This window comes from Anoxybacillus mongoliensis (genome assembly GCF_014201515.1).
Classification (GTDB): Bacteria; Bacillota; Bacilli; order Bacillales; family Anoxybacillaceae; genus Anoxybacillus; species Anoxybacillus mongoliensis.
In genome coordinates this window covers 1-56,555 of record NZ_JACHEQ010000013.1, presented here as the reverse complement: position 1 = coordinate 56,555, position 56,555 = coordinate 1, and the positions used below count along the sequence as shown (strand labels likewise).

The 56,555-nt window shown below is 41.3% G+C and carries 69 protein-coding genes, 1 other RNA gene, 1 pseudogene and 1 riboswitch (1 of these 72 running past the window's edge); of the genes and pseudogenes, 18 read left to right on the top strand and 53 right to left on the bottom strand.

Annotated elements, in window-relative coordinates:
- Positions 1-377, top strand: partial view of an FAD-dependent oxidoreductase gene (locus HNR43_RS11285; RefSeq protein WP_183243962.1) — the 3' end only. It extends 619 nt beyond the left edge of the window; only the last 377 of its 996 coding nucleotides appear in the window; the start codon falls outside the window, past its left edge; its stop codon occupies positions 375-377.
- Between the two features lie 27 nt (positions 378-404).
- On the opposite strand, the gene HNR43_RS11280 is transcribed toward HNR43_RS11285, so the two are convergent.
- Positions 405-767 (bottom strand): HesB/IscA family protein, encoded by a 363-nt coding sequence (locus HNR43_RS11280; RefSeq protein ID WP_183243960.1) that lies wholly within the window; start codon positions 765-767, stop codon positions 405-407.
- A gap of 16 nt (positions 768-783) precedes the next feature.
- Positions 784-1,638 (bottom strand): diaminopimelate epimerase, encoded by an 855-nt coding sequence (dapF, locus tag HNR43_RS11275; RefSeq protein ID WP_183243958.1) that lies wholly within the window; start codon positions 1,636-1,638, stop codon positions 784-786.
- 146 nt (positions 1,639-1,784) lie between these two features.
- Here dapF and HNR43_RS11270 point away from each other — a divergent pair, with 146 nt between their 5' ends.
- On the top strand, positions 1,785-2,468 hold the full coding sequence (locus HNR43_RS11270) for a DUF2225 domain-containing protein (RefSeq protein WP_183243956.1): 684 nt from the start codon (positions 1,785-1,787) through the stop codon (positions 2,466-2,468).
- Positions 2,469-2,473: 5 nt separating this feature from the next.
- Here the strand turns inward: HNR43_RS11270 and HNR43_RS11265 are convergent, their stop codons facing one another.
- Entirely contained in the window at positions 2,474-2,713 is a 240-nt protein-coding gene (locus HNR43_RS11265) for a YuzB family protein (RefSeq protein ID WP_035048476.1), read from the bottom strand.
- Positions 2,714-2,879: 166 nt separating this feature from the next.
- On the opposite strand from HNR43_RS11265, the gene HNR43_RS11260 reads away from it, so the two are divergent.
- Positions 2,880-3,947 carry an NAD(P)/FAD-dependent oxidoreductase gene (locus tag HNR43_RS11260; protein WP_183243954.1) on the top strand — a complete coding sequence of 356 codons (1,068 nt, stop codon included), beginning with the start codon at positions 2,880-2,882 and terminating at the stop codon, positions 3,945-3,947.
- Between the two features lie 37 nt (positions 3,948-3,984).
- On the opposite strand, the gene HNR43_RS11255 is transcribed toward HNR43_RS11260, so the two are convergent.
- Positions 3,985-4,290, bottom strand: coding sequence for a YuzD family protein (locus tag HNR43_RS11255; protein WP_183243950.1), 306 nt, complete (start codon positions 4,288-4,290; stop codon positions 3,985-3,987).
- 94 nt (positions 4,291-4,384) lie between these two features.
- On the opposite strand from HNR43_RS11255, the gene HNR43_RS11250 reads away from it, so the two are divergent.
- The gene (locus tag HNR43_RS11250; protein WP_003398276.1) at positions 4,385-4,621 is read left to right on the top strand and encodes a NifU family protein; all 237 of its coding nucleotides are present in this window, start codon (positions 4,385-4,387) and stop codon (positions 4,619-4,621) included.
- Between the two features lie 37 nt (positions 4,622-4,658).
- Here the strand turns inward: HNR43_RS11250 and thrB are convergent, their stop codons facing one another.
- Positions 4,659-5,543: a homoserine kinase gene (thrB, locus tag HNR43_RS11245; RefSeq protein WP_484477014.1), complete on the bottom strand. Its 885-nt coding sequence runs from the start codon at positions 5,541-5,543 to the stop codon at positions 4,659-4,661.
- On the opposite strand from thrB, the pseudogene HNR43_RS14380 reads away from it, so the two are divergent.
- Positions 5,525-5,575 (top strand): annotated as a pseudogene (locus tag HNR43_RS14380) (hypothetical protein); the annotation flags it as partial. The gene thrB and the pseudogene HNR43_RS14380 sit on opposite strands and share 19 nt — an antisense overlap.
- On the opposite strand, the gene thrC reads toward HNR43_RS14380, so the two are convergent.
- The 4 genes from thrC to yutH form a co-directional block, all read right to left on the bottom strand.
- Positions 5,570-6,628 (bottom strand): threonine synthase, encoded by a 1,059-nt coding sequence (gene thrC, locus HNR43_RS11240; RefSeq protein ID WP_183243946.1) that lies wholly within the window; start codon positions 6,626-6,628, stop codon positions 5,570-5,572. The pseudogene HNR43_RS14380 and the gene thrC sit on opposite strands and share 6 nt — an antisense overlap.
- Positions 6,628-7,929, bottom strand: coding sequence for a homoserine dehydrogenase (locus tag HNR43_RS11235; RefSeq protein ID WP_183244005.1), 1,302 nt, complete (start codon positions 7,927-7,929; stop codon positions 6,628-6,630). The genes thrC and HNR43_RS11235 overlap by 1 nt, the downstream gene beginning before the upstream one ends.
- 154 nt (positions 7,930-8,083) lie before the next feature.
- A complete protein-coding gene (locus tag HNR43_RS11230; protein ID WP_183243939.1) occupies positions 8,084-9,055 on the bottom strand; it encodes a 2-hydroxyacid dehydrogenase in 972 nt (323 codons plus the stop codon).
- Positions 9,056-9,102: 47 nt separating this feature from the next.
- On the bottom strand, positions 9,103-10,041 hold the full coding sequence (yutH, locus tag HNR43_RS11225) for a spore coat putative kinase YutH (protein ID WP_183243937.1): 939 nt from the start codon (positions 10,039-10,041) through the stop codon (positions 9,103-9,105).
- A 133-nt stretch (positions 10,042-10,174) separates the two neighbouring features.
- On the opposite strand from yutH, the gene HNR43_RS11220 reads away from it, so the two are divergent.
- Positions 10,175-10,672, top strand: coding sequence for a phosphatidylglycerophosphatase A family protein (locus tag HNR43_RS11220; protein ID WP_183243935.1), 498 nt, complete (start codon positions 10,175-10,177; stop codon positions 10,670-10,672).
- A gap of 29 nt (positions 10,673-10,701) precedes the next feature.
- Here the strand turns inward: HNR43_RS11220 and HNR43_RS11215 are convergent, their stop codons facing one another.
- The 3 genes from HNR43_RS11215 to HNR43_RS11205 all read right to left on the bottom strand — a co-directional run bounded on the left by HNR43_RS11215 (position 10,702) and on the right by HNR43_RS11205 (position 12,688).
- Positions 10,702-11,472, bottom strand: a complete 771-nt coding sequence (locus HNR43_RS11215; RefSeq protein WP_183243933.1) for a TIGR01457 family HAD-type hydrolase — start codon at positions 11,470-11,472, stop codon at positions 10,702-10,704.
- A gap of 92 nt (positions 11,473-11,564) precedes the next feature.
- On the bottom strand, positions 11,565-12,200 hold the full coding sequence (locus HNR43_RS11210; protein ID WP_183243931.1) for a helix-turn-helix transcriptional regulator: 636 nt from the start codon (positions 12,198-12,200) through the stop codon (positions 11,565-11,567).
- Between the two features lie 47 nt (positions 12,201-12,247).
- A complete protein-coding gene (locus HNR43_RS11205) occupies positions 12,248-12,688 on the bottom strand; it encodes a DUF86 domain-containing protein (protein ID WP_183243928.1) in 441 nt (146 codons plus the stop codon).
- Positions 12,689-12,803: 115 nt separating this feature from the next.
- On the opposite strand from HNR43_RS11205, the gene HNR43_RS11200 reads away from it, so the two are divergent.
- Together HNR43_RS11200 and HNR43_RS11195 are read left to right on the top strand one after the other, a co-directional pair.
- Positions 12,804-13,070, top strand: coding sequence for a DUF3055 domain-containing protein (locus HNR43_RS11200; RefSeq protein WP_183243926.1), 267 nt, complete (start codon positions 12,804-12,806; stop codon positions 13,068-13,070).
- A gap of 37 nt (positions 13,071-13,107) precedes the next feature.
- Positions 13,108-13,380: a cytosolic protein gene (locus HNR43_RS11195; protein ID WP_183243924.1), complete on the top strand. Its 273-nt coding sequence runs from the start codon at positions 13,108-13,110 to the stop codon at positions 13,378-13,380.
- A 22-nt stretch (positions 13,381-13,402) separates the two neighbouring features.
- On the opposite strand, the gene HNR43_RS11190 is transcribed toward HNR43_RS11195, so the two are convergent.
- Positions 13,403-13,678 carry a YutD family protein gene (locus HNR43_RS11190; RefSeq protein ID WP_003398297.1) on the bottom strand — a complete coding sequence of 92 codons (276 nt, stop codon included), beginning with the start codon at positions 13,676-13,678 and terminating at the stop codon, positions 13,403-13,405.
- Between the two features lie 111 nt (positions 13,679-13,789).
- Here HNR43_RS11190 and HNR43_RS11185 point away from each other — a divergent pair, with 111 nt between their 5' ends.
- Positions 13,790-14,422: a YhcN/YlaJ family sporulation lipoprotein gene (locus HNR43_RS11185; protein WP_183243922.1), complete on the top strand. Its 633-nt coding sequence runs from the start codon at positions 13,790-13,792 to the stop codon at positions 14,420-14,422.
- A 49-nt stretch (positions 14,423-14,471) separates the two neighbouring features.
- Here the strand turns inward: HNR43_RS11185 and lipA are convergent, their stop codons facing one another.
- Positions 14,472-15,386 (bottom strand): lipoyl synthase, encoded by a 915-nt coding sequence (lipA, locus tag HNR43_RS11180; protein ID WP_343055764.1) that lies wholly within the window; start codon positions 15,384-15,386, stop codon positions 14,472-14,474.
- A gap of 125 nt (positions 15,387-15,511) precedes the next feature.
- Here lipA and HNR43_RS11175 point away from each other — a divergent pair, with 125 nt between their 5' ends.
- Entirely contained in the window at positions 15,512-16,483 is a 972-nt protein-coding gene (locus HNR43_RS11175; protein ID WP_183243918.1) for a peptidoglycan DD-metalloendopeptidase family protein, read from the top strand.
- Between the two features lie 20 nt (positions 16,484-16,503).
- Here HNR43_RS11175 and HNR43_RS11170 read toward each other — a convergent pair whose 3' ends face one another.
- The 27 genes from HNR43_RS11170 to HNR43_RS11040 form a co-directional block, all read right to left on the bottom strand.
- Positions 16,504-16,608, bottom strand: a complete 105-nt coding sequence (locus HNR43_RS11170) for a methionine/alanine import family NSS transporter small subunit (RefSeq protein ID WP_183243916.1) — start codon at positions 16,606-16,608, stop codon at positions 16,504-16,506.
- Positions 16,608-18,119, bottom strand: coding sequence for a sodium-dependent transporter (locus tag HNR43_RS11165; protein ID WP_183243914.1), 1,512 nt, complete (start codon positions 18,117-18,119; stop codon positions 16,608-16,610). The genes HNR43_RS11170 and HNR43_RS11165 overlap by 1 nt, the downstream gene beginning before the upstream one ends.
- A 185-nt stretch (positions 18,120-18,304) precedes the next feature.
- Complete coding sequence (yunB, locus tag HNR43_RS11160; RefSeq protein WP_183243912.1) at positions 18,305-19,051, bottom strand: sporulation protein YunB; 747 nt, start codon at positions 19,049-19,051, stop codon at positions 18,305-18,307.
- A 51-nt stretch (positions 19,052-19,102) separates the two neighbouring features.
- Positions 19,103-19,405, bottom strand: a complete 303-nt coding sequence (locus HNR43_RS11155; RefSeq protein ID WP_183243910.1) for a YunC family protein — start codon at positions 19,403-19,405, stop codon at positions 19,103-19,105.
- A gap of 53 nt (positions 19,406-19,458) precedes the next feature.
- A complete protein-coding gene (locus tag HNR43_RS11150) occupies positions 19,459-20,850 on the bottom strand; it encodes a bifunctional metallophosphatase/5'-nucleotidase (protein WP_183243908.1) in 1,392 nt (463 codons plus the stop codon).
- 22 nt (positions 20,851-20,872) lie between these two features.
- Positions 20,873-21,691, bottom strand: coding sequence for a sulfite exporter TauE/SafE family protein (locus HNR43_RS11145; RefSeq protein WP_183243906.1), 819 nt, complete (start codon positions 21,689-21,691; stop codon positions 20,873-20,875).
- A 12-nt stretch (positions 21,692-21,703) separates the two neighbouring features.
- Positions 21,704-22,552, bottom strand: a complete 849-nt coding sequence (locus tag HNR43_RS11140) for a DUF72 domain-containing protein (RefSeq protein ID WP_183244004.1) — start codon at positions 22,550-22,552, stop codon at positions 21,704-21,706.
- A 78-nt stretch (positions 22,553-22,630) separates the two neighbouring features.
- On the bottom strand, positions 22,631-24,028 hold the full coding sequence (sufB, locus tag HNR43_RS11135) for a Fe-S cluster assembly protein SufB (protein WP_183243904.1): 1,398 nt from the start codon (positions 24,026-24,028) through the stop codon (positions 22,631-22,633).
- A gap of 23 nt (positions 24,029-24,051) precedes the next feature.
- Positions 24,052-24,492, bottom strand: coding sequence for a Fe-S cluster assembly sulfur transfer protein SufU (sufU, locus tag HNR43_RS11130; protein WP_012575968.1), 441 nt, complete (start codon positions 24,490-24,492; stop codon positions 24,052-24,054).
- Entirely contained in the window at positions 24,482-25,702 is a 1,221-nt protein-coding gene (locus HNR43_RS11125) for a cysteine desulfurase (protein WP_183243902.1), read from the bottom strand. The genes sufU and HNR43_RS11125 overlap by 11 nt, the downstream gene beginning before the upstream one ends.
- Positions 25,702-27,006, bottom strand: coding sequence for a Fe-S cluster assembly protein SufD (gene sufD / locus HNR43_RS11120; protein WP_183243900.1), 1,305 nt, complete (start codon positions 27,004-27,006; stop codon positions 25,702-25,704). Before sufD ends, HNR43_RS11125 begins: the two co-directional genes overlap by 1 nt.
- A 15-nt stretch (positions 27,007-27,021) precedes the next feature.
- Positions 27,022-27,801: a Fe-S cluster assembly ATPase SufC gene (sufC, locus tag HNR43_RS11115; RefSeq protein WP_006322743.1), complete on the bottom strand. Its 780-nt coding sequence runs from the start codon at positions 27,799-27,801 to the stop codon at positions 27,022-27,024.
- Positions 27,802-27,984: 183 nt separating this feature from the next.
- Entirely contained in the window at positions 27,985-28,329 is a 345-nt protein-coding gene (locus HNR43_RS11110; protein ID WP_183243898.1) for a carboxymuconolactone decarboxylase family protein, read from the bottom strand.
- Between the two features lie 71 nt (positions 28,330-28,400).
- Complete coding sequence (locus HNR43_RS11105) at positions 28,401-29,225, bottom strand: MetQ/NlpA family ABC transporter substrate-binding protein (RefSeq protein ID WP_183243896.1); 825 nt, start codon at positions 29,223-29,225, stop codon at positions 28,401-28,403.
- A gap of 17 nt (positions 29,226-29,242) precedes the next feature.
- Positions 29,243-29,911 carry a methionine ABC transporter permease gene (locus HNR43_RS11100; protein WP_183243894.1) on the bottom strand — a complete coding sequence of 223 codons (669 nt, stop codon included), beginning with the start codon at positions 29,909-29,911 and terminating at the stop codon, positions 29,243-29,245.
- The gene (locus HNR43_RS11095; protein WP_183243892.1) at positions 29,901-30,929 is read right to left on the bottom strand and encodes a methionine ABC transporter ATP-binding protein; all 1,029 of its coding nucleotides are present in this window, start codon (positions 30,927-30,929) and stop codon (positions 29,901-29,903) included. The genes HNR43_RS11100 and HNR43_RS11095 overlap by 11 nt, the downstream gene beginning before the upstream one ends.
- A 71-nt stretch (positions 30,930-31,000) precedes the next feature.
- Positions 31,001-31,106, bottom strand: a riboswitch (SAM riboswitch).
- Between the two features lie 134 nt (positions 31,107-31,240).
- The gene (locus tag HNR43_RS11090; protein WP_183243890.1) at positions 31,241-32,983 is read right to left on the bottom strand and encodes a methyl-accepting chemotaxis protein; all 1,743 of its coding nucleotides are present in this window, start codon (positions 32,981-32,983) and stop codon (positions 31,241-31,243) included.
- Between the two features lie 139 nt (positions 32,984-33,122).
- Positions 33,123-34,415, bottom strand: coding sequence for an O-acetylhomoserine aminocarboxypropyltransferase/cysteine synthase family protein (locus HNR43_RS11085; RefSeq protein WP_183243888.1), 1,293 nt, complete (start codon positions 34,413-34,415; stop codon positions 33,123-33,125).
- A gap of 64 nt (positions 34,416-34,479) precedes the next feature.
- Positions 34,480-34,779: a sterol-binding protein gene (locus HNR43_RS11080; protein ID WP_183243886.1), complete on the bottom strand. Its 300-nt coding sequence runs from the start codon at positions 34,777-34,779 to the stop codon at positions 34,480-34,482.
- A gap of 129 nt (positions 34,780-34,908) precedes the next feature.
- On the bottom strand, positions 34,909-35,178 hold the full coding sequence (locus HNR43_RS11075; protein WP_183243884.1) for a thioredoxin domain-containing protein: 270 nt from the start codon (positions 35,176-35,178) through the stop codon (positions 34,909-34,911).
- An 8-nt stretch (positions 35,179-35,186) separates the two neighbouring features.
- Entirely contained in the window at positions 35,187-35,534 is a 348-nt protein-coding gene (locus HNR43_RS11070; protein ID WP_183243882.1) for a toprim domain-containing protein, read from the bottom strand.
- A 97-nt stretch (positions 35,535-35,631) separates the two neighbouring features.
- On the bottom strand, positions 35,632-35,880 hold the full coding sequence (locus HNR43_RS11065) for a DUF2553 family protein (protein ID WP_183243880.1): 249 nt from the start codon (positions 35,878-35,880) through the stop codon (positions 35,632-35,634).
- Between the two features lie 33 nt (positions 35,881-35,913).
- Positions 35,914-36,297: a glycine cleavage system protein GcvH gene (gene gcvH, locus HNR43_RS11060; protein ID WP_006322727.1), complete on the bottom strand. Its 384-nt coding sequence runs from the start codon at positions 36,295-36,297 to the stop codon at positions 35,914-35,916.
- Positions 36,298-36,354: 57 nt separating this feature from the next.
- Positions 36,355-36,714 carry an arsenate reductase family protein gene (locus tag HNR43_RS11055; RefSeq protein WP_183243878.1) on the bottom strand — a complete coding sequence of 120 codons (360 nt, stop codon included), beginning with the start codon at positions 36,712-36,714 and terminating at the stop codon, positions 36,355-36,357.
- Between the two features lie 68 nt (positions 36,715-36,782).
- A complete protein-coding gene (locus HNR43_RS11050; protein WP_281380401.1) occupies positions 36,783-38,564 on the bottom strand; it encodes an acyl-CoA dehydrogenase family protein in 1,782 nt (593 codons plus the stop codon).
- A 15-nt stretch (positions 38,565-38,579) separates the two neighbouring features.
- Entirely contained in the window at positions 38,580-39,752 is a 1,173-nt protein-coding gene (locus tag HNR43_RS11045) for an acetyl-CoA C-acetyltransferase (RefSeq protein WP_183243874.1), read from the bottom strand.
- Between the two features lie 12 nt (positions 39,753-39,764).
- On the bottom strand, positions 39,765-42,143 hold the full coding sequence (locus tag HNR43_RS11040; protein ID WP_183243872.1) for a 3-hydroxyacyl-CoA dehydrogenase/enoyl-CoA hydratase family protein: 2,379 nt from the start codon (positions 42,141-42,143) through the stop codon (positions 39,765-39,767).
- Positions 42,144-42,291: 148 nt separating this feature from the next.
- Here HNR43_RS11040 and HNR43_RS11035 point away from each other — a divergent pair, with 148 nt between their 5' ends.
- Positions 42,292-42,438, top strand: coding sequence for a YuzL family protein (locus tag HNR43_RS11035; RefSeq protein WP_009362277.1), 147 nt, complete (start codon positions 42,292-42,294; stop codon positions 42,436-42,438).
- Positions 42,439-42,456: 18 nt separating this feature from the next.
- On the opposite strand, the gene HNR43_RS11030 is transcribed toward HNR43_RS11035, so the two are convergent.
- Positions 42,457-43,374 (bottom strand): proline dehydrogenase family protein, encoded by a 918-nt coding sequence (locus HNR43_RS11030; RefSeq protein WP_183243870.1) that lies wholly within the window; start codon positions 43,372-43,374, stop codon positions 42,457-42,459.
- A 164-nt stretch (positions 43,375-43,538) separates the two neighbouring features.
- Between HNR43_RS11030 and HNR43_RS11025 the strand changes: the two genes are divergently transcribed.
- The 4 genes from HNR43_RS11025 to HNR43_RS11010 all read left to right on the top strand — a co-directional run bounded on the left by HNR43_RS11025 (position 43,539) and on the right by HNR43_RS11010 (position 45,597).
- On the top strand, positions 43,539-43,790 hold the full coding sequence (locus HNR43_RS11025; RefSeq protein ID WP_032101147.1) for a hypothetical protein: 252 nt from the start codon (positions 43,539-43,541) through the stop codon (positions 43,788-43,790).
- A gap of 12 nt (positions 43,791-43,802) precedes the next feature.
- Entirely contained in the window at positions 43,803-44,126 is a 324-nt protein-coding gene (locus HNR43_RS11020; RefSeq protein ID WP_055441481.1) for a spore coat protein, read from the top strand.
- 74 nt (positions 44,127-44,200) lie between these two features.
- The gene (locus HNR43_RS11015) at positions 44,201-45,352 is read left to right on the top strand and encodes an HD-GYP domain-containing protein (protein ID WP_183243868.1); all 1,152 of its coding nucleotides are present in this window, start codon (positions 44,201-44,203) and stop codon (positions 45,350-45,352) included.
- Between the two features lie 74 nt (positions 45,353-45,426).
- Positions 45,427-45,597, top strand: a complete 171-nt coding sequence (locus HNR43_RS11010; protein WP_003398351.1) for a hypothetical protein — start codon at positions 45,427-45,429, stop codon at positions 45,595-45,597.
- A gap of 40 nt (positions 45,598-45,637) precedes the next feature.
- On the opposite strand, the gene HNR43_RS11005 is transcribed toward HNR43_RS11010, so the two are convergent.
- The 11 genes from HNR43_RS11005 to secG form a co-directional block, all read right to left on the bottom strand.
- Positions 45,638-45,949, bottom strand: coding sequence for an antibiotic biosynthesis monooxygenase (locus tag HNR43_RS11005; RefSeq protein ID WP_183243866.1), 312 nt, complete (start codon positions 45,947-45,949; stop codon positions 45,638-45,640).
- A 21-nt stretch (positions 45,950-45,970) separates the two neighbouring features.
- Positions 45,971-47,023, bottom strand: coding sequence for a Surface layer protein (locus HNR43_RS11000; protein ID WP_183243864.1), 1,053 nt, complete (start codon positions 47,021-47,023; stop codon positions 45,971-45,973).
- Positions 47,020-47,271 carry a hypothetical protein gene (locus HNR43_RS10995; RefSeq protein WP_183243862.1) on the bottom strand — a complete coding sequence of 84 codons (252 nt, stop codon included), beginning with the start codon at positions 47,269-47,271 and terminating at the stop codon, positions 47,020-47,022. Before HNR43_RS10995 ends, HNR43_RS11000 begins: the two co-directional genes overlap by 4 nt.
- Positions 47,259-48,056, bottom strand: a complete 798-nt coding sequence (locus tag HNR43_RS10990; RefSeq protein WP_221248284.1) for an ABC transporter ATP-binding protein — start codon at positions 48,054-48,056, stop codon at positions 47,259-47,261. Before HNR43_RS10990 ends, HNR43_RS10995 begins: the two co-directional genes overlap by 13 nt.
- Positions 48,037-49,071, bottom strand: coding sequence for a FecCD family ABC transporter permease (locus tag HNR43_RS10985; RefSeq protein ID WP_183244002.1), 1,035 nt, complete (start codon positions 49,069-49,071; stop codon positions 48,037-48,039). The genes HNR43_RS10990 and HNR43_RS10985 overlap by 20 nt, the downstream gene beginning before the upstream one ends.
- Positions 49,072-49,086: 15 nt before the next feature.
- Positions 49,087-50,019, bottom strand: a complete 933-nt coding sequence (locus HNR43_RS10980; RefSeq protein WP_183243858.1) for an ABC transporter substrate-binding protein — start codon at positions 50,017-50,019, stop codon at positions 49,087-49,089.
- Positions 50,020-50,202: 183 nt separating this feature from the next.
- Positions 50,203-50,555: a transfer-messenger RNA gene (ssrA, locus tag HNR43_RS10975) on the bottom strand.
- A 95-nt stretch (positions 50,556-50,650) separates the two neighbouring features.
- Complete coding sequence (gene smpB / locus HNR43_RS10970) at positions 50,651-51,115, bottom strand: SsrA-binding protein SmpB (protein WP_003399367.1); 465 nt, start codon at positions 51,113-51,115, stop codon at positions 50,651-50,653.
- A 78-nt stretch (positions 51,116-51,193) separates the two neighbouring features.
- The gene (gene rnr, locus HNR43_RS10965) at positions 51,194-53,470 is read right to left on the bottom strand and encodes a ribonuclease R (protein ID WP_183243856.1); all 2,277 of its coding nucleotides are present in this window, start codon (positions 53,468-53,470) and stop codon (positions 51,194-51,196) included.
- 20 nt (positions 53,471-53,490) lie between these two features.
- Positions 53,491-54,228 (bottom strand): alpha/beta fold hydrolase, encoded by a 738-nt coding sequence (locus HNR43_RS10960; protein ID WP_183243854.1) that lies wholly within the window; start codon positions 54,226-54,228, stop codon positions 53,491-53,493.
- A 53-nt stretch (positions 54,229-54,281) separates the two neighbouring features.
- Positions 54,282-54,515 carry a preprotein translocase subunit SecG gene (gene secG / locus HNR43_RS10955; RefSeq protein ID WP_004892478.1) on the bottom strand — a complete coding sequence of 78 codons (234 nt, stop codon included), beginning with the start codon at positions 54,513-54,515 and terminating at the stop codon, positions 54,282-54,284.
- A gap of 250 nt (positions 54,516-54,765) precedes the next feature.
- On the opposite strand from secG, the gene HNR43_RS14195 reads away from it, so the two are divergent.
- From HNR43_RS14195 to HNR43_RS10945, 3 genes are read left to right on the top strand one after another with little or no spacing between them, the layout of a single operon-like run.
- Positions 54,766-55,896, top strand: a complete 1,131-nt coding sequence (locus tag HNR43_RS14195) for a lipocalin/fatty-acid binding family protein (protein WP_246346310.1) — start codon at positions 54,766-54,768, stop codon at positions 55,894-55,896.
- A gap of 7 nt (positions 55,897-55,903) precedes the next feature.
- Positions 55,904-56,095: a polymorphic toxin type 8 domain-containing protein gene (locus HNR43_RS14190; protein WP_246346309.1), complete on the top strand. Its 192-nt coding sequence runs from the start codon at positions 55,904-55,906 to the stop codon at positions 56,093-56,095.
- Positions 56,004-56,486 (top strand): DUF2750 domain-containing protein, encoded by a 483-nt coding sequence (locus HNR43_RS10945; protein WP_343055770.1) that lies wholly within the window; start codon positions 56,004-56,006, stop codon positions 56,484-56,486. Before HNR43_RS14190 ends, HNR43_RS10945 begins: the two co-directional genes overlap by 92 nt.
- Positions 56,487-56,555 lie beyond the last annotated feature (69 nt).

Here is a 56,555-nt window from a genome sequence, read left to right as displayed (position 1 = left end):
AAACACCGTTCGTTCCTGTAGAATTGATCGGAGATGAAAACGGTATCAAACAAGTCGTTTTAGAAGAAGTAAAAACGAAAACGCGTGAAACGATCGACGTTGATGCAGTCATTGTTAACTATGGCTTCATTTCTTCACTCGGTCCAATTAAAGAGTGGGGATTAGAAATCGAGAAAAACTCGATTAAAGTAAATTCTAAAATGGAAACAAATATTCCGGGAGTATATGCTGCAGGCGATATTTGCACATACGAAGGAAAAGTGAAGTTAATTGCTTGCGGATTTGGTGAAGCACCGACAGCAGTCAACAATGCGAAATCGTACATCGATCCAAACGCAAAAGTCCAACCACTCCATTCTACATCGATGTTTGAGTAAGAAAGAGGCCTCCTTACAGGGGGCCTTTTAACATTCTTCTGGCGTTCCAGCATGAGTCGCTGTACGGAACGATGAACCGCAACCGCATGAAGCAATAGCGTTCGGATTATGAATCGTGAATCCGCCCCCCATCGCTCCATCTTCATAATCAATCGTCGTTCCTTTTAGTACAAGCGCGCTCTCTTTATCGACTAATATACGCAAACCGTCTTTTTCAAACTCATGATCATCTTCACGTTTATGATGATCGAATCCCATCGCATAAGATAATCCGCTACATCCTCCCCCATAGACGCCGGCACGAAAATAAGCGTTTTCTTCTCCGCTTTCTTTCATCATCTGTTTCACTTGCTCCACCGCTTTTTCTGTTAACAAAACGATTTGTTCCATTCGACTTCACTCCTTTTTAATAATAGTATACACCTGTACAAATCGTTTCTGCAGCACCGCGCATCAACACATCTCCATTTTCTTTCCATGTAATGTACAAATCTCCACCAGCTAAATGAACAACTGTTTCTTCGTCTCGCTTCGTTTTTCCGTTTAATACGGATGCCACAACCGCTGCGCACGCCCCTGTTCCGCACGCTTGCGTTACACCAGACCCTCGCTCCCACACACGAAAATGAAGCTCACGTTCGCTCACCACTTCCACAAACTCTACATTAACTCCTTCTGGAAAACGCTCATCTTTTTCCACGACTGGCCCAAGCGTTGTAACAGGTGCCTGTTCGATATGATCAACATAAAACACAGCATGAGGATTTCCCATCGATACACCTGTCATGTAATACGTATGCCCTTCAAAGTCGACTGGTTCGCTAATGACAACATCATTCGCTTTTCCTATCATCGGTATTTCAGCGCGGGATAAACGGGGTTTTCCCATATTTACTTCTACACTATTGACCTTCCCATCTTCAACGAAAACACGAGCTTCAACAAGACCTGATAACGTTTCAATTAGAAACTGTTCCTCTTGAACGATTCCGTGTTCATATGCATATTTCGCTACACATCTCAACCCGTTACCACAATTCTTTCCTTCTGATCCATCGCTATTAAAAATACGCATTTTCACTGGAGCCACATCGGACGGACAAATTAAAATAAGCCCATCTGAACCAATCCCCGTATGCACATTTGATACACGTTTTGCAATATACGATAATTCCTCTTCTGCTAAACGCTCTTTGAACATATTTACATAAATATAACTATTTCCAAGACCATGCATTTTTGTAAACAAAAAACTTCTCATACTTCCCCTCCGCATACATCTTTAATAAAACTATACATCGTCATCATAACCGTGACAACTTTTTTACAAATACATAAAAAGTCACAGTCCATATAAGAAACATATAGTATAATGTTACTATCAAACAATATAAGGCAGGGAACATAATGGACATTTTATATGATCGTACCGTCACGTGTCTTGTTTGCAAACAAACATATACAACGAAAAAAGTTCGTTCACGTTTCATCCGCCCGATCCAACATGACACTGACTTTTGTTCATATTATGCAAGCGAGGAAGCGAATCCGCTTTTGTATTACGTCCATGTTTGTCCACACTGTGGATTTGCGGCAACAGAGGAATTTTCGACATATTTCCCACCACAAACATTGGAAACAATCCAACAAAATATTTGTGCCAATTGGCATGGGAAAAACTACGGTGGAGCTCGAACATTTGCTGAGGCGATTGATACATATAAACTCGGTATTTATTCAGCCACATTAAAAAAAGAAAAACATATTGCACTCGCTGGACTTTATATGCGTCTCGCATGGTTGTATCGTTCAAAACAACAAAATGAAGAAGAACAACGATTTATGCGATTAGCGCTCGAACAATACATCGCTTCTTATGAAGCAGACGATTTTGTTCACACGCATATGTCCGAAGTGCGCTTATTGTACTTAATCGGAGAGTTATATCGTAGACTAGGAAAAGAAAAACAAGCAATTATTTACTTTTCGCGCGTGATTGCTAGAAAAAAAGAGACGATTGAAAAAGGAATTGTCAATATGGCTTACGACCGTTGGCAAGAAATCCGTGAAGAAAAGAAGGGGGCACAATAGCCCCCCTAAAACATTGGATTTTCCTCAATATATGCATACACTCGTTCGACAAGTTGCTCCGCATCCTCTGCTGTAACAATATCCCCATTTACCATCGCAAACAACGTATTGGCGCACTTCCCGCAGTACCCTAAACACCCATATTCAACAATATCTAAATTTGGATCTTTCTCCAATTGCTCTAGTGCACGTTGGGACCCATTTGCTAAGTTACTTATACAAAATTCAACGATCGGTTTTAACAATATATTCACCTCAATCTTAATATTATAACACTTTTACGAAAAATGATGTAATATTAACATGTAAAAAACCACTTAATTATTCATGTTTCTCGAAAAAATGTTGTTATTTTGTCACAATTTCGTTATACTTTTAATGGTCGAATTTTATCAAAAGGGGAAAGCTTCCATGAGAAACCTCGTGCTACTTGGTGGCGGATACGGAAATATGCGCATCTTACTCCGCATCCTTCCGAATTTACCAGAACATATTCATATTACATTAATTGATCGCGTTCCATACCATTGCTTAAAAACAGAATATTACGCTTTAGCTGCTGGGACAATTAGCGACCAACATATTCGCGTCCCATTCCCAGAACACCCTCGTCTATCTTACGTGTTCGGTGAGGTCAAAAAAATTGATTTACATCATGAAGTTGTGCATCTTCAAGATGGGACATGCATTCCGTACGATGACTTAGTCATTGGACTAGGCTGCGAGGATAAATATCACGGTGTGCCCGGTGCAGACATCTTTACTTATAGCATTCAAACAATTGATAAAGCAAGAGAAACGTATCAAAAACTAAGCAATCTTCCTCCACATAGTATCGTTGGCGTTGTCGGAGCTGGATTAAGTGGTGTGGAATTGGCAAGTGAATTAGTTGAAAGCCGTCCAGACTTACACGTAAAACTATTTGATCGAGGCACACGTATTTTATCTATGTTTCCTGAACGGCTAAGTCATTATGTAGAACAATGGTTTCATTCACATGGCGTTGAACTCATTCGCCAATCCAATATTACAAAAGTCGAAGAACATACGTTGTATAACCATGATGAAGCAATCCACTGTGATGCGATTGTGTGGACTGCTGGCATCCAACCGAATCGTGTCGTTCGCGAACTGAATGTTGAAAAAGACAATCAAGGTCGCGTCGTGTTAACACCGCGACATCATATCCCGAATATAGAAAATGTATACGTCGTTGGGGATTGCGCGAGCTTACCGCATGCCCCGAGCGCTCAACTCGCTGAAGGTCAAGCAGAACAAATCGCTCAAGTGTTGCAAAAACGTTGGAAAGGTGAAGAACCACCGAGTGAATTTCCACCAATTAAATTAAAAGGCGTTTTAGGATCATTGGGCAAAAAGCATGGATTCGGTCTCGTTGCCGATCGTCCACTAACCGGTCGCGTCCCACGCCTTCTAAAATCAGGCGTTTTATGGATGTATAAATACCATAATGGATATTAATTCGATGCACCGTTTAAGTAAAATTAATGAGGGCGAGTTACTTCGCCCTTTTTTCAATCGCTTCATAAATGTTTTTTAATTTCGGATTTCCTTCGTCAACAATCTCGCCATCAATGACAACGACAGGATAAAATAAGTCTTCGTCAATTACCTTTTGTGCCCATTGACGTTTTTTGTCATCTTCTGGCGGGTGAAAAATATCAACATACACAAACTGAAATGAATGGTTCGGATATTTTCGTGAAACAGCAGCTTGAATCCATTCATACGTATCTTTTGATGACGGTGCACCGACACAAGAAGCACAAATCGTCTCTGCCCCGTACACACATATTTCAATCATATTTATTCTCTCCTCTGGGAAAAAGTTAAGTAACGTGAATAGATTTTTTTCATCATGATGATTATAATAAAATTAATGAAAGGAGTCGATGAAAATGGCAGATCAAGATATTAAACAACAAGTACAAGAAGTATTAGATAAACTTCGTCCATTTTTACTTCGCGATGGCGGAGATTGTGAGTTAGTCGATGTGGAAGATGGCGTTGTTAAACTTCGTCTTCTCGGTGCATGCGGTAGTTGCCCAAGCTCAACGATTACGTTAAAAGCCGGCATTGAGCGCGCATTGCTTGAAGAAGTTCCTGGCGTTGTTGAAGTGGAACAAGTGTTTTAATAGAAAAAGGGTGCCCAATCATTTTTGGACACCCTTTTTATTTTTCTAACGCCATTTTATATACACAACTTCCCTCCGTCTCTACTGACAACATGCGAACGTCGCACCTTGGACATGCCAGTTCTAACGCATGATATACTTCCTTTCCTCTCCCTTGTTCTACAAAACATAACACCGTCGGACCGGCACCACTTAGCGCAACGCCAAACGCCCCATTCCGCTTCGCTACTGCGCGCACATGTCGCAATTCAGGCACGAGACTTTCCCGATATGGTTGATGAAATACATCTGCATCCATCATTTCACCAACAAGCGACCAGTTGTGCGTTAACAATGCAGCTACGAGTACGTTACTAATAGCACTTGCCTCGACTGCTTGCTCGCGTGTAAATGCGCTTGGAAGAACGGTGCGAGACTTTTTCGTTTCCAATTCATACGCCGGAATGACAGCAACTAAATCAACTGGAATGGAAGGGATGTGCACAACATGTGTACGGTCTTTCAAATGACTCCCAATGACTACTCCCCCATATAAAGAAGCACCAACATTATCAGGATGACCTTCATATACGCTAGCTACGCGCATTTTTTCCTCTTGTGACAAATCAAGATGTCCTAGCTCATTTGCCAGCTCAATGGCCGCTATAATGGCAGCTGCACTACTACCTAACCCTCTCGTAAATGGGATATTACTTGATACAAACACGCGACACGGAGGTAGCACTACACCATACTGATGAGCTAGTTGATTCGCTACTTGATATATTAGATTACTTTCATCTGTTGGAATGCTTTTTACTTCACTTGTTTTCGGGATAAATTCCCACATTTCAGCACGAACAACTTCTAATGTTAAATGCAACGATACAGCCAATCCAATCGAATCAAAGCCAGGACCAAGGTTGGCTGTACTTCCTGGCACAACAATTTTTAACATCTCCCCATCATTCATTGAAGAACAGCTCCTTGAATGTGCGCAAACACCGCTTCTTCATCATTTGGCAAAACGATCGGTTGTATATTCGTTGCCTCCATCGCGACATTCGGATCTTTCAATCCATTTCCTGTAAGAACAGCAACAACACGGCTTCCTTTTGCAATTTCCCCTCTTTCTACTTGTTTCATCACACCGGCGACAGATGCGCACGAAGCAGGCTCTGCAAAAATTCCTTCTTCGCGTGCAAGTAAGCGATATGCATGTAAAATTTGTTCGTCTGTCACTTCATCGATTTTTCCGCCCGATTCGTTAGCGGCTTGAACAGCATATTCCCAACTAGCTGGGTTACCAATTCGAATCGCTGTCGCAATCGTTTCAGGGTTTTCGATCACTTCATTGCGCACAATCGCTGCTGCTCCTTCCGCTTCAAACCCGCGCATTTCCGGTAGCTTCGTCCCATGTTTTTCATGAAATTGCTTAAATCCTTTCCAATATGCTGTAATATTCCCTGCGTTTCCTACTGGGATCGCAAGAATATCAGGTGCTTGCCCTAGCTGCTCACAAATTTCAAATGCTGCTGTTTTTTGCCCTTCAATCCGATACGGATTAACAGAATTAACAAGTGTGACAGGCGCAATCTCGCTTAAACGGCGCACCATTTTTAACGCGTGATCAAAGTTCCCTTGAATCGCAACAATTTCTGCTCCATACATGACCGCTTGCGCCAACTTCCCAAGCGCAATTTTTCCATCAGGAATGACGATAATACAACGCATATTTGCGCGAGCAGCATATGCCGCTGCAGCAGCAGACGTGTTACCTGTTGAAGCGCAAATAATCGTATCGCTTCCTTCTTCCTTTGCCTTAGCGACAGCCATCACCATTCCGCGATCTTTAAATGATCCTGTTGGATTTGCTCCCTCTGTTTTGACGTATAACTCGACACCAAGTTTTTCAGACAAATGAATAAGCGGAATGAGTGGCGTGTTTCCTTCATTTAACGATAACATCGGCGTTTGATCGGTCACTGGCAAATAGTCACGATAATGATGTAACAATCCTCTCCACATTACAATGCACCTTCCCCTTCTACCCGATACGAACTTTTCACTTCTTCAACAACTTCTAAATCACGCAACTGCTGCAATACATCACGATAATCTTTTAAAGACGCTTGATGTGTAACGAGCACGATTTCAGCTAAGTCTTTTTGTTTTAAAGGAAGTTGTAAAATTTTTTCAAAACTCACTCCCCGTTCTGAAAAGAGCGATGTAATTTTCGCAAACGCTCCTACTTGATCTTTCACATGGATGCGTAAGAAATATTTAGAGTATATTTCGCTATCGTCTTTTAAACACTTGTCATATTGCGGAGTGACTGCACTTCTTCCGTTCACACCGAGGCGCATGTTTTTCATAACAGCAACTAAATCGGACACAACAGACGTTGCTGTCGGCAAACTTCCTGCTCCCGGACCGTAAAACATCGTCTCCCCGACCGCTTCACCATAAACGTAAACTGCATTATACTCGTCGTTTACAGACGCAAGTGGATGCGTTTCAGGTAGCAATGTTGGTTGCACGCTCACTTCTACTTTTTCGCCATCTCGATGAGCAATACCAATCAATTTCATCGTATAGCCAAGTCGTTTGCTGTAGTTTAAGTCTTCCTCTGTAATTCCTGTAATGCCTTTCACATACACATCTTGTAAATCGATATGCATCGAAAATCCGAGCCGAGCTAAAATTGCCATTTTCCGTGCCGCATCTAATCCTTCCACATCTGATGTCGGATCTGCCTCAGCATAGCCGAGCGCTTGCGCCTCCGCTAATACTTCTTCATATGGTCGGTTGAATTTGCTCATTTTTGTTAAAATGTAATTCGTCGTTCCGTTCACAATTCCCATCATTTTCGTGATGCGGTCAGAAGCCAATCCATCTACAAGACTACGTAAAATCGGAATACCTCCAGCTACGCTTGCTTCATAAAACAAATCGCAACCGTGTTCAGATGCAACCGAAAGCAACTCTGTTCCGTATAACGCCATTAAATCTTTATTCGCTGTAACGACATGCTTTCCATTTTTTAATGCTTGTAATATATATTGTCGCGTTTCTTCAACGCCTCCCATCACTTCAATAACAACATCAATGTCCGGATCGTTAATCACTTCCTCTACATATGTCGTTAATACTGCCTCTGGCAAAACGACATCTCGTTTTTTGCTACGATCACGAACTGCGATCTTTTTTATTTCAACAGGACAGCCAATTTGATGTATCAATTTATCTTGATGATTTTTAATAATTTTAACTACCCCACTGCCAACCGTTCCTAATCCTAACAATCCAACTGATACGCTTTTTACCATCTTCCCCACCTCTTGTTTTTCTGTAATGAACATTTGTTTTTGTATAGTAGACATTATAGAGGATCTCCATTTCTTTTACAATCCTTATTTTCATTATCGTACCATATGAAAACGTTTTATGTTTAAAAATTTTCTAAAAAAATAAAAAAAGAGCCTATTGGCTCTTTACAGGTGTATAAGGCTCCTTTCCTTCTAGCACGGCTATGACGTTTCGGCAACATAGTTGCATCATGGCATATCTCGTTTCTTTCGTCGCACTCCCGATATGTGGTAAAGCAACAACATTTGGCAATTGTAAAAGTGGATGATCCTCACGAATCGGCTCTTCGGCAAACACGTCCAATCCTGCTGCGGCAATCTGTTGATCGATTAACGCGTCATATAGCGCTTTTTCATCCACAACCGCCCCACGCCCTGCGTTAATAAAAATAGCTGATCGCTTCATTTTCATAAATGCTTCACGGTTAAACAATTGATACGTTTCGTTCGTTAACGGAGCTAAGCAGACGACAAAGTCTGCTTGTTCAAGCAACTCATCAAACGAACAATACGTCGCATCGAGCGCTCGTTCCGCTTCTATATTTCGTGAACGATTATAGTATAATACACGCATATGAAACCCTTTTGCCCGATGTGCAACGGCTTGCCCGATTTTTCCCATCCCGACAATCCCAATCGTTTTATGGTGGACATCCGTCCCTGCAAGTAAAAGCGGGCTCCAACTTTTCCATTTTCCTTCTTTTATAAACTCGGCTGCTTCAACCAATCTTCTTGCCGTTGCTAACAGAAGAGCAAATGTTAAATCCGCTGTTGTTTCTGTCAATACATCAGGCGTGTTACAAACAATCACCCCTCGTTTTGTCGCTGCCTCTATGTCAATATTGTCGTAACCGACAGCTACATTCGCAATAACACGAAGTTTCACACTTTGTTGCAATAACTCCTCATCAATGCGATCAGATAACATCGTAATTAATGCTTCCGCTCGGCTTGCTTCTTGAAGTAACACATCGCGCGGAACGACAAGATGTTCATGTGGCCACATGTTTACATCATATTTATCGTATAACGGAGCAACAATATCGTCTGGTAGTTTTCTTGTAATAAATACATACGGTCTCCTCATATTTTTGACCCCTTTCGCACATTGTCCTCCGTTTCATTGTAACATATTTATAACCAATCAAGACGAGGAATGGAAACAGTAGTCATGTCATGAAAATGGCGAAGCTTTCGTTCATATATATCGCTCTCTTCAAACACTTGTCTCAATTGCTGTTCATAGCCTTGCCTTATGTCTCCTTCTGTCCCATAATAGTTTTCAATCGCTTGAAAATAATGAAGCGGAAATAACAAGCGAGCATAAACCATTCGCCAAGAAAACCGGCTAAGTGGTTGTACCTGTTCGTACGTTCGTAAAAAGCGGACAATCGTTTCGTCTGATTGTTTCATAAGCCACTGGTTTCGTATCCATTCCGAAACATCGCGACTTGCATGATCAAACACCCAATCTGTCGGTATTTTCCCCATTTCCCATGCTCCAGGAGCAAATTGTTCATGACAGATTGTCGGTAGATCGCTACGCATCGGAACTTCATCTAACTGCGTATCCACAACGTATTGAATCGCATTTTCAACCAATCCTACATAATATGGAAACGTTTCGATAAACTGTTCGTCTATTTCACTTTTTTCAGAAGATCTCAATTGCAATTGCCAAAACTGTTCTAATTGATCAATACGTTGTCCCCATAGTTCCCCCCATTGCCCGAACCGATTTCTCGTTGAAACATCATACGGATATGTGCGCCCACGCTGATGAAATAATGCAAGTTGTTGTGCTTGATCGTTTGTTTGGATTCGTTTTTCCATTTTCCACACGCTAACTTGCATCCCTTGTAGCTTACCGACAAATCGCCCTGTCTTCGTCGGAAGCAACGTTGCAATCGTTTCGTCACCTTGTGTTCGCATATACATCGCCATGTAGTATAACTGCTGTATGTCGCTTTCTTTCTCATTCGTCGGCACCGCAATATATATGTCATTTCCACTTCGAACAAGAAAACGATCATTTTTTGTTTCCATATGATCGATACGAAAATAATAATCCATGCACATCCCTCCTTCTTTCATGTATATGTTTAAAAAATACGTATAAACTTCATATGAGAGAGGAAATGAACGCACGTTTCATAAAAAACACACATACATTGTAAAAAATAAAAAATGAAATAGGTGAAGTTGAATGGAGGAAAAAAAAATAGGAAAAATGGAGCAAATCGCACGACAGTGGCTCGCAGATCGCGGGGTAACAATCGAACATATCGCTGAACTCGTTTACTACTTACAATCTAAATATCATCCTGACTTACAAATGGACGAATGTATTCATAACGTTAATCGAGTCATCGCGAAACGGGAAGTACAAAATGCATTATTTACGGGCATTCAACTCGATATGTTAGCAGAGAAAGGGATGCTACAAGAGCCACTTCAATCATTTATCGCAAAAGACGAAGGATTATATGGAGTAGATGAAATTTTAGCGCTTTCGATTGTCAACGTGTATGGTTCCATCGGTTTTACGAATTACGGTTACATCGATAAACAAAAACCGGGTATTTTACAACAATTAAATGATAAATCTTCTGGGTATTGTCATACATTTTTAGATGATATCGTTGGGGCGATAGCCGCTGCCGCTTCAAGCCGTTTAGCACATCGCGCCGCCCACGTGGAATAAGTAGAAAAGGTGCCTCAATCGGCACCTTTTTATATGCGGTCGATCCATTCTTTTAACGAATCAACGACATACGTTGGTTGTCGGTCATACGTTGGTAACATTTCTTTCGTCGTCACGCCTGTATGAACGAGAAGTGTATCGATCCCCGCATTCATTCCCGCCATAATATCCGTATCGTAGTTATCCCCGATCATTAACGTTTCTTCTTTCGGCACACCGAGCACTTCCAGCGCTTGTTCCATAATGATTTTTTCTGGTTTTCCAATAAAAATCGGCTTCGTCTGTGTCGATACAGCGACGACCGATGTAAGCGAACCGTTTCCAGGCAAAAGTCCACGCTCCGTCGGAATCGCAATGTCTCCATTTGTCGAAACAAACATCGCTCCATTGCGGACAGCTAAGCAAGCAATCGCTAATTTTTCATAGTTAATGCTACGGTCAATACCCATGACAACAACTTCTGCGTCTTCATTCGCAAATGTAAACCCTTTTTCTTCAAGCGCTCGACGGATGCCGTCTTCTCCGATGACATAAACAGAAGCATTTGGCTTTTTTTCATAAATATAATTTGCTGTTGCTTGACTTGTTGTAAATACTTGTTCTTTCGTTGCAGGGATGCCAAATTTCCGAAGCTTTTCAGCCACTTGTTCTGGCGTGCGTGAAGAATTATTAGTGACGAACAAATACGGAATGCCTTTTTCATGAAGGCGATGCACAAAAGCACATGCCTCTTCAATTCGTTCTGTCCCGCGATACATCGTACCGTCTAAATCAATTAAATACCCTTTATATGTTTTCACTTTTGCCACTCCTTTTGACAACTTGCACGTTCACACTTTAACGCAAAACAACTATACTTGTCAAAAAGAGAGTAGCGAATGTCAACGATTGTTCATTTTTTTCGCTTAATATGGTAACGACACGCATCATCTCCATCAGCTAAACACGTCTTTGGCACAATCTCCGCCTCGTGAATGAGCGTTTCAAACAAATTGCGCTCGCACTCGCAAGCAATCGGATACGCTTGTGCGACCTCTGCAATCGGACAGTTATGTTCCACTAACTCGAATGAACCATCGTCGTATTGTAACAACTCGGACATATATCCATGCTCATTTTGTACTGCCACAAGTTCTTTTATTTTTTCATCAAACGATTTATCTCCAAATTGTTGTTCGTATAGTTTTCTCATCCGCTCTTGCCGATTTTGGAACAACTCTTCTACAATTTGTTTTCCGCCCATTTGTTCTAAATCAGCTAAAAAATCAAGCATTGTTTGTTGATAATGGCGCGGAAACCGTTGATGTCCTTTTAAGCTCAGTTGATACACGTTTGTCGGTCTCCCCATCGGCTGACGAACAAGCGTCGATTCAATCAGTTCTTCGCGCTCTAAAGCACTTAAATGACGGCGAACAGCCATTTCTGTAATTTGTAATTGTTCCGCCATTTCACCAACTGTTAACCGTTTCTGTAATTTTAACATTTTTAAAATTTGCTCTTTTGTGGAAGAGGTTTTTTTTCGCATCATGTTTCACCCTCTTCCATTTTATACGATTTTCCCTATACACACAATTTTTAAACATTTTCATTTAAAAAGGCGGACACAGGCCCGAGTTCATTGTGTAAATACGTGCGAACAGCAAGTGGAAATGACTCGAGTACTTGTTTATGTTTCTGCAATACTTCAAGCAATTCCTCATGCGACACGGCGATGTATTGTTGAACGAGCTTTTTACGAAAATGAATGACTCGTTTTAACGCTTCTCCATCTTCAACTGACAGAACACGTTCATCAACTAAAATGTCAATGATATCCTCATAACTTCCTGGGTCGCGCATAATAAAACCGTCAATCATTGCGTTGCCAACATCAATAATGGATTCGATAATAACATGCCCTATACGTTCAAGCGCCAACTTCTCGATCGGTGTATGAAACGATGGTTGTATATAAGAAACGACTTCCTCCATATATTGCAATGTCTTCTCAATTTTTTGACGATCAACAAAATACATCATTCCTCTTCCTTTCTGCTTTTTATTTTATTGTAGCATAGCGCTTTCTTTTACACAGCTAACAGAAATTTGTTAAGATGAAAAAGCAACTACATATGTTATGGAGGGATTGAACATGGAACGTTTTTTCTTATACGATGATACAGTCGACACAAAAACACGTTTTGTTAGCTTCGTTGGCAAAAATGAGCGATTTGATTTAGCGATCGTCCAAACGGATCGTTTTTATGGAAAAGTGCTTGTGCTTGATTTACAAAGTAACCGATATGCGATTATCGGTTCAGACGACTTGCAAGAATCTGGATATATTGAGCACGTATACAACTTAAACGAAGAAGATGCAAATGAGTTGCGAAGCTTTTTACATGAAATCGTCGTTTAAGTGGCACGCTATGTAAAAAACGAAAGGAAGCGTTCATATGACCGATGAAACATATCATGATTTTTCAACGGTAGAAGCAAGGAAAAACTTTCTTGTGCCAGAGACATTGCCAGAAGGACCATATGGTGCACCACGCGGTGAACATGAACCGGTACAAAATAAAAGTACGCCATGGCAGAAAGGACAGCGATATTACAGCGCATTTAATTATGAATACAAATCACTACATCAAGACATTCCGCGTCAAGATCCAGGTGCACATCCCGTTCATGATGATCCAGATGAGAACGGACAACAACCGTATTCATGAAAAATAGGTCAGTTGTCCTGACCTATTTTTTTACTTTTCGCAACACAAAATATGCACAACCAAAATTGCAATATTCAAATAAATATTCGGATAACGTACTTATTTTCGTATCATACGTCGCTTTTTGGTTATGATCATCAAAAAACCCGCGCAAACGAAGTTGGTTATATCCCCAATCCCCAACAATGTAGTCATATTTATTTAAAATGTCTGTATAGCGAGCGCGGAACGCTTCTTCATTAAACCCGTTCCGCACATTTTCTACCAGCTCATAACATGTATTATGAATGCAAATCATCGTTCTCACCTCTTCTTTCCATTTCTATCATAAAACATGTCTTTCTCCCAGGCAATCACCATTATGATCCTTTCCATAAAACGAATAATAAAAAAGAAGGGGGGAGTTACTTTGCGTAATACATGGCTTATCACAGGAATGAGCGCCATTGCTTTATTATCTGGCTGTGCTCAAATGAATGAATCGACATCTTTGTACGAAAAAAGCGGAACAACTATTAATGTTCGTTCACGAAACGATTTATACAATGAACATGGTGTGCGAAATGGGATGGATTCACGTTTAACGAATTTCGGTTATGTCCGTCATCAAAAAAGCCCTATTCCCGGAGACACGACACAATATGCAACCATCCCTGTGTTAAATCGTGAAAATGTTGCTGATTTAATCAGCAAGTTATGTACACAACTTCCGAACGTTTATGACGTTGGAACGCTTGTCACAGACGATACGGTGTTTGTTGTTTACAAAACGGACAGCACAAATCGGTTTGAAACGGCCGATCAAGTAAAGAAAACAGCGATTTCCGTTGTACCGCGCTATTACCACGTGTACGTTTCAGACAACCCACGCATGTTCCAAGACATTGAGCGTTTCGGGCGTTTAGACGCCAATAGCCGAAATATCGATCAAATTTTACAACAAACAATTAAAGACATGCTGAAATCGCCACAAGGAAGAAAAGTAAGTAGCGGTGAAAATGAAAATGGTGTACAACGTGAAGAAATGAATATGATGCAATAAAGGAGAAGGATGTCCCACCCATATGAAAGGGACATCCTTTTTTATATATTTACTGATTCGCTTTTGCCGATTGTACTTGTTCGTCTGCATGATAAGAAGACCGAACGAGCGGACCGGATTCACAATGACTAAATCCTTTCGCTAACGCAATTTCTTTTAATTCCATGAACTCATGTGGATGGTAGTATTTTTCTACTTTCAAATGCTTTTTTGTCGGCTGTAAATATTGTCCGATTGTCAAAATATTCACTCCGACTGCACGTAAATCGTCCATTGTCTCTAAAATTTCTTCCTTCGTTTCACCAAGCCCGACCATTAAGCTTGATTTTGTCGGAATATCCGGCTGCATCTCCTTTGCACGACGTAAAAATTCGAGTGAACGTTCATATGTGGCACGTGCACGAACACGCGGAGTAAGACGACGAACGGTTTCAATATTATGGTTTAAAATATCCGGACGAGCGTCCATTAACGTTTTTAAGTTTTCATATACACCGCCCATATCAGATGGCAATACCTCAATCGTCGTTAACGGATTTTTACGACGAATGGCGCGAACTGTCTCAGCAAATACGGCTGCCCCACCATCTTTTAAATCGTCACGCGCTACAGCTGTCACAACGACATGTTTTAAATTCATTAAACGAACCGATTCAGCGACACGTTCTGGCTCTTGCCAGTCTAATTCCGTTGGTAAGCCTGTTTTAACAGCGCAAAAACGGCAAGCGCGCGTACATACATCGCCTAAAATCATAAACGTCGCTGTTCGGCGAACCGCCCAACATTCATGAATGTTTGGACAACGCGCTTCTTCGCATACGGTATGCAATTGTTTTTCGCGCATCATTTTCTTTAAGCCTGTATAATGTTCGTTCGTATTTAACTTTATTTTTAACCATTCCGGTTTGCGAAGGTGCTGTTCTTTTGTTGACATCTTTTTCACGCTCCACTCGTTAATGTACATTACCCATTATACGAGTTATTAACTTATAATACAAAACAGTTTGTTTTTCCAACATTTTTTATTTATGAAAACAGCCGATTACCTCAAACTAATGGTATGAACATTGGTGAAAGGAGAAAAAGTGCGTGAAAACATTATGGTGCATCATCCTTCTTCTTTTCATTCCGCTACAATCATTCGCTGCTGCACCAAATGATTTGTATGATAAACGAATGGAACTTTATAAAAAAGCCGAAGCGATTTCTTTCATTCCATGGTACTATTTCGCAGCTGTCGATCAATATGAACGGAACGTTCGCCAAGCGCGTCGCGATTTGCCAAAACAAATAGGAGTGATTGGTATCTACATTCCTCCTGAGCGATGGGCGGGACCACTCAACAAAAATCAAGAAGATCAAAATCCGTTTACCATTAGCCAATTCGGCGGCATCGGTATAGACGGAAACGGCGATGGCATCGCAGACCGAACAAACGATGAAGACGTATTATTTGCATTTGCTCGCTTTTTACGGTCATATGGCACAGATCATACACATATTAAAATGGCACTATGGGATTACTACGAACGAAGCAAAACCGTCGATATCATTTTAGGAAAAGTGAAACTTTATAAACATTTTGGAACAATACAACTTGATCAATACGCCTTCCCGATTCCGCGACGGTTTGAGTATAGTTACCGCAGTACATGGGGAGATGCACGTGGGTGGGGTGGGCGACGTATTCATGAAGGAACAGACATTTTTGCCCATTATGGCACCCCCGTTCGCTCAACATGTTACGGTATCGTTGAATTAAAAGGATGGAACAAATATGGGGGATGGCGTATCGGCATTCGCGATATAAACAATACGTATCATTACTTCGCACACTTAAACGGATTTGCTAACGGTTTAGAAGAAGGAACAATTGTGGAGCCTGGTATGTTAATTGGATCCGTTGGCAGCTCTGGATACGGGCCGCCTGGAACATCAGGTAAATTCCCGCCGCATCTTCATTACGGCATGTATAAGGATAACGGCTATACTGAATGGTCTTTCGATCCGTATCCTTACTTAAAACAATGGGAACGACAAGAACGTGCGAAAAAAAGATGAGGCTTCTCGCCCCATCTTTTTTACGATTGACGGCTTTTCTTTACCGCATGAGCAACGCTCGCTGCAAAGCCTCCCCAAATAATAATCATACCAACAATCATCATGATGAGTGCACTTGTTTCCATCAGCTTGAAACCTCCTTATCCGTTGGAACGGAAAGTACGCCGTCTCTCCAACGTTTTACTGAAAGAACAAAACCGAGAACGATAACGAGCGCCGCAATCGTCCATCCATACTTCACAACAAATAGTGTATCGTATCCACCATAATTTTCTTTCAAGTTCGTTTTAATGCTATCAAACATCATATAACCTAATACGATTGGTGTAACGACAGAGAGCGAAACTTTCCACCATGCGCCAACCATAATATCTGATACGCTGTTTGCATGTGTTTGAAGTGCGTTGAGCTGTTTTAACACCCACGCAATCGTAACCACTTCAACTAAGCCAACAAGTGCAACACCAAAGTTGTTAATGAAGTAATCGACAACATCTAAGAAATATAATCCACCGTTCGAAGCGAATACTAATGCGATAAGCGCAGCGACTCCACCACCGCCAAGAACAGCTTTTGTGCGTGATATACCGAATTTTTCTTGAACTGCTGAAACGTACGTCTCTGAAATAGAAATAAGCGATGTAAGACCTGCTAACGTTAATGAAAGGAAAAATAACACACCGAAAAACTCATTAAACGCAGGGAACTGATTAATAATTTGTGGGAAGACGACGAACGCCAATCCAACACCGCCTTTAACGACTTCGCTTACCTCTACACCTTGTTGTTGTGCTAAAAAGCCAAGGACGCTAAATACGCCAATACCAGCTAATAGTTCGAACCCAGAGTTTGCAAAACCTGTAATAAATGCGTTATTTGTAATATCCGATTTTTTTGGTAAATAACTCGAATAAGTAATCATAATAGCGAACGCAATCGATAAGCTAAAGAAAATTTGGCTATATGCAGCAAGCCATACTTTTCCGTTCATAATTTGATCCCAATTTGGTTTAAAAAAGGCATTTAATCCTTCAACCGCTCCATCTAACGTCACTGCACGAATGACGATGATGAAGAAAAGAACAACGAGTGTTGGTAAGAAAATTTTATTTGCGACTTCAATTCCTTTACGAACGCCTTTATATAAAACTGCCAAGTTAATAATCCAAACGAGAAGAAGCGGAATAAGGACAGCTGGGACTAAACTGCCGAACGTCCCCGGTGTTTCTGCTAGTTTCAAATACTCACCGAACAAAAAGTCTCCTGTGTTTTCTCCCCATTTTGACGTAAAAGCAAAATACGTATAAGACATCGCCCATGCGATAACGACGGAATAATATGTTGAAATAACGAATGAAATAAGCACTTGCCACCAACCGATCCATTCGGCTCCTTTGCTGAGACGAGCAAACGTTAACGGTGCTGAACCACGATACTTATGTCCAAGCGCAAATTCCAATATAAGAATTGGAATACCTGCTGTTAATAAAGCAAATAAATACGGGAAGAAAAATGCCCCTCCACCATTTTCATATGCAACGGCTGGAAACCTCCAAATGTTCCCTAACCCAATTGCCGAGCCAGCTGCTGCTAAAATAAAACCAGCACGCGTGCCCCATTGTTGACGATTTTCCATAACAAAATGCCCTCCTTAGTCAGTTGTAATAAGAACACAGAAACACAGAAAAAAATGAAAGCACCCCCCTTGTTCGATTATTTTAATTTTTCAGACTTTTTTGTTTCATTTTAGTTTTAAGTATATCAACGGACAAGCCTTTTGTCAAAATAATATTTTAAAAAATAAAATTTTCAGAATTTTTATTATTCAATAGGAAGCTCGATAGATGTATTTCCATCTCCACCTTGGTTATAAAATTGAGGAACTTCCCCTTGAATAATTTGAATCGCCACAGGAATATCGTTTTGAATCGTTGCCGTTTTTGTTGCGAATGGAATAATAATTTGCACATTTACTTCGATATGAATTGCTATTTCTATTAAAGCATTATTTATTCCGAACGGACGAATATTTTTATTTACATCTGAATGAACATCGCCAATGACATAAAAACGAACCGGGATACGCGGTCCTAGATTTCCTAACAATACGTTATTCGTTGCTTGTCCGAGAGGGATGTAATAAATAATTCCTTTTTCCTTTTCTGTTTCAACTTGAACGTCAGGAAATTCAAGCGCTGATAATTTTCCTTCTGAAGCTGCCTTTAAATTTCTCTGCACACGATTTGTCGTTTTTGCTAATACGCGATTCACGACAGTCGCATTAAAATCTATGGCGGAAATTTTCCCTTGTCCATCTTTTTCAATTTTGATGAAGTTTTCAACATTAAAATCATCTTCCGCAATTTGTTGACTAATTGCGTTATTAATGACTAAGTTCGCTAAACGGCGCGTTTCTTTTTCGGCGATTGCCATAAGTGTCGGCTCGATTCCTCTATTAATAAACCAAAGGCTTCCGACAGTCGAAATGATAAAAAAAACAAACGTAATTAAAAAAATATAGCGGACGGGTAGCGGTTTTCTTCGTTTACGTAGTTGTTGGTACAACAAAAATCCCCCCTCTCACGCTATATGTATGCGATCAAGCAGGGGATTATTATTTTATTTCATAAGAAGCAAAGCGTCTTTTCCTTTCATTCCACGCGAAATACCTAATTGTTCAGCAGCAAATGTAACAGACTCAAGCGGCGCTTCTAACAGTTGGTCAATTGTTCGTACTCCTACCGCTCTTCCTGCGATAATGCCTCGATCACGCAATTTTTCATTTAACAGCGCCACATCTAACGCTCCACACATAATATATCCTTTATTATTGGCAACAGCTAATAACGTTGTTTTAGGCAACTGAACAGAAATGGCTGTAAAAGGTTCTCCGCTAATCCATAACGGTTTTACCTCAATCATATATTCACGCTCCTTTCCTTTATTCAATGTATGAATAAAGGAACGAAGGGTGCCTATTGTTGATACATGTTTTTTAGCTTCCATGCAAGCACATCACGCAACATTTCTGGCATATAATATTTCTTTTTCGCGCGATATATTTCTGGATATAAGTGACCAAACGTAAACATATCAATCGTTGCGACGGCATACGTTTTTTGCTCTTCAATTGGTTGGTGATTAATGAAAATGCGACGCACATGTGCTTGACCATCTATCAGTTGTTCTTTTTCGACAGTAATACGGTCATATACCATTTGTCCCATTACTTCACCACGAAATCCGAATCCTTTCACCCGTAACTGCCTCATTTGTTCCGTTTCCGCTTGTAAAATAACTTCTTTTAATTCGCTTCCGCGCAAATATACTTTGCACGGATTAATCGGATGTGGACAAATGCGATGAATATCTCCTTTCGTCACAACACCTTTCGGGAGCGAAGACAGTAGTACCCCGGCATTCACCATCGCTACATCACCTTCACACCATTCATTTAACGCTTGAGCAAGAACGTTTGCTAATGGCGACGGTGAAAACCAATCGATCGTCAGCGACTCAGGCAAATATACAATCGGTTGTGCCAGCGCATTAGTTGCTTGCTCAATCATATCATTTAACTTTTGCTTCGTCCCCTCGCATGCATGTTCAACTGCATCCATATGTTGTACATAGGCATGTGTATCAACTTTTCGACTGTTTTTATCGACCATCAAGGTTAAACACCCAACATAATGTCCAAATTTTCCAGCTCCACAAAGCAACGTTTTATTCACTCGTTTTCCATGTTCAAATACATGATGCGTATGACCACCTAAAATCGCCGTTAATTGTGGAAATGTTTCCGCCATTTTTTCATCATCATTCACTCCCAAGTGAGATAATAAAACGATCGCATCCACTTTTTCCGAAAGCTCTTCAATAAGTTGAGCAACCGTATCAAACGGATTGGCAACGCGCCATCCAAGCAGCTCATAAAATGTCTGAAACGGAACCGTCACACCAATAAACGCAATACGAACGTTTCCAAACGTCATGATAACATACGGCTTCATCCAGTGCGGACGCTCTCCGTTTTCATAAAAAACGTTTGCGACAATAACAGGGAACTTGGCATGTGCATATAACGTATCAAGCTGTTCATGACTAAGTGTAATCCCTTCGTTATTCCCGATGGTGACTGCATCGTATGCTGCATCGTTTAAAAGAATGACGTTTGCCTTTCCGCCTGATGCCTCTGTCAGCGGATGAAACCGATCAATAAAGTCACCGATATCAAGTAACACCATATGCTCGCGATTTTTCTTATGCTTTTTTCTTTCATTTTGTAAATAACGAACAATTTTCGGCCATCGTTCAAAATGGCTATGCACATCGTTTGTATGATAAATATGTATTGTCTCCCTCAACGCTTGCAACACACCTTTCTTTTTACAATCCAAGCCCTTGCATTATTAAACGAACGCCGAGTAAAATAAGCACAATTCGTAATAACGTCACGACCGTTTTTCCTTTTAATCGTCGATTGAGCCATGCTCCACATTTCGCTCCAATCCATACACCCGGAATAAGCGAAAGCGCAAACGTCCATGCAACATTTCCTATAAGCACATGAGTTAGTGAGCTAACAATGGACGATAAAAAAACGATAAACATCGATGTCGCAACAGCTACGTGGGGAGGAAACAAAAATAATAAAATCATCGCAGGCACCATAAGCGATCCACCGCCAATTCCGAAAAACCCGCCGACAAATCCGACAACAAACGCAATGAATGTGGCGATGAGCGGATGATACCCGTACGTCACTTCCTCCCCTTCATTCGTAACGTATGTCCGTACAACAGGAAACGTACGTTTGCTAGACGGTGATAGCCGAGATTGAAACATGAGCAAAAACGAAACAGCAATTAAAAATAATCCGAAATAAAGCGAAAAATGTTGCATATGCACATGTTGATTCACCCATGCACCAAGCATTGCCCCTGGCCCACTACCGATGAAGAAAAATAAACCGCTTTTATAGTCCACCATTTTATGCTTCATATATGTTAAAGTTGATGATAACCCATTAAAAATAATGACGACAAGCGATGTGCCAACCGCTACTTGTGGTGAAATGGTTGGCAATACATGTGCCGCGCTTAAAAAAAGAAGCGCGGGAACAATAATCACCCCTCCCCCTAAACCGACAAGACTTCCGATTGTTCCTGCTAAAAAGCCGATCACTAAAAGAAAGATATATTCCATTCTCATCCCCCATTATGAAAACAAGTCTAATTGACGCGGTGCTAAGTTCGTATATTCAATGCCTAACATCCGCAAGAGCTGCTTTGCATTATGAGCGGCATCTCCACCTGAGTTATTGTTGAATAAGACGTAAATGTGTTCACATTTCGTTTGTAACATGCGAATATGCTGTACCCACTCTTGTAACTCTTGCTCATTGTATCGATATAAATAACGAACAGCACGCCAATTTTCATCATCTCGTTTATTCCAGCCAGCTACATTTCGTCCATGTAAACGAATGAGTGTTTTATGCGCATCAGTTGGATGAAGAACGGTCGGTACCGATCCTTCTCCTGCTTGCGGTTCGTCACAAATGCTATGAATCCATCGTTCTTCTTCCATAAAGCGTAACGTCTTTTCGTAAAAGGAAGACGAAAACCATGATTGATGACGAAACTCAAGCGCCACAGGGACATCTCCCATTCGCTCCCGACACCAACGCAAATAGTGGACATGTTCTTTTTTGCAATCGAACCACGGTGGAAATTGAAATAGTACCATTGCAAGTTTGTTATCTTGCTGAAACGGCTCAATCGATTGTAAAAATGCTGTAAACATCTCGTCTTTATTTGCGTACGGAATATCACCACGTTGATGCCCCGTCATCCCTTGATACGCCTTCACGATAAATTGGAATGACGCAGGCGTTTCCGTCAACCATTTTTCAACGTTTTGGAGCGGTTGAATCGCATAAAAATACGCATCAACTTCAACGGTTGGAAAGTGAGCCGCATATGCTTGTAGCTTATCTTTTGACGCAAGCCGAGACGGATATAAACTGTCATGGTCGCCCCATCCCGTTAATCCGACATAAATCATATTCATCACCTACATTCATCTTACCATAACATACAAAAAAAGCCGATGATCTGCATGGCACAGATCATCAGCTGTTGTTTAACCAATACTACCTTCCATTTCAAACTTGATGAGTCGGTTCATTTCAACGGCGTATTCCATCGGTAATTCTCTCGTAAACGGCTCAATAAAGCCCATAACGATCATTTCTGTCGCTTCTTGTTCAGAAATGCCGCGGCTCATTAAATAAAATAGTTGTTCTTCTGATACTTTCGACACTTTTGCTTCATGCTCAAGCGAAATGTTGTCGTTTAAAATTTCGTTATATGGAATCGTATCAGATGTCGATTGATTATCCATAATGAGCGTGTCGCACTCAATATTTGAACGAGAGCCATCCGCTTTCCGTCCGAAATGAACGATACCGCGATATGTGACTTTTCCACCTTGTTTCGAAATCGACTTGGAGACGATCGTTGATGACGTGTTTGGTGCTAAATGGATCATTTTCGCACCTGCGTCTTGATGTTGTCCTTTGCCAGCAATCGCAATCGAAAGTGTCAAACCACGCGCACCTTCTCCTTTTAAAATGACTGCTGGGTATTTCATCGTTAATTTTGAACCAATATTTCCATCGATCCATTCCATCGTTGCGTTTTCTTCGCAAACGGCACGCTTTGTCACAAGGTTAAAGACGTTGTTTGCCCAGTTTTGAATCGTTGTATAACGGCAATACGCACCTTTTTTCACGATAATTTCAACGACTGCGCTATGAAGTGAGTTTGTCGTATAAACAGGCGCCGTACAGCCTTCCACATAATGAACATGCGCACCTTCATCAACGATAATTAACGTCCGTTCAAATTGTCCCATATTTTCCGAGTTAATGCGGAAATACGCTTGCAACGGTGTATCGACTTTTACACCTTTTGGCACGTAAATAAACGAACCACCCGACCAAACGGCAGAGTTCAGTGCCGCAAATTTATTATCTGTCGGCGGAACGACTTTCGCCCAATGCTCGCGGAACAAATCTTCGTTTTCTTTTAACGCCGAGTCTGTGTCTTTAAAAATGACACCTAGTTTCTCTAGGTCTTCTTTCATGTTATGGTATACAACTTCTGACTCGTATTGCGCAGATACCCCCGCTAAATATTTTTGTTCCGCTTCTGGAATACCAAGCTTATCGAACGTTGCTTTAATTTCTTCAGGCACTTCATCCCATGAACGTCCAGATTTTTCTGATGGTTTAACGTAATACGTAATTTCATCGAAATCTAAACTGGATAAATCGCCACCCCATTGTGGCATCGGCATGCTGTAAAAAATGTCTAACGCTTTTAAGCGAAATTCAAGCATCCACTCTGGTTCATTTTTCATACGCGAAATTTCTTCTACAATTTCGCGCGTTAATCCGCGCTCAGCGCGGAAAACAGATACATCTTTATCGGCGAAACCGTACTTATATTCACCGATTTCTGGCATTTTTTTCGCCATCTCGTTCGCCTCCTTTTTTATGACTACCCTTGTTGCTCATGCAATCCTTTTTCCATCGCTTTCCAAGCTAACGTCGCGCATTTAATACGGGCTGGAAATTTTGACACCCCTTGAAGCGCTTCAATATCCCCTAAATCGATTGAATCGTCATAATCTTTTCCTTGCATCATGTCTGAAAAAATCGTTGATAGCTTAAGCGCTTCTTCAATTGTTTTTCCCTTGATCGCCTCTGTCATCATCGATGCAGAGGACATCGAAATAGAACAACCTTCTCCTTCAAACTTCGCATCGACAATTTTCCCATCTTCTACTTTTAATGTTAAGTGAATGCGATCGCCACACGTCGGGTTGTTCATATTTATATCGACGTGTTCTCCTTCTAATACACCGCGATTTCTCGGGTTTTTATAATGATCCATAATCACTTGCCGATACAGCGTATCTAAATGGCTATTAAAAGACATAGCTAAAATACTCCTTCGTTTTCTTTAATGCTGAAACAAGTGCATCAACTTCTTCTTCCGTATTGTATAAATAAAAGCTTGCTCGTGCAGTTGCCGTCACGTTCAGCCATTTCATGAGCGGCTGCGCACAATGGTGACCAGCACGAACAGCAATGCCTTCGGCGTCTAAAACGGTCGCAACATCGTGCGGATGCACACCGTCAATATTAAATGTCACGAGCCCTGCGCGTTCTTTCGGGCCGTAAATCGTTAACCCGTCAATCGTTGACAGCTGTTCAAGTGCATATTGCGCTAAACGATGTTCATGCTCAGCAATATGATCTAACCCAACTTGTTCAAGGAAATCGATCGCAACTCCTAAGCCGATCGCTCCAGCGATAATTGGTGTACCGCCCTCAAATTTCCACGGAAGCTCTTTCCATGTTGACTCATACAAACCGACGAAATCAATCATTTCGCCACCAAATTCAACAGGCTCCATTTGCTCAAGTAAGCGTTTTTTACCGTATAGTACGCCAATACCTGTCGGCCCGCACATTTTATGGCCTGAAAACGCATAAAAATCACAATCGATGTCTTGCACGTTCACTTTCATATGCGGCGTGCTTTGCGCCCCATCAACAACGACAACAGCACCGTTTTTGTGTGCGATTTGCGCAATTTCTTTTACTGGGTTAATTGTACCGAGTACGTTGGATACGTGCATCACGGCCACAATTTTTGTGTTCGGCGTGATTGTTTGTTCCACATCTTCTAAGCGAATCGTCCCGTCTGGTTGAAGCGGAATGTATTTTAACGTTGCCCCTGTTTGTTTGGCGACTTGTTGCCATGGGATGATATTGCTATGATGCTCCATGTACGTAATGACAATTTCATCGCCTTCACGTACGTTTGCCCGACCGTAACTTGCCGCCACTAAGTTAATCGCTGTTGTCGTCCCGCGTGTAAAAATAATTTCTTCCGTTGAGGCAGCACCGATGAAGCGACGCACTTTTTCGCGCGCCCCTTCGTATGCATCGGTCGCCTTCGTCCCAAGCGTATGCACGCCGCGATGAACGTTCGAATTGTATTGGCGATAGTAATTGTCAATCGCTTCAATAACCGGTAACGGCTTTTGCGATGTTGCCGCGCTATCTAAATAAACGAGCGGTTTACCGTTTATTTGTTGATCTAAAATCGGAAATAGTTGACGAAGTTCTTTTACGTTCATCATTTAACTTTCCTTTCGATCACTTCAATTAATTGTTTTTTCACACGTTCAATTGGAATTTCATTGACGACTGGAGCTAAAAAGCCATGAATAATTAATCGCTCTGCTTCCGTTTTCGAAATACCGCGGCTCATTAAATAATATAATTGCGTCGGATCAACTCGACCGACCGAGGCCGCATGACCTGCTGTCACATCATCTTCATCAATTAATAAAATCGGATTCGCATCCCCGCGTCCTTTTGGACTTAACATAAGCACACGTGATTCTTGTTCTGCATTCGATTTCGATGCCCCGTGCTCAATCTTACCGATGCCGTTAAAAATAGAAGTCGCTTCATCTTTGACAACGCCATGTTTTAAAATGTAGCCTTCTGTATGTTTTCCGTAATGAATGACGCTTGTCGTAAAGTTTTGCACTTGCTCACCGCGACTTACTACGACCGTCTTCGTATCACCGAATGAGCCGTCGCCAATGAGGCGCGTGACGTTTTCTGAAATCGTGTTTCCGTCGTTCATTAAACCGAGCGCCCATTCGATGCGCGCATGACGCCCCGTAATGCCGCGACGGTTCACATATGTCGTTGTCCCTTTTGCTAAACTATCCACGGCACCGAAAAATACTTGCGCGTCGTCTAATGCAAACACTTCCGCAATGATGTTGACGATCGCTTCCGAACGTTCACATGTTGAAATGTAGTTTTCGACATACGTTACTTTACTACCGACGTCCGCAACAATAATGACGTGATTAAATAACGCTTCCGCTTTTTCATGCACATATACCGCTTGCAACGGCACGTTAACTTGCACGTGCTTTGGTACGTATACAAACATTCCACCGTTTACAAGTGCGGCATGAAGTGCAGTTAGACGATGTTCGTTTACTTTCACGCCGTCCATAAAATATTTTTGCACAAGCTCGCTATGTTCACGAACGGCTGTCGCTAAGTCTGTAAAAATGACACCTTTTTCTTTTAATTCATCGGCAAGCGATACGTATGCACATGTATGATCGCGTTGCACATATACGTTTTTTTGCTCTTCATCGATATCGATGAGCACTTTCACTTCTTCTGGCAACTCTTCTAATGAAGAAAGTGGCGCACTTTCAACGAGATGAGTAGAAAATTGTGTAAAATTCCAACGATCAATTTTTGTTTTATCTGGCTTCGGTAAAGGAAGTTGTTCCGCTTGCGCAAGAGCTTGTAAGCGAACGTTTAAAAGCCAGTCCGGTTCTCCACGCCCTTCAGAAAAAGAGCGTACATACTGTTGGTCGAATGGTAGTTTCGTCTCAATCATCACAAATCCTCCTAACGCTTACGCTTCTTGCTCAACGACTTCATCTTCAATGCCTAGCTCTTTTTTAATCCAGTCGTATCCTTCCGCTTCAAGACGTTGTGCTAATTCTGGACCACCAGATTTTACAATACGTCCTTGCATCATGACATGCACGTAATCTGGCGTAATATAGTTTAATAAACGCTGATAGTGGGTAATGATTAAACAGCCGAAGTCGTTGCTACGCATTTCATTAACACCTTTTGCAACAACTTTTAATGCATCAATATCAAGCCCTGAGTCAATTTCATCTAAAATCGCAATTTTCGGTTGTAACATCATTAATTGTAAAATTTCATTTCTCTTTTTCTCTCCGCCTGAAAATCCTTCGTTTAAATAACGATGTGCCATATCTGGATTCATTTCTAAAAACGCCATCTTTTCATCTAGTTGACGAATGAATTTCATTAATGAAATTTCATTTCCTTCTCCGCGACGCGCATTAATCGCCGAACGCAAGAAATCCGCATTTGTCACGCCGCTAATTTCGCTCGGATATTGCATCGCTAAAAACAACCCAGCACGCGCACGCTCATCTACTTCCATTTCCAATACATCTTGACCATCTAATGTAATGCTTCCTTTTGTTACTTCATATTTTGGATGACCCATAATGGCCGCGGATAATGTCGATTTTCCTGTTCCGTTCGGTCCCATGATTGCATGAAACTCGCCACCTTTAATTTCAAGGTTAACCCCTTTTAAAATTTCTTTTCCATCAATCGCAACGTGAAGATCTTTAATCGTTAATGTTGCCATAAAAAAATACCTCCAGTTTCACTTATGTTCATAAAACGTAATTCTCATTTTATTCTCATTACAATTTTATAACAGATGAAAAGTATTAGCAACCTTATTGCAAGCATTTTGATACTTTTTTGTTTCTAAAGTTTGTTCGCTTAATCACGTATGTAAAAAAGGATAGGAGACCTCCCTATCCTTTTAATGCATGCGAGTAAATTCATTAACACATTGCCGAACGAGCGTAACCGCCTGGCTCATCGTCGCCCCACCAGCTAACGCAGCAGCTACCGCGCACACTTCAAATATTTCTTCTTCCGTCGCTCCTTCATCAATGCATCCTTTCGTATGATAAATCGTGCAATATTCATCTTGCTTGGCGACACTAATCCCTAAGGCAATCAGCTGCTTTTCTTTTTTCGACAACGTTCCTTCTTCAAAACACGCCTCTGTAAACGCGTTAAACGTTTGTCCAACTTTCGGCATGTGTTGCGTAAATGTTCCTAGCCCTTGCTTATATTCGTGTAAACATTGTTCCATCGACATATGCACTCCTCCTTCCTTTTTATCATGCGTCGTTTTTCAAAAAATATAAAAGGATGCCCGAATGGACATCCTTATTTTGCGGCTGGAATAACCGCGCCGTTATACTTTTGTAAAATGAAGTCTTGAATATCTTTTGATTGCAATACTTCTACAAGCGTTTGAATTTCTTTACGCTTTTCGTCACCTTTGCGAACGGCAATAATGTTCACGTATGGGTTGTTTTCTGGTGACTCAACTGCAATCGGATCTTTTGCTGGATCTAAACCAGCATCTAACGCATAGTTTGCGTTAATTAATACCGCATCTCCTTCATTGTTTTTATATACTTGTGGAAGTAATCCTGCTTCGACATCTGCTTCAAACACTAAGTTTTTTGGATTTTCAACGATATCATCAACTGTCGCTTTTGTTTTGTCAACACCATCTTTTAATTTAATTAAACCTTTTTCTTCAAGCATCGATAAAATGCGACCGTGGTCGGCAACAGAGTTGCTCATAATAATTTTCGCCCCGTTTGGTAGCTCTTCAAGGCTTTTATATTTTTTAGAGTATACGCCAATTGGCTCAATATGAATACCGCCAGCATTGACAAAGTCATAGCCATGTTCTTTCATTTGTGCTTCTAAATAAGGAATGTGTTGGAAATAGTTTGCGTCTAACTCTTTATCCGCTAACGCTTTATTCGGTAATACGTAGTCTTGGAATGTCACAATTTCTAATTCAATCCCTTTTTCTTTTAAAATCGGTTTTGCTTTTTCTAAAATTTCCGCATGTGGCACGTTTGATGCCCCAACGACAAGCTTATTCGTTTTTTCTTCGGCACTTTCGCTTTTTCCACAAGCAGCGAGCGCTAATACAACAACTGCAGCAACAAGCAAAGAGATCCATTTTTTCATCTGTTTCTTCCTCCTTTTTATCGTTTATCTATTTTAGAAGTGACAAAGTCACCAATAAACTGAATAATAAAGACAATGACTAAAATGAGCACTGTTGCAACGAATGTCACATCGTTATTGTTGCGTTGAAATCCTTCTAAATATGCTAAGTTTCCAAGCCCCCCAGCACCGACAACTCCAGCCATCGCTGTATAACCAACGAGCGCGATCGCTGTTACCGTAATCCCAGATACAAGGGCAGGGAGCGCTTCTGGGAGGAGCACCTTCCAAATAATTGTCGATGTCGTCGCCCCCATCGCTTTTGCTGCTTCGATGACACCTTTATCAATTTCACGAAGCGCAATTTCCACCATGCGTGCATAAAACGGTGCTGCACCGATAATGAGTGCTGGTAACGCAGCGTTTGCTCCAAGAATTGTACCAACAATAAGTTTTGTAAACGGAATAAGCAAAATAATTAAAATAATGAACGGGATCGAACGGAAAATGTTGACGAACGATGCGATCACACCGTTAATAAAACGATTTTCCCATATGTTTCCCTTAGACGTTAAAAACAGCAATAACCCGAGTAAAATACCGAGCACAAACGTTGCTATAACAGAAATAGCCGTCATATACAACGTTTCCATCGTCGCTGCCCATATTTTATCCCAAACGACGTTCGGAAATAGTTCATTCCACATTCGCCAACACCTCCACTTCGACTTCTTGCTGGCGAATAAAAGCGAGCGCTCGCTCAATTTCTTCATTCGCACCATCTAAGTGAATGAACAACACCCCGTATGAACCGTGATGCGTTTGTGAAATTTTCCCTTGCAAAATATTTACATTCAAATCGAATTGGCGAATAAGTTGTGTCATGAGCGGCTGCTCAGCTGCTTCGCCGACAAACGTAAGTTGTGCCACTTTACCGTTCGGATACCGTTCAAGAAGATGCAACATCGCTTCTTTCGTTTCTTCCGGCTCTGTTACTTGCTGAACAAATCGTTTCGTAATCGGTTGCTCTGGCTTACGGAACACATGAAGCACTTCGCCCATTTCGACAACTTTTCCGTTTTCCATCACCGCTACACGATCACAAATTTTACGAATAACATGCATTTCGTGTGTAATTAACACGATCGTTAAACCGAGACGTTTATTAATATCGACGAGCAAATCCAAAATGGAATCCGTCGTTTGTGGGTCAAGCGCTGACGTTGCTTCGTCACATAATAACACTTTCGGGTTGTTCGCTAATGCGCGCGCAATGCCGACGCGCTGCTTTTGTCCTCCACTCAGTTGTGATGGATACGCATGTTCTCTCCCTTGTAAACCGACAAGTTGAATGAGTTCATCGACACGCTTCATTCGCTCTTCTTTCGGCACACCCGCAATTTCTAACGGAAAAGCAATGTTTTCACGCACCGTTCGTGACCAAAGTAAATTAAAATGTTGAAAAATCATCCCAATTTGCTGGCGCGCTTGTCGTAATTGTTTTCCACTAATTTTCCCCATATCTTTTCCATCGACAATGACTTCACCGCTCGTCGGCTTTTCTAATCCGTTCAATAACCGAATGAGCGAGCTTTTCCCTGCTCCACTATAACCGATAATACCGAAAATTTCTCCTTGTTCGATATGCAAATTCACATGATCGACTGCCGTTACATTCCCACTTGCTGCTTTATACACTTTCGTTACGTTTGATAAAGTAATCATGCTGTCACCTTCCTTCCATGAAAAAAGCCTTTCTGCTCAAGAGAACAGAAAGGCGTCATCATCCATTCTGTCTCTTATCTCTCAAAGCAAACGCTTTGTGTGAATTGGCACCATTTCAGCAGCGCTGACGGTTGCCGGGTTTCATCGGGCACATCCCTCCACCTCTCTTGATAAGAGCGCTTTTTAAACGCTTTATTCAGTTAACGTTTTAATGCATTCAAGGACATTTTTAAACTACGAAAGTGAGTATATCATCAAAAGAAGGACGGTGTCAATAAAAAATCGCGCAAAAAAATTGGAATATGTTTCACTTAACGCTCTTGGTTTCGACTCCGACGTAAATGTTGAACCATTTCTTGAAGTTTGTCTGATAAATGATGCAACTCTTCTGAAGCAGCGCTTAATTGTTGAGTGAAAGCTGCTTGTTGATGCATTTCGTCTGCCAATGTCAACATTGAACTTGCTGTTCGTTGCGCAATCGCATGAACAGCGTGAGAAGCGTCGACTACTTGCTCACTGCTTGAACTTAACTCTTCTGTCGCAGCCGAAATCGATTCAATTTGATTAGAGACGCGTGCCACCTCTTGAATAATCTCATAAAATGAAGCCCCTGTTTCCGCTAAAACGTTCGTTCCAGACTGAATTTCTTGCGTGCTTTCATTCATAGCTTCCACAGCCCGTTGCATTTTTATTAAAATATCTTCGATCAACCCGGCAATCATATTTGCCGCTCCGCTCGATTGTTCAGCAAGTTTGCGAACTTCTTCCGAAACGACAGCAAACCCTTTGCCGTGCTCTCCTGCTCTCGCTGCCTCGATCGCTGCATTTAACGCTAATAAATTTGTTTGCGCCGCAATTTGTGAAATAAGCTCGACAATTTGGTGAATTTCTTTCGATTTCCCCTCAAGTTCTTGCACAACTTGCATCGATATTTGCTGTTTTTCCGAAATTTTCTTCATTTGTTGCGTAGAATTTTCCATTTTCTCTTTTCCCGATTTTGACAGATGACCGATATGCTGCGATGCGTGCACTGTCTCATCTAAAGACGAAGCAATGGATTGAAGAGCTCGAGACATTTCCTCAACCGTTGAACTAATCCGTTCAATATGCGCTTGCTGTTGAACCGTTTCATCAGAAGTACGCCTGATATGTTCCGACACATGTTCGACACGTTCAGCCGCTTCTTGTGTATGTTTCGACATTTGCTTTGCGGATTCGTTTAAATCATGAGATGTACTCGTCACTCCATCGATCACCGTCCGCAACTCACGCACGGTGTAGTCAAAGGCGCTCGCCAATTCTCCAATTTCATCGGACCGATTCATTTCAAACGTCACATCAAAATTACCTTCACGCAATCGGTAAACACTTTTTGTTAACTTCTTCAATGGTCGAACAAGATATAATGTTAAAAGAGATACAACGATTATAACAATAATTAACATGACAATCGTCAAAATGAGCGTCTTTTGCTCATTTTTTTGCATTAGCTTGTAAATACCTGTCGCATCAAAGTCTGCTCCTAATACTCCGATGAGCTCCCCAGACTGATCAATAAGGGGAACATAGGCGGATACGATCGCACCGTATGTTTCTGAATAGCTCAACTCTCCTACTTGTGTCTTTTTCGTTTCAAAAGCTCGAATTAACATCGGAAACTTGTTTATTTCTCCCTCTACTTGCCCAAGATCAGAAAAGTTGTCCCCTTCCGAGCCATCTACAACATAATAATAATCATATCCATCGCCTACAGCTCTCCGATTCATTGTATACAAATACTTTAAGTTGTTCATCTTCCTTATATCACTTAAAGTTGTGCGCAATTCATGATAGTAGTCATTTTTTTTCATTTCGATACTTATCATCTTATATTGATCGATATTTACAAGACGAGCAGCTTGCTCAGCGATATGTTTCGCTTGCGTTCCGACTGACTGAACGACAAACTGATCGGCTGAGCGGTAAATGACAAAACTCATTAAAAGACCACACACTAAAAAAATGAGCGAAAAACTGACAACAATCTTCGTTTGTAAACTTTTAAATTTAATCAACAAAATCCCTCCAGATGTTAAACATAGACAGTTCATATTTTATGACAGAATTCTTCAAATGTAATTAAAAAATTTCATATTTTCATACGAACAAAGCAAAAGAGGCGCTAGACGAATTTGTTCGTCTAACACCTCTTTTTTACACCCGCGAATACATCGACCGCACACCTGTCGCTGCTGCAATCGCTTGTTCTAAGTCTTCAATTAAATCCTCTACATGTTCAATACCAACAGACAAACGAATCATATCTTCCGTCACACCAGACGCTTGTAAATCTTCTCCGCTTAGTTGTTGATGCGTCGTGCTTGCTGGATGGATGATTAAACTTTTTGCATCGCCGACGTTCGCCACATGCGACCAAAGTTTGACGTTGTTAATTAATGTCGCTCCTGCTTCACGACCGCCTTGAATGCCAAAGACGACGACTGCACCTGCCCCTTTTGGCATATATTTTTTCGCTAACTCTTTTGCTGGGTGATTGTCATGTTCAGGGTACAACACCCAATTGACTGCTGGATGGTTGTTTAAATACTCAACAATTTTTCTCGTGTTGGCAATATGTTCTTTCATGCGTACGTGTAACGTTTCAAGCCCTAAATTAAACTGGAATGCGTTGAATGGGCTCATCGCTGGTCCTAAATCGCGCAATAGTTGCACGCGTGCTTTCACGATATACGCCGCTGCACCAATGTGTGCGTATACGAGATTATGGTAGCTTGGATCTGGTATCGTAAACGATGGAAACTTTGGCGAATTCCAATCAAAATTTCCGCCGTCGACAATGATGCCACCTAGCGTCGTTCCGTTGCCAAGTAGCCATTTCGTCGCTGAATGAATAACGATATTTGCTCCGTGTTCAATCGGACGGCAAAGATAAGGCGTCGCAAACGTATTATCAATAATGAGCGGAATGCCTGCTTCGCGAGCAACCTCCGCAACCGCTTCAATATCTAACACGTGCAAGCTCGGATTGCCGATCGTTTCGGCAAAAATGGCTTTCGTTTTCGGCGTAATCGCAGCGCGGAAATTTTCTGGATCGGTCGGATCGACAAAATGCGTCGTGATTCCGTATTTCGGCAACGTATTGGCGAACAAATTGTACGTTCCTCCATATAACGTCGAAGCAGAAACGATGTCATCTCCGGCTTGAGCGACGTTTAAAATCGCCATCGTAATTGCTGCCATTCCACTCGCCACCGCTAAAGCTCCTACACCGCCTTCAAGTTTAGCCACTCGTTCTTCAAACACAGTGACTGTCGGATTATGAATGCGTGTATAAATGTACCCCGATTCTTTTAATGCAAATAAATTCGCCGCGTGCTCTGTATGATCAAATAAATAAGCATTGGACTGATAAATCGGCACCGCACGCGCTTTCGTTACTGGATCGGTTTGCAATCCACCATGAACAGCAATCGTTTCAAATTTCATCGTTTCTCCCCCTGCACGAATAATTGTTGAATATTTTGAATTTTAACACGATAAAAATAGCTCGTCAATGAACAAGGTCGTACGGTTTAGCAAGAAAAAAGATCGACTCTAATAATAAAATGTGACGAAACGATGCTGTGATAGATAATTCGTTTAACCGAAGCTGTTGTTGGAGTTTTAACGAACCTTTTAATAATGACATGATCGCTTGTGCTGAACCACGAATCGTAATCATTCGCTCCGCATGTACTTCTTCAATACGACGAATCCCTTCTTTCGATACGCACAATAATACTTTCTTGCCTTCCCATTGCAATTGAATATATAAACAGTCACTTGGCAAAATCGGTGTTAACATGTTCATTCAACCGCCCCCCATCCCATATTTCTCATATCCATTGTTTCCATATGAGGACGAGTAGTTCCTGCTATAAACGCTCGACAAATGTCTTTCTTCCTCGCCAATTTCCCAAGAAATATGTCGAAAGCTGGCTTATTCAGCCAGCTTTCGCAACGTTTCGTATAAGTATGGAACCGAATGAAAGGCGTATATTTTTTGTACAAGTTCGCCATGTTGAAAAATAAGTAAGCAAGGAACGCTTTCAATGCACCACTCAATCGCCTTGTCCGGCACATAGTTTAAATCTTGACGCTCAAATGTAACGGTTGGCAATAACTGTTCAAGTACATCAACCATTCGACTTGCCACTTGACACGTGCCACATAATGGTGTGTACATATAGACAACTTTCACGGCAATCACACAACTTTCTATAAATATTGTGCGTGTACATCGATGTTTGCACTTAATAATACAACCGCGATGTGATGCTTCGGAGCGGCTGCGACTTCACGGTACATTTTATCAATATATAAATGCTCGGCATGCGGAAACTCTCGACGAAGTTGACGACGCAATTTTTCCCCTGCTTCATCGGAATCAACTAAAATGTACACATCTTTATCGTACAAAGCATCGATTAATTCATCAAGTTTGGCGGTGCCGAGCGTTCCGTTTGTACATATAATTTCAACAGGTTCACTAATGATACTTTCGATTTTTCTTTTATCTGAGCGCCCTTCCACAATAATCACTTTTTCTACATCAACAATCGCCATCGTCATCACCTTGCATATTCATTTATGTATATTATATTCGTGATCGCACACCTTTTCTCCTTTTATCCCATAGAAAAGGACAGCGCCGTCGCTGCCCTTAACACCAACCATCTTCTGTATCACAATCGACATATTTCATATTTGGATTTTCAGTAACTGTCACGCTTTTCAATATGCGCCCATTTTGCTGTTCATATCCATGTTTCAACTTAAACGTATTCGATTCTCGGACGAATTGCCCAACACATTCATTGTCATAAAACAATTGAAAATCACCGTTTTCATTCAATTTACCGATGACGTGTTGTGTAATATCCATTGTTGTTTGTTTTAGCAAAAAAGACACCCCTGTTGTATAGGGTGCCCTGCAAGTTCTTTTTTAGTCTTGGTTAATCATTTGTTCATATTGTTCCGCTGTTAACAAGTTGTCCACTTCACTTAGATCGCTCGGCTCAATGACGATCATCCATGCTTTATCATACGGTGATTCGTTTACATACTCTGGGTTGTCGTTTAACTCTTCATTCACAGCTACTACTTTTCCGCTAATTGGAGCATATAATTCAGACACAGTTTTTACTGATTCCACGCTACCAAATGGCTCGTTTGCTGTGAGTTGTGCCCCGACTTCGGGCAATTCAACGAATACGATATCGCCGAGCTCTGACTGAGCAAAATCCGTAATCCCAATGCGAACCGTATTTCCTTCGACACGCACCCATTCATGTTCCTGTGAATAACGTAGCTCTTTTGGAATGCTCATCGTTTTCCCTCCAACATATCATCTTCTTCTTCATCATACACGATTTTTCATATGATTTCACGATAATTTAAACATTTCGTGATATTTTTGTTCGTCAAATCCGACAATGACTTGTTCTCCATTTGTAATGATTGGGCGCTTCATTAACATCCCGTCTGATGATAACAATTGCAACATTTCTTCTTCTGTCATCGTCTGTAATTTGTCTTTTAACCCAAGTTCACGATACTTCATACCGCTCGTATTAAAAAATTTTTTTAAATCAAGCCCACTTTTTTCATATAGCGTCCGTAACTGCTCTTTTGACGGAGGTTGTTCAACAATATGTATAGCTTGTACCGAAATGTTGTTTTCATCTAACCATTTTTTTGCTTTGCGACATGTGCCGCATTTTGGATACCAATAAAATATTACCATTTTCTCACCTCATCTATGATACGATAACAAAGCGAAAGTACCAGACGATGCGTCTGGTACTTCCATTATTACACAACATACCGTTCAGCTTCAATTAATGCTTGCGCTGCTTCGCGTTTTTTCGCAATGATGTTAATTGGCGTGTGACGCGTTAATTTGCGCAATGCCGACAACATCATGCGCAACATGTCACCATGTTCAACAGCGACAATCGTTTCTTTTGCATGTGCTTCAATTTCATTAAAGGCTTCTTGGCAGAAAATTTGTGTGTACAATACTTTTTGTTTATTTTTCTCAACACCCGATTGGGCAATTGCTTTTTCTGTACGCAAAAGCGCAGATTCCATCGCATATACGTTGCTGACAATGTCGGCAATATTGACGAGAACTTCTTGTTCTTTTTCAAGTTTCGGACCGAACTTTTGAGCAGCTAGCCCTGCAACCATTAAAGCGATTTTTTTCGCATGGCGCACAAGATATTTTTCTTGTTCAAGCACGCCATCGCCAACTTCTTCAGGCATGAGCATCATGAGCTCTTCTTGTAGCTGTTGCGCTTTTTGTAAAAGCGGTAGCTCGCCTTTCATCGCCTTGCGTAAATACATACCTGGTACGAGAAGGCGGTTAATTTCGTTCGTTCCTTCAAAAATGCGGTTAATACGTGAATCGCGATACATGCGTTCAATTTCGTATTCTTGCATGAAACCATAACCACCGTGAATTTGTACCCCTTCATCCACGATATAGTCTAACATTTCCGTAGCAAATACTTTATTTAATGAACATTCAATCGCATATTCCGCAATCGCTTTTGCTGTTTCTTTTCCGTCTTTTGCTTGCTCATCCGTTAGCTGTCCCATGCGCGCTTCAAACAACCCGACTGTACGGTAGACGGAGCTTTCTGCCGCATACAATTTCGATGCCATCGTCGCTAATTTTTCTTGTGTTAATGTAAATTTCGAAATTGGTGTTTTAAATTGTTGGCGTTGATTTGCGTATTGAATCGTCACCTCAAGGGCACGCTTTGCCCCGCCAACGGCACCGACACCAAGTTTATAGCGACCGATGTTTAAAATGTTAAAGGCGATGATATGCCCTTTGCCGATTTCACCAAGCAAGTTTTCTTTCGGAACGAGCGCATCTTGTAAAATTAATGTGCGTGTCGATGAGCTTTTGATGCCCATTTTCTTTTCTTCTGCTCCTGTCGACACTCCTGGGAAGTCGCGCTCAACAATAAATGCGGAGAAATGCTCACCGTCTACTTTCGCATAGACGACGAATACATCAGCAAACCCAGCGTTCGTAATCCATTGTTTTTCTCCGTTTAAAATGTAATGTGTCCCTTCCGCATTTAATTTTGCAGTCGTTTTTGCACCGAGTGCATCCGAACCAGAGCCTGGTTCTGTTAACGCATAAGCAGCAATTTTCTCACCTGTCGCAAGCGCTGGCAAATATTTTTGCTTTTGCTCTTCTGTTCCGAACAAGACGATTGGAAGCGAACCGATTCCAACGTGCGCGCCGTGTGAAATCGAGAAACCGCCTGCGCGCGCCATTTTTTCAGCAATTAATGCGGAGCTAATTTTATCTAAACTTAATCCGCCGTATTCTTCCGGCACATCTGCGCCAAGCAATCCGAGTTCGCCTGCTTGCTTTAAAAGAGCTACCGAGCGATCAAACTCATGGTTTTCTAAATGTTCTAGTTGTGGCAACACTTCATTAACGACGAATTCTTCTGTCGTTTTGGCAATCATTTTTTGTTCGTCTGTAAAATCTTCTGGTGTAAACACTTGAGTTGGTGACACATCTTCAATTAAAAAGCTACCACCTTGTGCGATTTGTAACGCTTTTTCCATCATTTTTTCCCCCTCTTATAATAATTCAAATACGCCAGCAGCACCCATACCGCCGCCAATGCACATCGTGACAATGCCAAATTGTTCGTTGCGACGACGCATTTCATGTAAAAGCGTCAACGTTAATTTCGCTCCTGTACAACCGAGCGGGTGACCGAGGGCAATAGCCCCTCCGTTCACGTTTACCTTTTCTTCATCTAATCCGAGTTCGCGAATGACTTGAATCGCTTGTGATGCGAACGCTTCATTTAACTCAATTAAACCGATATCAGAAAGCTCAAGTCCCGCAAGCTCAAGTGCTTTTGGAATGGCTGCAATCGGACCGATACCCATCACTTCAGGTGGAACACCTGCAACAGCAAACGAGCGGAATTTACCAAGCGGTTGTAGACCAAGTGCTTTCGCCTTTTCATGATCCATCACCATCACCGCTGCTGCTCCGTCACTCGTTTGCGATGCGTTTCCTGCTGTTACTGTTCCGTTTACCGAAAATGCAGGACGCAACTTCGCAAGCGTCTCCATATTTGTATCTGGGCGAACCCCTTCATCTTGACTAAACGTCACCTTTTTCTCTACCAATTTATTATTTTCAATATGCCGAACAGTCACATCGACTGGTACAATTTCATCGACAAATTTTCCTTCTGCAATCGCTTTGGCTGCTCTTTGATGGCTGCGAACAGCAAACGCATCTTGCTCTTCACGCGTCACCCCGTATTTCATCGCTACTTGCTCAGCTGTATGCCCCATCGACATGTAATATTCTGGCGCATTTTCTGCCAGCTTCACATTCGGACGTACAACATGCCCCATCATCGGAACCATGCTCATCGACTCCACGCCACCAGCGATAACCGTATCTGCATGACCAAGCATAATTCGCTCTGCCGCATAAGCGATCGCTTGTAATCCTGATGAACAATAACGGTTAATTGTAATCGCTGGCACCGTATACGGTAACCCAGCAAGTGCACCAATGTTGCGCGCAATATTTAACCCTTGTTCTGCCTCTGGCATAGCACAACCGATAATGAGGTCGTCAATGTTTCCTTCATAGTTTCCTGCTCGTTTCAACGTTTCTTTAACAACGATCGCCCCTAAATCATCTGGGCGGACGTTCGCTAACGTCCCTTTTTTCGCTTTGCCGACAGGCGTGCGCGCCCCGGCAACGATGACCGCTTCTTTCACGTCAATCCCCCCTTAGTTTCTTAACGGTTTTCCTTTGAGAAGCATATGTTGCATGCGCGCTTGCGTTTTCGGCTCACCGACAAGACTTAAAAATGCTTCGCGCTCTAAATCAAGCAAATATTGTTCGTCCACTTCTGTTCCGTACGGTACGCTTCCACCAGCAATGACGTAAGCAAGTTTTTTCGCGATTTTTAAATCATGCTCCGAAATGTAACCGGAATGATACATTCCTTGCGCACCAAGCAATAACGTCGCATAGCCTGTTTCTCCGACAACCGGAATTTTTTTGCGCACCGGCGGTTTGTATCCGCTCTCATATAACGCTAACACCGCTTGTTTTGCGTCATAAATGAGATGATCGCTATTGATGGAAACACCATCTTGGGCATTTAAGAAATTCAATTCGCGCGCTTCTGCTGCCGATGTCGATACTTTCGCCATCGCAATCGTTTCAAACACTTTATTTGCAACCTTTTGCAAATCAAATTCCACACCGTTTGGCATGCCGTTTAAATATTTAATGTATAGCTCTTTATTTCCACCGCCACCTGGGATGAGACCGACACCGACTTCAACGAGCCCCATGTACGTTTCTGCAGCTGCTTGAATGCGTGAAGTCGGCAAGCAAATTTCTGTTCCACCACCAAGCGTCATTGCAAACGGTGCGGCGACGACCGGTTTTGAGCTATATTTTATATTCATCATCGCTTGTTGGAATTGACGAACGACCATTTCAATTTCAAAATAGTTATCGTCTTGTGCTTCCATTAAGATCATCGCAAGGTTCGCACCGACGCAGAAGTTTTTCCCTTGATTTCCGATGACAAGCCCTTTATAGTTCCGATCGACTTCTTCTAATGCATAGTTAATCATTTGGATAATGTCCAAACCAATGGCGTTGTTTGGAGAATGAAATTCAAGTAATGCCACATCATCGCCAAGGTCAATTAAGCTTGCGCCGCTATTTTTCTTAATAACCCCTTTTTGCTCTTTTAAGCGCTGAATGTGAATGACTTTTTCGTTTTCTTCAACCGGCTTGTATTGCCCGCGATCGTAATACGATACATAACCATGTTCACGCTTATAAAATGTTTCGTGTCCGCTTGCTAGCATCTCTTCGACCCACGATGGTACTTGGCGACCTTCCGCCTTCATTTTTTCAATAGACTGTTTTACGCCAATTGCATCCCACGTTTCAAAAGGCCCAAGCTCCCAACCGAAGCCCCATTTCATTGCGCGGTCAATCGCTACGATGTCATCTGCGATTTCTCCAAGCAGCTCGGCAGAATATAATAACGTTGGACTTAAAATGTTCCAAAGTAATTGCCCCGCCCGGTCATTCGCATATACAAGCGCTTTCAATTTATTCGCTGTTCCTTTTGCTTGTTTGCTCATTTCGACGGACGGTGCCTTTAATTTTTTCGTCGGTTCATACTCAAGCGTTTCGTAATTTAATTCAAAAATGTCTTTTCCTTTTTTATAGAAAAATCCTTGACCTGATTTGCTACCAAGCCACCCTTTTTCCACCATCGTTTTCATAAAAGATGGAACAGCAAATACTTCTTTTTCTTCACCTTCTACTTTTTCAAACACGTTGTTGGCAACGTGAATAAACGTATCTAAACCGACGACATCAAGCGTGCGGAACGTCGCACTTTTCGGACGACCGATTAATGGACCTGTTACAGAGTCAACTTCACCAACGCTATAACCGCCTTTCATCATTTCACGTACCGTCACAAGCAAGCCGTACGTACCGATCCGATTGGCGATAAAGTTTGGCGTATCTTTCGCAAGCACAACGCCTTTACCGAGCACGTTTTCACCAAATTGTTTCATAAACGCCACAACTTCCGGATCAGTATGTTTTGTCGGAATGACTTCTAATAGTTTTAAATAGCGCGGCGGATTAAAAAAGTGCGTGCCTAAGAAGTGCTTTTTAAAATCTTCCGATCGTCCTTCGGCCATCGCTTCGATAGAAATGCCGGACGTGTTTGAACTGACGATACTTCCTTGCTTTCTCACTTCATCCACTTTTTCAAACACGCTTTTTTTCACATCGAGCCGTTCAACAACGACCTCAATGATCCAATCGCATTCCGATAAGCGATGAAAGTCGTCTTCAAAGTTACCGACTTCGATCAATGCTAAGTTTTCTTTCGACATAAGTGGCGCTGGCTTTTGTTTCAATAAGCGTTGAACCGCTTGATTGACGATGCGATTACGTACTTGTTTATGTTCAAGTGTCCACCCTTTTGCTTGTTCTTCGTCTGTCAACTCTTTCGGTACAATATCTAACAGTAATGTCGGAATGCCAACGTTCGCTAAATGCGCCGCAATTCCCGATCCCATGACACCGGAACCGAGAACAGCTGCTTTTTTAATTCGCATGCTCCTTCCCCCTTATCCGAATTGAATGAATGGTCATTCATTTTTCCTTTATCTTAAATATAAATTATATTTCAAATTTTCGCAACAAATAAATGTAGCGAATTTTGTCAATGATTTAGGACATGATACGAAAGGAGGTGAGTTTGCGATGAAAATGAAAAAACACCCGTCTAAAGCAGGTGTGAGTGCTGCAAGTGTGAAAGGAAATGCTGGTCCGACGGTAGAACGTGATGGAGGCGGAAAGAAAACGAGCCAAAACCAACAATACGGAAAAGAAAATATGGGAAATGAATAAAGGTGGGATGTCCCACCTTTATTTTTTGAATATGCCTTTTAACACAAATGCCACGTTGGCTGGACGTTCGGCTAAACGACGCATAAAATAGCCATACCAATCCGTTCCATATGGAACGTAGACGCGCATCGTATAGCCTTCGCGCACTAATTGTTCTTGTCGTTCTGGACGAATGCCATATAACATTTGGAATTCAAATTGATTGTTTGGAATGTTATGTTCTTTCACCAATTGTTTTGTATATTCAATAATCGCATCATCGTGCGTAGCAACCGCTGTATAGTTGCCGTTTAACAAATGCATTTTAATGATTTTTTTAAAGTTTTCATCTACATCTTTTTTGTCTGGAAAAGCGACTTCCGGTGACTCTTTATACGCACCTTTCACAAGACGCAAGTTCGGATGATATGCATTTAAATCTTCAATGTCTTTTTCTGTGCGATACAAATATGCTTGTAGTACCGTCCCTACATTGTCATACTCTTTTTTCAACTGTTTAAAAATATCGATCGTTTTTTGACAACGAGAATAATCTTCCATATCAATCGTAACAAATACGCCATGTATTTTTGCTTCATCTAAAATACGGCGCATATTTTTCATCACAAGCTCATCGGAAATATCTAACCCCATCGATGTCATTTTTAGTGATAACTGTGAATTTAATTGATTTTCGCCAATCGCTCGAATCGCCTCAATCGAATGGTTCGCCATTTCATTGGCCTCTTGTTCATTATCAACAAATTCACCTAAATAATCGATCGTAACCGCTAGTCCTTTACGATTGAGTTCTTTAATGACGTCTACTGCACGTTCAATTGTTTCTCCCGCTACAAAACGCGACGCACCGAAACGAAGACCGTACCGTTTCGCTAATTTTGTTAACGCTTTATTTTTTGACAAAAATAAGAAAAAGTCGCGCATCAATTGCTCCATCGCTGTTTTACCCCCTTTGCAAGCGCATCCACCCGTATTGTAACACGTTTTCAATGACTTGAATATGTTTTTGTCGAATAATCGTATTTTTTGTCTACATACGTATAACTATACAGTACATGGGTAATATACAGTCGAACGTAATTTTATATGGAGGGATGATCGTGCAACAGCAAATGAATACACAACAACATGCGATGATGGCTCAACCGCCTGAAATGATTTCAACAAAAGACGCTCTTTATTTAACGGATGCGCTCTCATGGAATTTACTTGCGATGAAAAAAGCACATTTTTTCGCTTCACAATGTCAAGATCAAGAAATTAAACAAGCGATTGAACGCGTTGGACAAATGCACCAGCGCCATTATCAACAATTGTTACATCAACTACAACCATCAGCGCATATTCAATAAGGAGGACATGACATGAAGGTGCAAAATCCAGAAACACAAATTCCAAAAACGCCACAAATGAACGATCGCGATTTTATTAATGATATGTTATCGACTGAAAAATATATGACAGACAGTTATTGTACATTTTTAAACGAAGCAAGTCATCAACATTTGTATGACGAAATTTTGCATATGTTTACCGAAACACAAAACTGTCAACGTGAATTGTACAACTTAATGTTTAAAAAAGGTTGGTATGCTCTTGAACAAGCAGACCAGCAAAAATTACAACAATCATATCAACAATTTCAAGGATATGCGAGCCAATTCCCATACAACAATATGATGCAATGAGAAAAGCCGGCTGCTTATGCAGTCGGTTTTTTTGTATAATGAGAACAAATGCTATTGAAATGGGGGAGGTTCATATGTTCCAACGAAAACAAACTTACGAGCTCGTTCCAGGGGATATTCTTCTACATCCTTTATATCGTCCCGACGGATTATTATTCGTACAAAAACATAAAAAGTTAAGCGAATCGGTTATTCAACATATAAAAAAACACTATCCTCACTATTTTCCATTTCTCGTCGTTTCATCTGAGCCACAGCTGAACGAATTTATGCTTGCTGGCGAACATTCGAGTCGCGCTTTTGTAGAAGCGATGAAACAACTTATTGACGTACATAAACAATTTATTCAAGTTCCAATCACGGCAGCGATGTATGATATAGAGATAGAAGAAGAAACAGATGTACAGCCGATCTTTTTATCCGAATTAAACATCTTCGCTCCTACATGGGGATTGATTGAAAACACATTAGATTCTACTCGTTTACTACGGCGAGCAAAAGGGATTGATGAACGGCTAAATCTTATCATTTCGAAAGATAAAGAAATTTTAAATTTATATGAAAAAATAAAACGATATCACGACGTACTAGCCATCCACAGCATTAACACGACATCCATCGCTTTAATGATCGGTTTAACTTTAGAACTACGTGACGAAGATTTAATCAATCTTTGTCTAGCGACGTTATTTGCAGATATCGGTTTTATCGAAGTGCCGAAAGAACAGTTCGTTGCTTACTTAAATAGCGAAAAAGCAAACAAAGAGCTGCTTCAATTACATCTCAAACGTTCCATCGAGCTTATTTCAACATCAACATATTGCCGGCAGAAGGAAATCATTTACGGCATTCTTGATCATCATGAGCATTTTGATGGCGTCCATTCACCGAACAAAAAATCAGGAGAAGCGATTCATTTATACGGTCGCATTATCGCCATTGCCCAATATTATGATGAACTTGTCGGCGGCTATATTGGTGAAAAAAGTTATACATCATTCGAAGCTTTAGAAGCAGTATGGAACGAACGAGGGAAAAAATTAGACCCGCACATTTTGCGTATTTTTTTAGATAAAACAACTTTATATAAAGTTGGACAACTAATCCAAATCCGTCCGTATGAGTGGGCAACGATCATAGGATTTACAGACTACATTCATACTCCATTACGCCCTATCGTTCAAAAACATGATGGAACAGCGATTGATTTATCACGAAAACGATAAGTCGCCCAACCATTGGACAAACGCCTTGCATATCGTGTTAATGTAATGATGAATTTGCGAGGAGGGAATGCTCAATGTATGGTCGCAGACCGTTTTTCGGCTTTTTCGGTGCACCGTTTTTCGGAGGATTTTTAGGCGGATTACTTGGCAGTGCATTAACGCCTTATCCGTTTTATCCACCACGCCCATATTATTACCCACCGCGTCCGTATCCGTTTTACCCATATGGCGGATGGTATTACTAAACATAAAACGCTAGAGAGTCAATGCTCCCTAGCGTTTTTTTTATGCTTGAAAAGAAAGGGCAACTTCATATGAAAACATTTGGTTTCCAAGCACATAGTCAGGACGGTCTTTTGCTTTTTGCTCATGCGCTTTACGAAATGCCTCACTTTGCGTCCAAGCTTCGAACGATTCTTTGTTCTCCCACGTAGTGCATACACGTACTTCATCATAATCTTCAAGCCCTTGTGTCACATGCAATTCTAAACGAATAAACCCAGATGATTGTTCAATACCTTTTCTTTCTTTAAATCGCTCAACTAATTGTTGAGCATACCCTTTTTTTACACGAATTGCATTTGTAACAACGTACATGTTTCATCTCTCCTTTTTGTTTTATTTTTTTGAAATGATGAAAGGATCAGCAATGACTTTTTTCCCTGCATACTCAATTGCATATACTACAGATTGCTCTTGATCCGTTTGTGAGATCATCGGAACTGCAATCGTAGCCATTGTTCGATCGTCACTTAACGTAATCGTTGATGGCTGAACAACTTGCTCCTCTCCTTTGTTAATTGCCACCGTTACTTTCATATCTGCTGCGCTTAGCGAGGAAACAGGAATATCAAAATATAATGTAAGCGTACCATTCGTTGCTTCCACATAATCAAGTTCAGCTACAGGCGGAGTCATTAAATCGTTGTATACGTCTAATAAGTTGTTGTACTCGCTTGCCAAATCTGCTTGGAACGTATCCGATAACTTTGATAACAATCCTTTCACTGCATCAAGCACTTTTTTCGCTTCAGCGACCTTCCCGTCTTCGAGATATTCATTCACTTTTAATAATTGCTCGTATACTTTCACATCATTTGCATATTTATCATAGAGCGCTTTACTTTTTGAAAATTCCTCTAAAAATAGTTTCCGAACATTCGTTTCGAATACATTGTTATATACGCGAAGCTGACGACTTTGCACGTATACTTGCAACTGTTTATGTGCTACCTGCAACACATCCATATCTTCATCAACAATTGCTTGCTCCAAAGCCGTTCTCATCTTTTTAGATCCTTCAAACACAATAGAAGCATTCAAATACGGGATAACTCGCTTAGCCATATACGTTTTATACGCACTGTCTAACTCACTAATATATTTTTTCTTCTCTTTCCCCGCGGACTTTTGAACAGCTTGTTTCGCTTGTACATATAGCTGATGTGCCTTTTTATACTCAGCTAAAACGGTCGCATGTGGCGGGATGCTCCCTTTTTTTTGAACATATGCTGCATACGTTGTATGGGCTTTTTTCATTTGCGTTTTCGCTTCGTTGACGATTGTTACTACATTCGTTTTCGCTTCTGAAACAATCGGTTGAAAAGAAAGAAGCAAACTAAAAAAGATAAAACCGATGACCGTCATATTTATAAATTTTTTCGTACTCATTGCCCCTCAAGTCTCCCTTCTTCACTTTTATCCACAATTACATGCGTAAAGCGTTCACCGTTTAAATTGACATCAAACGCTTGCCCAAAACTAACAACGTAACGTCCCTCCATCATCACAAAGGGAGCATAACTAATAAACGGCTCACCATGTTCATCTATTGTACTGATCATCATCATTGTTTTACATTGTTTCACAAACTGCACATATCTCTTCCAATGTTTTCTCACCTTTTCTACGTTAAGCATGACATGTGACACGTTTTTCGGATCGGAATAAAAAACGGCTTATCCCCTTCATAGCGAATATCTACGTCAATGCCGAATATATCTTGAAACATTTGTTTGCAAATCACACATTGTGTGCGATCATCATATTGAATCTTACCGTCTTTCATCACAATCATTCGATCGCTATATTGTGCCGCCTGATTAATGTCATGTAAAACCATAACGACTGTCATTCCTAATTGTTCATTTAACATTTGAATGAGCTCCATCACTTCCAACTGGTGCGAAATATCTAAATATGTTGTCGGTTCATCAAGCAATAGCACTTCAGGGCGTTGTGCCAACGCCATTGCAATCCATGCACGTTGGCGCTCCCCACCAGATAAAGAATGTAAAAAGCGATATTCATACGATTGCAAATTTGTCATTTGTAACGCCCAACGAATCACTTTTTCATCTTCGTCGTTTATCGCTTGGAACCACCCCTTATGTGGATTTCTTCCAAACTCAACAAGCTCTCGTACCGTCATGTCTAACTGATGGTTATTCGTTTGCGGCAACATCGCCATTTTTTTAGCGATCGCCTTACGACTTAACGTATGCATTTCACTTCCATCAAGTAAAACGGTCCCGCCGATCGGCTTTAGCACATATGAAAGGAGGCGAAGAAGCGTCGATTTTCCTGAACCGTTTGGCCCAATCAAACTGACAATTTCCCCTTTTTGAATCTCAACATGAACATCTTCGATTAAAAAATGATCTGAATGTTGATATGTGATATGTTTAGCTGAAAGCACGCACATTCCCCCTTTTATGGAGAATATATAAAAAGAATGGTCCACCTAAAAATGAAAGCAATAACCCAACGGGCAATTCAATCGGATCAAACCAACTGCGCGCAATCGTATCAGCAAACACAAGAAACGCTCCGCCCCCTAGTGCTGATAACGGCAACACAAAACGATCATCGCTTCCGACAATAAGTCGAATCATATGCGGCACAACAAGACCAATAAACCCAATCAGTCCAGAAACACTAACAGCAATCCCGGTTAAAAATGTACTAATGACTATTAAAAGAAAACGAGAACGTTCAACATGATGTCCTAAAAGTTTCGCCATTTCATCCCCTAAGTGGAGAATACGAATGTGACGAATAGCGAGAATCGACAAAATCAATCCCGGAATACTGTAAAGTGCTAACAACTTTGCTTGCTCCATCGTCGCCCCTGAAATGACGCCTGCCATCCAAGGAAGAACCGCTTGCACGCGATCGCTATACAGCAACATAATCGCGCTCATTGTTGCACCGATAATGGCGTTAATGGCAACACCGACTAAAATAATTCTTGCAATGGATGAACCACCTTGCCACGCTAAAGCATAAATAAGCATCGCTGTGACAAATCCTCCGATAAACGCTGCAAACGGCAACAAAATGATATATTGCGGCAGTACAATTGTAATAATGACCGCCATTAATGCTGCTCCTGACGATACACCGATAATGCCAGGATCAGCGAGCGGGTTTTTCATTACCCCTTGCATAATCGTTCCAGAAATAGCTAAACACATGCCTACAATTAAGCCAACGATCGTTCTCGGTAATCGTAAGTCCCATACGATCGTATAAAACATCGAATTTTTTTCTCCTGTAAGCCCTTCCCAAACTTCATGCAATTGCAACTTTACACTTCCTGTGATGATCGAATATAAACATACAAATATAATAGAGATGAGAAGAAAAACGAACGTCCATATTCTTCTTTTCGCATAAGGATGCTTTCTTTTCTGTATTTCACTAAGAGATGTTTCCATCATGTGATCCCTCATCTATTGCTTTTTCATTTTCGCTCGCACTTTTAATAACTCTTTATTCATATGATCTAATGCGTCTGTAATTTTTGCCCCAGGGCTTGCGGCAAACAGTTCACTTGGTAAAAAGACGACATTTTTATTTTTCACCGCTTTCAAGTTGCGCCATGAACTTGTTGACATTAACTTAATCATTGCTTTTTTTGTTTCAGCATGGTTTGCATGTGTAATGATGAAAATCACATCTGGATTGCTCGCGATAATACGTTCTGTACTTAAATTAGCGTAACCGGGATAGTCTTTCAGTTGCGAAAAGCTTGCTGCAATATTTTCTCCACCCGCTTTCGCTAATACATCACCGGAAAATGATGTTGGTAAAGCAACGAGCGAACTAGCCCCTGACCCGAATAAAATAACCGCACGTACTTTTGTCTTTGTTTTGCTATATTTTTTTACTTTGCTATCAATCTTCCCTACCAATACTTTTGCCTTTTGTGTTTTATTAAACAACTTTCCTAGCAACGTAATTGTTGATTTTATATCATTGATGGAGCTACCAGAAGTGATAACGACTTTCAATCCCAATGATTCCGCTTTTTGAACATGTCCTAAAAACGATGTTCCTGCAATAACGACATCGGGCTGTAAACTAACGATTTTCTCAAAGTTTGGTTGATGAATGTTTCCTACTTGTGGAACGGATTGCAAGCTCGCATCAACAGGCGTCGCTGAAGTCGGTCTCCCTACTACGTTTACACCGAGCGCCTGGAGCGTATGTAAGTCTCCCGGGCTTAGTACAACGACACGTTCTGGGGCACGATCGAACGTGACTGTTCGCCCTGCTAAATCTTTAATTGTTATGTGTGTTGATGCTTCAGCTGTTTCGCCTGTAAAAGTAAATAGACCGATAAGTAAACATAGCGACAACATATAAGAAAGCCATTTCCTCATTTTTCCTTCCCCTTTCTTCTTTAATGATTATCATTATCATTTACAAATAATATGATAATGATATTGATAATCTTTGTCAATTATTTTTGTATTTTAAAGGTATAAACGATAAAAACACACGCAATTTCTAAATCAAAAATAAAAAACGACCGCGTATGCAGTCGTTTTTATCGTGACTAAATATTATGGAGACGGTGGGAGTCGAACCCACGTCCAGAGATATCGCCACTTAAGCGTCTACGAGCGTAGTCGGTATATTTATGTTTCGCCGCTTCTTCCGCCTACCGACAGGCATTCGAGCAGCTAGTCTGATTCATCTCTTCCCGCATCCTCAGACGGCGGACTTGGGCGTAGCCCACTTGTTATGAACCCCTAGGCCGCCACATGGGCGATGGCGGTAGGAGCTAGCCGCGTTAATTAAGCAGCTAAAGCGTAGTTTTCTTTGCCAGTTATCTTTAGGTGACGTTTTTACGAGGACGATCCCCTCGGCTCGCAGCTTAAGCTCGATCTACCCCTGTCGAATCCGTAACGTCCCCGTAGAGAAACGTACGAGATAGCTTAAGCTTCTACAACTGGCTGACGTATCTTATTATATCACATTTCATCTGTTTTTCAATTGTAACATATTGGATTATTTTTGACGTTCGCGAAAAGCGCGTTCGACTTCACGCTGCGCTTCTTTCTTTTTCATATCTTCCCGTTTGTCGTACTTTTTCTTTCCTTTGCCGACGCCCAATAACAATTTTGCAAAGCCGTCTTTAATGTAAAGCTTTAACGGAACAAGTGTATAGCCTTGTTCTTTCGTATAACCGATCAACTTATTAATTTCGCGGCGATGAAGCAATAGTTTACGCGTCCGCAGCGGATCATGGTTATAACGGTTGCCTTGCTCGTACGGGCTAATATGCATATTATGCAAAAATACTTCCCCTTTTTCCACTTTCGCAAATGAATCTTTTAAGTTCACTTTCCCTGCGCGAATGGACTTAATTTCCGTTCCTTGCAAAACAAGTCCTGCTTCGTACGTTTCTTCAATGAAATAATCGTGATGCGCTTTTTTATTTTGCGCAATGAGCTTACCTTCCCCTTTTGGCATTCATTTCCCTCCCTTCAGACAACGAATATTTTAACAAAAATGAGAAGAAAGGAAAAGCCTCCGTTCTTGAGGCTTTTCTTATCGCTTTTTCTTTTTCTTCTTTTTCATGTTTGGGATGTCTTCGAAAAACTTTTTACTTTTCTTCGTTTTTTTCGTCGGCCATTGTTCTTCTTTTTTCTTTTTCCGCTTTCCTTCAATGACGACTGGCGAGGCTTTTGCTTTTTGATTCCGGCGCCCTTTCATGCCGACAATTTCAAAGTCGACGATGCGCTCCTCTTTATTCACATTAATGACGCGCACCGTAATCTCGTCACCGATGCGGTACACTTTCCCCGTTCGCTCACCAATCATCGCATAATGTTGCTCGTCATAATGATAGTAATCGTCCGTTAAATAGCTAACGTGCACAAGTCCTTCGACTGTATTCGGCAGTTCGACAAACAGTCCAAAGTTTGTCACCGAGCTAATAATGCCGTCAAACTCCATGCCAATTTTATCTTCCATAAACTCTGTCTTTTTCAAGTCATCCGTTTCGCGTTCTGCCTCGACCGCGCGACGCTCCATATTCGACGTATGCTCCGCAATTTCAGGCAGCTTCTCCGCCCATTTTTGCTGCGTTTGTTCATCGATTTGTCCGTTAATTAAGTATGTGCGAATGAGACGGTGCACGATTAAATCTGGGTAGCGGCGAATCGGTGACGTAAAATGCGTATAAAATTCGGTAGATAATCCGTAGTGCCCGAGGCTTTCGGCGTCATAGCGCGCTTGCTTCATCGACCGAAGCATGACGGTTGATACGACCATTTCTTCTGGCTCACCACGTACCGCTTCCAACACTTCTTGCAAGGCGCGCGGATGAATTTGATTGCCCGTTCCTTTAACGACATAACCAAAGTTTGTAATGAACTCTAAAAAGCGTTGCAACTTCTCTGGTTTCGGATCTTCATGCACACGATAAATAAATGGGACATTCATCCAATGGAAATGTTCAGCAATCGTTTCGTTCGCTGCTAGCATAAATTCTTCAATTAGTCGTTCGGCAACGGAACGTTCACGCAAGATGACATCATAAGGCTTCCCATTTTCATCGACAAGCACTTTTGCTTCTTTAAAATCAAAATCAATTGCACCGCGTTTCATGCGTTTATTTCGTAAAATATCCGCTAATTGTGCCATTAACTCAAACATTGGCACAAGCGAAGCATATTTTTCTCGCAGTGCTTCGTCACGATCAACGAGAATGCGGTTTACATCAGAATACGTCATGCGTTCGGCCGTGCGAATGACGCTTTGGAAAATTTCATGGCTCACCACTTCTCCGCGATCGTTAATTTCCATTTCGCACGATAACGTTAACCGATCGACTTTCGGATTGAGCGAGCAAATGCCGTTTGACAAACGATGCGGAATCATCGGAATGACGCGGTCAACTAAATAAACGCTCGTCCCTCGTTCGTACGCTTCGCGGTCAATCGGGGACCCTTCCGTGACGTAATGACTTACGTCCGCAATATGAACGCCAAGCTTATAGTTGCCGTTTGCTAATTTCGTTACAGTCACCGCATCGTCTAAATCTTTTGCGTCTTCACCGTCGATCGTGACAATCATTTCATTGCGCAAATCGCGCCGTCCTTGTAAGTCTTCTTCCGAAATCGTATCCGGAATGCTGTTCGCATGTTCAAGGACGTCTTCTGGGAATTGAAGGGGCAACCCATGTTTATGAATGATCGATAAAATATCGACGCCTGGGTCGTTTTTATGTCCTAAAATTTTAATGACTTCCCCTTCCGCACTAATGCGTCCTTCCGGATACGTCGTTAAGCGGACGACGACTTTATGCCCTTCGACCGCACCGTTTGCCGCATGTTTCGGAATAAAAATGTCGTTGACGATTTTTTTATCGTCTGGAATGACAAAACCGAAATTTTTGCTTTCCGTATATGTTCCTACGACTTCTGTAATACCACGTTCAATAATGCGGACGATCGTTCCTTCTTGGCGCGCCCCCGTTGCTTGTCCGTTCACGCGCACAAGAACGGTGTCGCCATGCATCGCATTTTTCAATTCCGACGGTGGAATAAAAATGTCATCAAGCGTTGGGTCTTCTGGGACGACAAACGCAAACCCCTTCGCATGACCTGTCACTTTGCCGCGAATTAAGTTCATTTTTTCAGGTAGTCCATACCGATTGCTTCTCGTTCGGACGATCAATCCTTCTTCCTCAAGCGCAACGAGCGCTTTCACAAGCTCTTTAAATTCAGCAGCGTCCGTAATATGAAACGCTTCTTCTAACTCTTGTACCGTAAGCGGTTTATACGCTTCATCACGCATAAACGATAATAATTTTTCTCTCATACAATTCCTCCTTTCGAGGATTACCAATCTAATGACTCCAAAAATGCATAAATGTCTTCGTGAAGCTGTTCTTTTTCTTTATCAAGCGTAATGACGTGTCCTGACTCCTCGTACCACTTCATTTGTTTTACTGGAGATTCAACGCCGTTATAAATAATATTTGCACTATCTGGGTTAATCATGTCATCATGACGCGCTTGCACGACAAAAACAGGCGCATAAATGAAGTCTAAATGATCGCGCACTTCGGCAATAAGTTGTTGTAGTGCTTTTAATGTTTTCATCGGCGTTTTTGCAAACTCCGCCATTTCTCGCTCGATTTGCTCCTCGCTTTTTCCTTCTCGCTTTTTATATTCGCGAGCGTATGCTAAAACTCCTTCATACATCGTCTGTTCGCTCTTGATATACATCGGGGCACACATCGGCACGATGCCAACGACAGGAACAGTATAGCCAAGTTTTAACGAAAACACACCGCCAAGCGATAATCCAACAACAGCGATTTTTTCATGGGTTTGTTTTAAATATTCGTAAGCGTTTATCACATCTTGCCACCAGTCTTCTGGGCCGGTATGAACGAGCTCCTCTGGCGGCACGCCATGTCCTTTATAAATGGGCGCATGGCACGTGTATCCTTTTGATTGTAAAAAACGACCAAGCATCCGCACATCGGCAGAATTCCCTGTAAATCCGTGCAATAATAAGACAGCGCGTTCACCAGCTTCAAACGTAAACGGTTGTGGTGCAACAAGTTTCACAGATGATTCCTCCTTTCTCCACGAAAAAAGCGATCCACATCGCTGGACCGCTGTTACAGTTCAAAATAAGTGACAGCTACTGTTAATACGAAAAACAACACCGCAAGCACAACAGTCAGACGGTGTAACACCGCATCAATGCCGCGCGCTTTCTGTTTGCCAAACAATTGCTCGGCACCGCCGGTAATCGCACCAGAAAGCCCTGCACTTCGACCGGATTGTAATAAAACAACCGCAATGATTCCAATACAAACAATTACAAGTAACGTAACAAGAAACGCATGCATACTTTACACCTCCAACGACGCACATCACAATAGTTTTATTTTATCATAACACGATTCATTTGTACAACGGACGAAAAGATACGGGATAAAACTTTATCAAAAATATTAGACAAATCAATATGCTATAAAAGCGGCAGAAAGATTGCAAAATTTGTCGAAAACATCTCGTTCCCCCCATAAATCTCATGTTATAGTAAATATGTGAAAACTGAGATAACTTCGACATATGAGAGATTGAGGAACAAAGAATATGTCTTTTTGGAGGTCATTAAATAAATGGGGACATTCAGTCAGTAAAAAGATCGAACAGACGACGAAACATGTTGCCAACGACTTCAAAAAGGTAGAAAAGACCATACAACAAATAGAAAAGAAAGCGGAATCCGTTTCTAAACAAATCGTAAAAGATACAATTCAAATTAGCCAAAAAGCAAAAGAAGCTTTTCAACAAGCAGAGAAACAAATAGAGAAAGCAGGCAAACACATCACCAATGATGTAAAAAAAGCAGAAAAAGCCGTACATCAAACGATCAACCGTGTAGAAAAGAAAGTGGAGCAAATAACGAAACAAGCGATGAAAGACACGGTACATATTAGCCATAAAGCGCAAACGGCGTTTCGTGAGGCGGAAAAGAAAACAGAACAAATGACAAAACAAATCGTTCATCATGCGAAAAAAACTACATCTGAAACCGTCCATTCTGTTAAACAAACGTTGAAAGATACAGAAAAAGCGATTGAACGCGGTGTTCACCAACTAGAAAAGAAAGCAGGACTTGCTGTTAAACAATCTGCTCATGATATAATGAACATAGGACAACGTGCTGAAAAAACTGTTCTGTCCGTAGCGGAACATACAGAACAATCATGGCATAGTTTTAAGAAACATCCGATCGAAAGCACCAAAGAGTTTGTCACAGGTGCAGGGGATGCAGCGTTATCGGATATGACATTAAACGTGGTACAAAAACACTCAAATGATAGGAAACATCCGACGGCGTACAAAGCAGGACAAGTATTTGGACATGCGGTAGCAACAATCGCAGGCGTGATGGAAACGACAGGCTCCGTTGCCACTGGTGCAGGCGGGATGTTGCTTAACGCCACAGGAGTAGGAGCAGTCATTGGAACGCCTGCCACGGCGGTTGCCGCTGTGGGAGTGGCGCATGGGACAGGACTTGCCACCGCAGGCGGAACAGGCTTGGTGAAAAGTGCAAAAGAATTGTATCAGCAAATGAGCCGAAGTGATGGAATTTCTGGCAGGAAAAGTACGAGAACGGAGAATGTTAACCAACCTGTCGTCAAAAACTCTGGTAGGTCAGGAAAACAAGCAAGACTTAGAGAGATAGCAAATTTCATCAGCATTGCGTGGCGAGATTAAACGTGATATGAATGAAATAGCGGCAGGAAAGAGGAAAAATATAAGAGTGCCCCAAGGGTATGAACTCGCCAATAGGAGGGGCTATGAAGCAAGAAACGGATATGGTTATGAGCACAGCGACTTACAAATTATTAGGAATCATAGAACTCAGCATAAACATGATGGGTATGGAAAAAAGAGAAAAAATAACGGGGAGTGATGGGATGATTAACAAGGAACTTGAGGCTGTTATAAAACTACCTGCTAATAAAAGATATGAGTACTTTATCAAAAAAGTTGTTGACTTCGAAGAGGTTTGGGGGTTGTATCATGACGGTTGGGCAATATCTCAAGACGATACTGGGAAAATGTTAATGCCGTTTTGGCCAAGAAAAGAATTTGCAGAACTTTGTTCCATTGGGGAGTGGTCCGATTATACACCGAAAAGCATAGAACTAGATGAATTTATTAATGACTGGTTGCCTGGCATAAAAGAGGATGGTTATAAATTATCTATATTTTGGAATAATAATGATTCAGCGGTATTAGAAGTGGATACTCTACTTAGAGACTTGGAGACTGAATTATATACATCCAAATTGACATTTTAACCTCTGATTTACGCAGTACACCCGATGCGACGCAACACCTCATCCGGGTGTTGTAGAACGTACTGTTCA

Coding starts and splice junctions, on each gene's coding strand:
- HNR43_RS11280 (WP_183243960.1), bottom strand. CDS start 767: ATGGAACAAATCGTTTTGTTAACAGAAAAAGCGGTGGAGCAAGTGAAA.
- dapF (WP_183243958.1), bottom strand. CDS start 1,638: ATGAGAAGTTTTTTGTTTACAAAAATGCATGGTCTTGGAAATAGTTAT.
- HNR43_RS11270 (WP_183243956.1), top strand. CDS start 1,785: ATGGACATTTTATATGATCGTACCGTCACGTGTCTTGTTTGCAAACAA.
- HNR43_RS11260 (WP_183243954.1), top strand. CDS start 2,880: ATGAGAAACCTCGTGCTACTTGGTGGCGGATACGGAAATATGCGCATC.
- HNR43_RS11255 (WP_183243950.1), bottom strand. CDS start 4,290: ATGATTGAAATATGTGTGTACGGGGCAGAGACGATTTGTGCTTCTTGT.
- HNR43_RS11250 (WP_003398276.1), top strand. CDS start 4,385: ATGGCAGATCAAGATATTAAACAACAAGTACAAGAAGTATTAGATAAA.
- thrC (WP_183243946.1), bottom strand. CDS start 6,628: ATGTGGAGAGGATTGTTACATCATTATCGTGACTATTTGCCAGTGACC.
- HNR43_RS11235 (WP_183244005.1), bottom strand. CDS start 7,929: ATGGTAAAAAGCGTATCAGTTGGATTGTTAGGATTAGGAACGGTTGGC.
- HNR43_RS11230 (WP_183243939.1), bottom strand. CDS start 9,055: ATGAGGAGACCGTATGTATTTATTACAAGAAAACTACCAGACGATATT.
- yutH (WP_183243937.1), bottom strand. CDS start 10,041: ATGGATTATTATTTTCGTATCGATCATATGGAAACAAAAAATGATCGT.
- HNR43_RS11220 (WP_183243935.1), top strand. CDS start 10,175: ATGGAGGAAAAAAAAATAGGAAAAATGGAGCAAATCGCACGACAGTGG.
- HNR43_RS11210 (WP_183243931.1), bottom strand. CDS start 12,200: ATGATGCGAAAAAAAACCTCTTCCACAAAAGAGCAAATTTTAAAAATG.
- HNR43_RS11205 (WP_183243928.1), bottom strand. CDS start 12,688: ATGTATTTTGTTGATCGTCAAAAAATTGAGAAGACATTGCAATATATG.
- HNR43_RS11200 (WP_183243926.1), top strand. CDS start 12,804: ATGGAACGTTTTTTCTTATACGATGATACAGTCGACACAAAAACACGT.
- HNR43_RS11195 (WP_183243924.1), top strand. CDS start 13,108: ATGACCGATGAAACATATCATGATTTTTCAACGGTAGAAGCAAGGAAA.
- HNR43_RS11190 (WP_003398297.1), bottom strand. CDS start 13,678: ATGATTTGCATTCATAATACATGTTATGAGCTGGTAGAAAATGTGCGG.
- lipA (WP_343055764.1), bottom strand. CDS start 15,386: ATGTACATTAACGAGTGGAGCGTGAAAAAGATGTCAACAAAAGAACAG.
- HNR43_RS11170 (WP_183243916.1), bottom strand. CDS start 16,608: ATGGAAACAAGTGCACTCATCATGATGATTGTTGGTATGATTATTATT.
- HNR43_RS11165 (WP_183243914.1), bottom strand. CDS start 18,119: ATGGAAAATCGTCAACAATGGGGCACGCGTGCTGGTTTTATTTTAGCA.
- HNR43_RS11155 (WP_183243910.1), bottom strand. CDS start 19,405: ATGATTGAGGTAAAACCGTTATGGATTAGCGGAGAACCTTTTACAGCC.
- HNR43_RS11145 (WP_183243906.1), bottom strand. CDS start 21,691: ATGGAATATATCTTTCTTTTAGTGATCGGCTTTTTAGCAGGAACAATC.
- HNR43_RS11140 (WP_183244004.1), bottom strand. CDS start 22,552: ATGATTTATGTCGGATTAACGGGATGGGGCGACCATGACAGTTTATAT.
- sufB (WP_183243904.1), bottom strand. CDS start 24,028: ATGGCGAAAAAAATGCCAGAAATCGGTGAATATAAGTACGGTTTCGCC.
- sufU (WP_012575968.1), bottom strand. CDS start 24,492: ATGTCTTTTAATAGCCATTTAGATACGCTGTATCGGCAAGTGATTATG.
- HNR43_RS11125 (WP_183243902.1), bottom strand. CDS start 25,702: ATGAACGTAAAAGAACTTCGTCAACTATTTCCGATTTTAGATCAACAA.
- sufC (WP_006322743.1), bottom strand. CDS start 27,801: ATGGCAACATTAACGATTAAAGATCTTCACGTTGCGATTGATGGAAAA.
- HNR43_RS11110 (WP_183243898.1), bottom strand. CDS start 28,329: ATGTCGATGGAACAATGTTTACACGAATATAAGCAAGGGCTAGGAACA.
- HNR43_RS11105 (WP_183243896.1), bottom strand. CDS start 29,225: ATGAAAAAATGGATCTCTTTGCTTGTTGCTGCAGTTGTTGTATTAGCG.
- HNR43_RS11100 (WP_183243894.1), bottom strand. CDS start 29,911: ATGTGGAATGAACTATTTCCGAACGTCGTTTGGGATAAAATATGGGCA.
- HNR43_RS11095 (WP_183243892.1), bottom strand. CDS start 30,929: ATGATTACTTTATCAAACGTAACGAAAGTGTATAAAGCAGCAAGTGGG.
- HNR43_RS11085 (WP_183243888.1), bottom strand. CDS start 34,415: ATGAAATTTGAAACGATTGCTGTTCATGGTGGATTGCAAACCGATCCA.
- HNR43_RS11080 (WP_183243886.1), bottom strand. CDS start 34,779: ATGAACATGTTAACACCGATTTTGCCAAGTGACTGTTTATATATTCAA.
- HNR43_RS11070 (WP_183243882.1), bottom strand. CDS start 35,534: ATGGCGATTGTTGATGTAGAAAAAGTGATTATTGTGGAAGGGCGCTCA.
- gcvH (WP_006322727.1), bottom strand. CDS start 36,297: ATGAGCATTCCAAAAGAGCTACGTTATTCACAGGAACATGAATGGGTG.
- HNR43_RS11055 (WP_183243878.1), bottom strand. CDS start 36,714: ATGGTAATATTTTATTGGTATCCAAAATGCGGCACATGTCGCAAAGCA.
- HNR43_RS11050 (WP_281380401.1), bottom strand. CDS start 38,564: ATGGAAAAAGCGTTACAAATCGCACAAGGTGGTAGCTTTTTAATTGAA.
- HNR43_RS11040 (WP_183243872.1), bottom strand. CDS start 42,143: ATGCGAATTAAAAAAGCAGCTGTTCTCGGTTCCGGTGTCATGGGATCG.
- HNR43_RS11035 (WP_009362277.1), top strand. CDS start 42,292: ATGAAAATGAAAAAACACCCGTCTAAAGCAGGTGTGAGTGCTGCAAGT.
- HNR43_RS11030 (WP_183243870.1), bottom strand. CDS start 43,374: ATGGAGCAATTGATGCGCGACTTTTTCTTATTTTTGTCAAAAAATAAA.
- HNR43_RS11020 (WP_055441481.1), top strand. CDS start 43,803: ATGAAGGTGCAAAATCCAGAAACACAAATTCCAAAAACGCCACAAATG.
- HNR43_RS11015 (WP_183243868.1), top strand. CDS start 44,201: ATGTTCCAACGAAAACAAACTTACGAGCTCGTTCCAGGGGATATTCTT.
- HNR43_RS11010 (WP_003398351.1), top strand. CDS start 45,427: ATGTATGGTCGCAGACCGTTTTTCGGCTTTTTCGGTGCACCGTTTTTC.
- HNR43_RS11005 (WP_183243866.1), bottom strand. CDS start 45,949: ATGTACGTTGTTACAAATGCAATTCGTGTAAAAAAAGGGTATGCTCAA.
- HNR43_RS11000 (WP_183243864.1), bottom strand. CDS start 47,023: ATGAGTACGAAAAAATTTATAAATATGACGGTCATCGGTTTTATCTTT.
- HNR43_RS10995 (WP_183243862.1), bottom strand. CDS start 47,271: ATGCTTAACGTAGAAAAGGTGAGAAAACATTGGAAGAGATATGTGCAG.
- HNR43_RS10990 (WP_221248284.1), bottom strand. CDS start 48,056: ATGTGCGTGCTTTCAGCTAAACATATCACATATCAACATTCAGATCAT.
- HNR43_RS10985 (WP_183244002.1), bottom strand. CDS start 49,071: ATGGAAACATCTCTTAGTGAAATACAGAAAAGAAAGCATCCTTATGCG.
- HNR43_RS10980 (WP_183243858.1), bottom strand. CDS start 50,019: ATGAGGAAATGGCTTTCTTATATGTTGTCGCTATGTTTACTTATCGGT.
- smpB (WP_003399367.1), bottom strand. CDS start 51,115: ATGCCAAAAGGGGAAGGTAAGCTCATTGCGCAAAATAAAAAAGCGCAT.
- rnr (WP_183243856.1), bottom strand. CDS start 53,470: ATGAGAGAAAAATTATTATCGTTTATGCGTGATGAAGCGTATAAACCG.
- secG (WP_004892478.1), bottom strand. CDS start 54,515: ATGCATGCGTTTCTTGTTACGTTACTTGTAATTGTTTGTATTGGAATC.
- HNR43_RS14195 (WP_246346310.1), top strand. CDS start 54,766: ATGTCTTTTTGGAGGTCATTAAATAAATGGGGACATTCAGTCAGTAAA.
- HNR43_RS14190 (WP_246346309.1), top strand. CDS start 55,904: ATGAATGAAATAGCGGCAGGAAAGAGGAAAAATATAAGAGTGCCCCAA.
- HNR43_RS10945 (WP_343055770.1), top strand. CDS start 56,004: ATGAGCACAGCGACTTACAAATTATTAGGAATCATAGAACTCAGCATA.